The sequence below is a fragment of the Cupriavidus sp. L7L genome (genome assembly GCF_004353535.1).
Classification (GTDB): domain Bacteria; phylum Pseudomonadota; class Gammaproteobacteria; order Burkholderiales; family Burkholderiaceae; genus Cupriavidus; species Cupriavidus oxalaticus_A.
Map to the genome: position 1 here is coordinate 56,200 of NZ_SMNY01000052.1, position 53,894 is coordinate 110,093.

General features: G+C 63.8%; 53 protein-coding genes and 4 pseudogenes (1 of these 57 running past the window's edge). 36 read left to right on the top strand and 21 right to left on the bottom strand.

What is annotated here, in order from left to right; translation table 11 throughout:
- The 9 genes from sufB to E1J61_RS33140 all read left to right on the top strand — a co-directional run.
- Window positions 1–775: the 3' portion of a Fe-S cluster assembly protein SufB gene (sufB, locus tag E1J61_RS33100; protein ID WP_133098054.1), read on the top strand. The gene continues 674 nt to the left of window position 1, outside the view; 775 of the gene's 1,449 nt are visible here — the last part of the coding sequence; its start codon lies beyond the left edge, outside the window; its stop codon occupies window positions 773–775.
- A 51-nt stretch (window positions 776–826) separates the two neighbouring features.
- Complete coding sequence (gene sufC, locus E1J61_RS33105) at window positions 827–1,597, top strand: Fe-S cluster assembly ATPase SufC (RefSeq protein ID WP_133098055.1); 771 nt, start codon at window positions 827–829, stop codon at window positions 1,595–1,597.
- The gene (gene sufD, locus E1J61_RS33110) at window positions 1,594–2,925 is read left to right on the top strand and encodes a Fe-S cluster assembly protein SufD (protein WP_133098056.1); all 1,332 of its coding nucleotides are present in this window, start codon (window positions 1,594–1,596) and stop codon (window positions 2,923–2,925) included. The genes sufC and sufD overlap by 4 nt, the downstream gene beginning before the upstream one ends.
- Entirely contained in the window at window positions 2,922–4,190 is a 1,269-nt protein-coding gene (locus E1J61_RS33115; RefSeq protein ID WP_133098057.1) for a cysteine desulfurase, read from the top strand. The genes sufD and E1J61_RS33115 overlap by 4 nt, the downstream gene beginning before the upstream one ends.
- Entirely contained in the window at window positions 4,190–4,636 is a 447-nt protein-coding gene (sufU, locus tag E1J61_RS33120; protein ID WP_133098058.1) for a Fe-S cluster assembly sulfur transfer protein SufU, read from the top strand. The genes E1J61_RS33115 and sufU overlap by 1 nt, the downstream gene beginning before the upstream one ends.
- 4 nt (window positions 4,637–4,640) lie before the next feature.
- Window positions 4,641–5,009 (top strand): SUF system Fe-S cluster assembly protein, encoded by a 369-nt coding sequence (locus E1J61_RS33125; protein ID WP_133098059.1) that lies wholly within the window; start codon window positions 4,641–4,643, stop codon window positions 5,007–5,009.
- 1 nt (window position 5,010) lies between these two features.
- Window positions 5,011–5,325 (top strand): non-heme iron oxygenase ferredoxin subunit, encoded by a 315-nt coding sequence (locus E1J61_RS33130; protein ID WP_133098060.1) that lies wholly within the window; start codon window positions 5,011–5,013, stop codon window positions 5,323–5,325.
- 224 nt (window positions 5,326–5,549) lie between these two features.
- The gene (locus tag E1J61_RS33135; RefSeq protein ID WP_133098061.1) at window positions 5,550–5,840 is read left to right on the top strand and encodes a hypothetical protein; all 291 of its coding nucleotides are present in this window, start codon (window positions 5,550–5,552) and stop codon (window positions 5,838–5,840) included.
- A gap of 148 nt (window positions 5,841–5,988) precedes the next feature.
- Window positions 5,989–6,297, top strand: a complete 309-nt coding sequence (locus tag E1J61_RS33140) for an EthD family reductase (protein WP_133098062.1) — start codon at window positions 5,989–5,991, stop codon at window positions 6,295–6,297.
- 29 nt (window positions 6,298–6,326) lie between these two features.
- Here E1J61_RS33140 and E1J61_RS33145 read toward each other — a convergent pair whose 3' ends face one another.
- Entirely contained in the window at window positions 6,327–7,235 is a 909-nt protein-coding gene (locus E1J61_RS33145) for a LysR family transcriptional regulator (protein ID WP_133098063.1), read from the bottom strand.
- A 128-nt stretch (window positions 7,236–7,363) separates the two neighbouring features.
- On the opposite strand from E1J61_RS33145, the gene E1J61_RS33150 reads away from it, so the two are divergent.
- The 5 genes from E1J61_RS33150 to E1J61_RS33170 are packed head-to-tail and all read left to right on the top strand — an operon-like array spanning window position 7,364 to window position 13,479.
- Window positions 7,364–8,368, top strand: a complete 1,005-nt coding sequence (locus E1J61_RS33150; protein ID WP_133098064.1) for a tripartite tricarboxylate transporter substrate binding protein — start codon at window positions 7,364–7,366, stop codon at window positions 8,366–8,368.
- The gene (locus E1J61_RS33155; protein ID WP_207951293.1) at window positions 8,361–10,442 is read left to right on the top strand and encodes an acetate--CoA ligase family protein; all 2,082 of its coding nucleotides are present in this window, start codon (window positions 8,361–8,363) and stop codon (window positions 10,440–10,442) included. The genes E1J61_RS33150 and E1J61_RS33155 overlap by 8 nt, the downstream gene beginning before the upstream one ends.
- Before the next feature lie 4 nt (window positions 10,443–10,446).
- The gene (locus E1J61_RS33160) at window positions 10,447–11,217 is read left to right on the top strand and encodes an enoyl-CoA hydratase/isomerase family protein (protein ID WP_133098066.1); all 771 of its coding nucleotides are present in this window, start codon (window positions 10,447–10,449) and stop codon (window positions 11,215–11,217) included.
- Window positions 11,214–12,629: an aldehyde dehydrogenase family protein gene (locus E1J61_RS33165; protein WP_133098067.1), complete on the top strand. Its 1,416-nt coding sequence runs from the start codon at window positions 11,214–11,216 to the stop codon at window positions 12,627–12,629. The genes E1J61_RS33160 and E1J61_RS33165 overlap by 4 nt, the downstream gene beginning before the upstream one ends.
- A 31-nt stretch (window positions 12,630–12,660) precedes the next feature.
- Window positions 12,661–13,479 carry an enoyl-CoA hydratase gene (locus tag E1J61_RS33170; protein WP_133098068.1) on the top strand — a complete coding sequence of 273 codons (819 nt, stop codon included), beginning with the start codon at window positions 12,661–12,663 and terminating at the stop codon, window positions 13,477–13,479.
- A 390-nt stretch (window positions 13,480–13,869) separates the two neighbouring features.
- Here the strand turns inward: E1J61_RS33170 and E1J61_RS33175 are convergent, their stop codons facing one another.
- Window positions 13,870–14,319, bottom strand: coding sequence for an HU family DNA-binding protein (locus E1J61_RS33175; RefSeq protein WP_133098069.1), 450 nt, complete (start codon window positions 14,317–14,319; stop codon window positions 13,870–13,872).
- 404 nt (window positions 14,320–14,723) lie between these two features.
- Here E1J61_RS33175 and E1J61_RS38515 point away from each other — a divergent pair.
- The 5 genes and pseudogenes from E1J61_RS38515 to E1J61_RS33205 form a co-directional block, all read left to right on the top strand.
- Window positions 14,724–14,840 (top strand): annotated as a pseudogene (locus tag E1J61_RS38515) (transcriptional regulator); the annotation flags it as partial.
- A 188-nt stretch (window positions 14,841–15,028) separates the two neighbouring features.
- Window positions 15,029–18,289, top strand: a complete 3,261-nt coding sequence (locus tag E1J61_RS33190) for an AAA family ATPase (protein WP_133098071.1) — start codon at window positions 15,029–15,031, stop codon at window positions 18,287–18,289.
- 121 nt (window positions 18,290–18,410) lie between these two features.
- A complete protein-coding gene (locus E1J61_RS33195) occupies window positions 18,411–19,796 on the top strand; it encodes an FAD-binding oxidoreductase (RefSeq protein WP_133098072.1) in 1,386 nt (461 codons plus the stop codon).
- Window positions 19,797–20,022: 226 nt separating this feature from the next.
- Window positions 20,023–20,376, top strand: a complete 354-nt coding sequence (locus E1J61_RS33200) for a hypothetical protein (protein ID WP_133098073.1) — start codon at window positions 20,023–20,025, stop codon at window positions 20,374–20,376.
- Window positions 20,377–21,019: 643 nt separating this feature from the next.
- The gene (locus E1J61_RS33205) at window positions 21,020–21,865 is read left to right on the top strand and encodes an SDR family NAD(P)-dependent oxidoreductase (protein ID WP_240746064.1); all 846 of its coding nucleotides are present in this window, start codon (window positions 21,020–21,022) and stop codon (window positions 21,863–21,865) included.
- Window positions 21,866–21,934: 69 nt separating this feature from the next.
- Here the strand turns inward: E1J61_RS33205 and E1J61_RS33210 are convergent, their stop codons facing one another.
- Both E1J61_RS33210 and E1J61_RS33215 read right to left on the bottom strand, forming a co-directional pair.
- On the bottom strand, window positions 21,935–22,693 hold the full coding sequence (locus E1J61_RS33210; protein WP_133098074.1) for an SDR family NAD(P)-dependent oxidoreductase: 759 nt from the start codon (window positions 22,691–22,693) through the stop codon (window positions 21,935–21,937).
- A 292-nt stretch (window positions 22,694–22,985) separates the two neighbouring features.
- Window positions 22,986–24,002, bottom strand: a complete 1,017-nt coding sequence (locus E1J61_RS33215; protein ID WP_133098075.1) for an AraC family transcriptional regulator — start codon at window positions 24,000–24,002, stop codon at window positions 22,986–22,988.
- A 126-nt stretch (window positions 24,003–24,128) separates the two neighbouring features.
- Between E1J61_RS33215 and E1J61_RS33220 the strand changes: the two genes are divergently transcribed.
- Together E1J61_RS33220 and E1J61_RS33225 are read left to right on the top strand one after the other, a co-directional pair.
- The gene (locus E1J61_RS33220) at window positions 24,129–24,857 is read left to right on the top strand and encodes an SDR family NAD(P)-dependent oxidoreductase (protein ID WP_133098076.1); all 729 of its coding nucleotides are present in this window, start codon (window positions 24,129–24,131) and stop codon (window positions 24,855–24,857) included.
- A gap of 138 nt (window positions 24,858–24,995) precedes the next feature.
- Window positions 24,996–26,009 carry an AraC family transcriptional regulator gene (locus E1J61_RS33225; protein ID WP_243737078.1) on the top strand — a complete coding sequence of 338 codons (1,014 nt, stop codon included), beginning with the start codon at window positions 24,996–24,998 and terminating at the stop codon, window positions 26,007–26,009.
- A gap of 128 nt (window positions 26,010–26,137) precedes the next feature.
- Here the strand turns inward: E1J61_RS33225 and E1J61_RS33230 are convergent, their stop codons facing one another.
- The 5 genes from E1J61_RS33230 to E1J61_RS33250 form a co-directional block, all read right to left on the bottom strand.
- Entirely contained in the window at window positions 26,138–26,998 is an 861-nt protein-coding gene (locus tag E1J61_RS33230; RefSeq protein ID WP_133098078.1) for an SDR family oxidoreductase, read from the bottom strand.
- A gap of 35 nt (window positions 26,999–27,033) precedes the next feature.
- Window positions 27,034–28,053: an NADP-dependent oxidoreductase gene (locus E1J61_RS33235; protein WP_133098079.1), complete on the bottom strand. Its 1,020-nt coding sequence runs from the start codon at window positions 28,051–28,053 to the stop codon at window positions 27,034–27,036.
- A gap of 77 nt (window positions 28,054–28,130) precedes the next feature.
- Complete coding sequence (locus E1J61_RS33240; protein ID WP_243737079.1) at window positions 28,131–29,393, bottom strand: serine hydrolase; 1,263 nt, start codon at window positions 29,391–29,393, stop codon at window positions 28,131–28,133.
- Between the two features lie 258 nt (window positions 29,394–29,651).
- On the bottom strand, window positions 29,652–30,629 hold the full coding sequence (locus E1J61_RS33245; protein WP_133098080.1) for a tripartite tricarboxylate transporter substrate binding protein: 978 nt from the start codon (window positions 30,627–30,629) through the stop codon (window positions 29,652–29,654).
- Window positions 30,630–30,887: 258 nt separating this feature from the next.
- The gene (locus E1J61_RS33250) at window positions 30,888–31,898 is read right to left on the bottom strand and encodes an AraC family transcriptional regulator (RefSeq protein ID WP_133098081.1); all 1,011 of its coding nucleotides are present in this window, start codon (window positions 31,896–31,898) and stop codon (window positions 30,888–30,890) included.
- Between the two features lie 167 nt (window positions 31,899–32,065).
- On the opposite strand from E1J61_RS33250, the gene E1J61_RS33255 reads away from it, so the two are divergent.
- From E1J61_RS33255 to E1J61_RS33290, 8 genes and pseudogenes are all read left to right on the top strand, one after another.
- Window positions 32,066–33,124, top strand: coding sequence for a 3-keto-5-aminohexanoate cleavage protein (locus tag E1J61_RS33255; protein WP_133098082.1), 1,059 nt, complete (start codon window positions 32,066–32,068; stop codon window positions 33,122–33,124).
- Window positions 33,125–33,234: 110 nt separating this feature from the next.
- The gene (locus E1J61_RS33260) at window positions 33,235–33,981 is read left to right on the top strand and encodes an SDR family NAD(P)-dependent oxidoreductase (protein ID WP_133098083.1); all 747 of its coding nucleotides are present in this window, start codon (window positions 33,235–33,237) and stop codon (window positions 33,979–33,981) included.
- A 76-nt stretch (window positions 33,982–34,057) separates the two neighbouring features.
- Entirely contained in the window at window positions 34,058–35,029 is a 972-nt protein-coding gene (locus E1J61_RS33265) for a quinone oxidoreductase (RefSeq protein WP_133098084.1), read from the top strand.
- A 124-nt stretch (window positions 35,030–35,153) separates the two neighbouring features.
- Window positions 35,154–36,134 (top strand): tripartite tricarboxylate transporter substrate binding protein, encoded by a 981-nt coding sequence (locus E1J61_RS33270; protein WP_133098085.1) that lies wholly within the window; start codon window positions 35,154–35,156, stop codon window positions 36,132–36,134.
- Window positions 36,135–36,146: 12 nt separating this feature from the next.
- Window positions 36,147–36,995, top strand: coding sequence for a TauD/TfdA family dioxygenase (locus E1J61_RS33275; RefSeq protein WP_133098086.1), 849 nt, complete (start codon window positions 36,147–36,149; stop codon window positions 36,993–36,995).
- Between the two features lie 162 nt (window positions 36,996–37,157).
- Window positions 37,158–37,793: pseudogene (locus tag E1J61_RS33280) on the top strand (porin); the annotation flags it as partial.
- 68 nt (window positions 37,794–37,861) lie between these two features.
- A complete protein-coding gene (locus E1J61_RS33285; protein ID WP_133098088.1) occupies window positions 37,862–38,431 on the top strand; it encodes an alpha/beta hydrolase in 570 nt (189 codons plus the stop codon).
- 99 nt (window positions 38,432–38,530) lie between these two features.
- Window positions 38,531–39,034 (top strand): hypothetical protein, encoded by a 504-nt coding sequence (locus E1J61_RS33290; RefSeq protein WP_243737080.1) that lies wholly within the window; start codon window positions 38,531–38,533, stop codon window positions 39,032–39,034.
- 29 nt (window positions 39,035–39,063) lie between these two features.
- On the opposite strand, the gene E1J61_RS33295 is transcribed toward E1J61_RS33290, so the two are convergent.
- The 7 genes from E1J61_RS33295 to E1J61_RS33325 all read right to left on the bottom strand — a co-directional run bounded on the left by E1J61_RS33295 (window position 39,064) and on the right by E1J61_RS33325 (window position 42,866).
- Complete coding sequence (locus tag E1J61_RS33295; RefSeq protein ID WP_133098089.1) at window positions 39,064–39,399, bottom strand: type II toxin-antitoxin system RelE/ParE family toxin; 336 nt, start codon at window positions 39,397–39,399, stop codon at window positions 39,064–39,066.
- Window positions 39,399–39,683, bottom strand: coding sequence for a type II toxin-antitoxin system Phd/YefM family antitoxin (locus E1J61_RS33300; protein ID WP_133098090.1), 285 nt, complete (start codon window positions 39,681–39,683; stop codon window positions 39,399–39,401). Before E1J61_RS33300 ends, E1J61_RS33295 begins: the two co-directional genes overlap by 1 nt.
- Before the next feature lie 222 nt (window positions 39,684–39,905).
- The gene (locus E1J61_RS33305; protein ID WP_133098091.1) at window positions 39,906–40,967 is read right to left on the bottom strand and encodes a patatin-like phospholipase family protein; all 1,062 of its coding nucleotides are present in this window, start codon (window positions 40,965–40,967) and stop codon (window positions 39,906–39,908) included.
- Between the two features lie 53 nt (window positions 40,968–41,020).
- Complete coding sequence (locus E1J61_RS33310) at window positions 41,021–41,251, bottom strand: hypothetical protein (protein ID WP_207951294.1); 231 nt, start codon at window positions 41,249–41,251, stop codon at window positions 41,021–41,023.
- A complete protein-coding gene (locus tag E1J61_RS33315; RefSeq protein ID WP_256376150.1) occupies window positions 41,244–41,849 on the bottom strand; it encodes an NAD(P)/FAD-dependent oxidoreductase in 606 nt (201 codons plus the stop codon). Before E1J61_RS33315 ends, E1J61_RS33310 begins: the two co-directional genes overlap by 8 nt.
- An 82-nt stretch (window positions 41,850–41,931) precedes the next feature.
- Entirely contained in the window at window positions 41,932–42,441 is a 510-nt protein-coding gene (locus E1J61_RS33320; RefSeq protein ID WP_207951295.1) for a DoxX family protein, read from the bottom strand.
- Between the two features lie 98 nt (window positions 42,442–42,539).
- Window positions 42,540–42,866: a DUF2282 domain-containing protein gene (locus tag E1J61_RS33325; protein WP_133098092.1), complete on the bottom strand. Its 327-nt coding sequence runs from the start codon at window positions 42,864–42,866 to the stop codon at window positions 42,540–42,542.
- 346 nt (window positions 42,867–43,212) lie between these two features.
- Here E1J61_RS33325 and E1J61_RS33330 point away from each other — a divergent pair, with 346 nt between their 5' ends.
- On the top strand, window positions 43,213–43,911 hold the full coding sequence (locus tag E1J61_RS33330) for a response regulator transcription factor (protein ID WP_133098093.1): 699 nt from the start codon (window positions 43,213–43,215) through the stop codon (window positions 43,909–43,911).
- A 54-nt stretch (window positions 43,912–43,965) separates the two neighbouring features.
- Entirely contained in the window at window positions 43,966–44,979 is a 1,014-nt protein-coding gene (locus tag E1J61_RS33335) for a cell wall metabolism sensor histidine kinase WalK (RefSeq protein ID WP_243737084.1), read from the top strand.
- 2 nt (window positions 44,980–44,981) lie between these two features.
- On the opposite strand, the gene E1J61_RS33340 is transcribed toward E1J61_RS33335, so the two are convergent.
- Together E1J61_RS33340 and E1J61_RS33345 are read right to left on the bottom strand one after the other, a co-directional pair.
- Complete coding sequence (locus E1J61_RS33340) at window positions 44,982–45,770, bottom strand: DUF2063 domain-containing protein (RefSeq protein WP_133098095.1); 789 nt, start codon at window positions 45,768–45,770, stop codon at window positions 44,982–44,984.
- On the bottom strand, window positions 45,754–46,614 hold the full coding sequence (locus E1J61_RS33345; RefSeq protein ID WP_133098096.1) for a DUF692 domain-containing protein: 861 nt from the start codon (window positions 46,612–46,614) through the stop codon (window positions 45,754–45,756). Before E1J61_RS33345 ends, E1J61_RS33340 begins: the two co-directional genes overlap by 17 nt.
- A 296-nt stretch (window positions 46,615–46,910) precedes the next feature.
- Between E1J61_RS33345 and E1J61_RS33350 the strand changes: the two genes are divergently transcribed.
- Together E1J61_RS33350 and E1J61_RS33355 are read left to right on the top strand one after the other, a co-directional pair.
- Entirely contained in the window at window positions 46,911–48,173 is a 1,263-nt protein-coding gene (locus tag E1J61_RS33350) for a PAS domain-containing protein (RefSeq protein WP_133098097.1), read from the top strand.
- 370 nt (window positions 48,174–48,543) lie between these two features.
- The gene (locus tag E1J61_RS33355; protein WP_133098098.1) at window positions 48,544–48,774 is read left to right on the top strand and encodes a hypothetical protein; all 231 of its coding nucleotides are present in this window, start codon (window positions 48,544–48,546) and stop codon (window positions 48,772–48,774) included.
- A 65-nt stretch (window positions 48,775–48,839) separates the two neighbouring features.
- On the opposite strand, the gene E1J61_RS33360 is transcribed toward E1J61_RS33355, so the two are convergent.
- Complete coding sequence (locus tag E1J61_RS33360; protein WP_133098099.1) at window positions 48,840–49,751, bottom strand: LysR family transcriptional regulator; 912 nt, start codon at window positions 49,749–49,751, stop codon at window positions 48,840–48,842.
- Between the two features lie 100 nt (window positions 49,752–49,851).
- On the opposite strand from E1J61_RS33360, the gene E1J61_RS33365 reads away from it, so the two are divergent.
- Together E1J61_RS33365 and E1J61_RS33370 are read left to right on the top strand one after the other, a co-directional pair.
- Window positions 49,852–51,024 (top strand): pyridoxal-phosphate dependent enzyme, encoded by a 1,173-nt coding sequence (locus tag E1J61_RS33365; RefSeq protein WP_133098100.1) that lies wholly within the window; start codon window positions 49,852–49,854, stop codon window positions 51,022–51,024.
- A 26-nt stretch (window positions 51,025–51,050) separates the two neighbouring features.
- Complete coding sequence (locus E1J61_RS33370; protein WP_133098101.1) at window positions 51,051–52,019, top strand: tripartite tricarboxylate transporter substrate binding protein; 969 nt, start codon at window positions 51,051–51,053, stop codon at window positions 52,017–52,019.
- 676 nt (window positions 52,020–52,695) lie between these two features.
- Here the strand turns inward: E1J61_RS33370 and E1J61_RS33375 are convergent.
- Both E1J61_RS33375 and E1J61_RS33380 read right to left on the bottom strand, forming a co-directional pair.
- Window positions 52,696–52,979: pseudogene (locus E1J61_RS33375) on the bottom strand (type II toxin-antitoxin system RelE/ParE family toxin).
- Entirely contained in the window at window positions 52,966–53,262 is a 297-nt protein-coding gene (locus tag E1J61_RS33380; RefSeq protein ID WP_022540171.1) for a type II toxin-antitoxin system RelB/DinJ family antitoxin, read from the bottom strand. Before E1J61_RS33380 ends, E1J61_RS33375 begins: the two are co-directional and overlap by 14 nt.
- A 491-nt stretch (window positions 53,263–53,753) precedes the next feature.
- Here E1J61_RS33380 and E1J61_RS33385 point away from each other — a divergent pair.
- Window positions 53,754–53,894, top strand: a pseudogene (locus tag E1J61_RS33385) (IS5/IS1182 family transposase); the annotation flags it as partial.

Consider the following 53,894-nt stretch of genomic DNA (forward strand, 5'->3'; position numbering starts at 1 on the left):
GATCATCGCCGACCAGGGCGCTTACGTCAGCTATCTGGAGGGGTGCACCGCGCCGATGCGCGACGAGAACCAGCTGCATGCCGCGGTGGTGGAGCTGATCGCGCTGGAAGATGCACAGATCAAATACTCGACCGTGCAGAACTGGTATCCGGGCGACAAGGAAGGCAAGGGCGGCATCTACAACTTCGTCACCAAGCGCGGCGATTGCCGCGGCGCGCGCTCGAAGATTTCCTGGACCCAGGTGGAGACCGGCTCCGCCATTACGTGGAAGTATCCAAGCGTGATCCTGCAGGGCGACGATTCGGTCGGCGAGTTCTATTCGGTCGCGCTGACCAATCACTACCAGCAGGCGGACACCGGCACCAAGATGACCCACCTTGGCAGGAATACGAGGAGCACCATCCTTTCCAAGGGCATTTCGGCCGGTCACGGCCAGAATGCCTACCGCGGGCTGGTGAGGATGGCCAGGAGCGCAGTCGGCGCGCGCAACTACTCGCAGTGCGATTCGCTGCTGCTTGGCGACAAATGCGCTGCCCACACCTTCCCTTATATCGAGGTGAAGAACGCCACCGGCCAGGTTGAGCACGAGGCATCGACTTCGCGCATCGGCGAGGACCAGCTGTTCTATTGCCAGAGCCGCGGTGTCAGCGCCGAGGATGCGGTGTCGATGATCGTGAATGGATTCTGCAAGGAAGTATTCAAGGAGCTGCCGATGGAATTCGCGGTGGAAGCCCAGAAGCTGCTGGGCGTGAGCCTGGAAGGCAGTATCGGGTAAGGGTGGCGCGCACGAGGCGCGCTGCAGGCGCATCGGAGGAAGAAGCCAGCCATGCTTGAGATTCGCAAGCTGCACGTCAGCGTAGACGACAAGCCCATCCTGCACGGCATCGACCTCAGCGTGCAGGCCGGCGAGGTGCACGCCATCATGGGCCCCAACGGTTCGGGCAAGAGCACCCTGGCCCATGTACTGGCCGGGCGCGACCGCTTTACCGTGACTGCGGGCGAAGTCCTTTACGACGGCACGAACCTGCTTGGGATGCCACCGGAAGAGCGCGCCCGCGCGGGCATCTTCCTCGCCTTCCAGTATCCGGTGGAAATCCCCGGCGTCTCGAATATCTACCTGCTCAAGGCGGGGCTCAACGCGATCCGCAAGCACCGCGGCGAGCAGGAGCTGGACGCCATGGATTTTCTCGCCTTGGTCAAGGACAAGCTCCAGCTCATGGAGATGGACCAGGACCTGCTTTACCGCTCGGTGAACGAGGGCTTCTCCGGCGGCGAGAAGAAGCGCAACGAGATCCTGCAGATGGCGGTGCTGGAGCCCCGGCTCGCCATTCTCGACGAGACCGACTCCGGCCTCGACATCGATGCGCTCAAGATCGTCGCCAGGGGCATCGAGGCCATGCGCAGCCCGCAACGCGCCATTGTGCTGGTCACGCACTACCAGCGCCTGCTCGATTACATCGTGCCGGACCAGGTCCACGTGCTTGCGCACGGCCGCATCGCCAGGTCCGGCGGCCCCGAGCTGGCGCGCGAACTGGAGCGCACCGGCTATGCCGCGATGGAGGCGCAAGCCGTCACCGGGATGGAGTCTTCAGCATGAGCGCAAGCGGACTGGAGCACTATCTCGCCGAGTTCGACCGCGTCGAGGCCGCGCTGCCGGGCCGTCGCCTGAGCTGGCTCGAGCACGCGCGCCGGCAGGCGCTGGATCATTTCGCCCATACGGGGTTCCCCACGCTGCGGCAGGAGGACTGGAAATACACCAACGTGGCGGCACTCGAGAGAAGCCGTTTTGCCGTGGCTCTGCCACAGGCCGCAGACGGCCTGGACACTGCAGTGGCGGCGCAGATCGAGGCGTTGGCCCTGGCCGGCGCGCACCTGATGGTGTTCGTCAATGGTGTGCACCAGCCGCAATGGTCGCGCATCGCTGCCCTGTCTGAGGGGATGGAGCTCGCCAGCCTCGCCGCCATGCTGGAGCGCGCACCGGACTGCCTGGAAGCGCTACTGCTGCGCGGCGCAGGCGACTACCCGTCCGGTTTCGCCGCCCTGAACATGACGTTCATGACCGACGGTGCCTATATCCGCGTGGCGGCCGGCACCGTCCTCGAACAGCCGATCCACTTGCTGTTCCTCGCCACCGCCGGCGAACTGGCAACCCATGCGCGCAATGTGGTGGTGGCGCAAGCCGGCAGCCGGGTCTGCATTGTGGAGCACCACGCGGGCCTGGATGGCCTGGGCTATTGCACCAATACCATCACTGACATCGTTGCCGAGCGCGATGCGCAGGTCGGACATCACAAGCTGCAGCAGGAGAGCCTCAAAGCCTTCCATATTGCCGGGGTGCACCTCGACCAGCAGCAGGGAAGCCGCTTCGACTCCAGTTCGTTTGCTCTCGGCAGCGCCCTCGCGCGTGTTGACATCGAAATCGGGCTGAATGCCGAGCATACCGAGTGTTCGCTGGACGGGCTGTATATGACCGCCGGGCGGCAGCATATCGACCACCACACCCGCATCGACCACGCCAGCCCGCACAGCAAGAGTCGCGAGTTGTATAAGGGCGTGCTGGCGGGCGCCTCGCGCGCCGTCTTCAACGGCAAGGTGGTGGTGCATGCCGATGCCCAGCACAGCGATGCCCACCAGTCCAACCGCAACCTGCTGCTGTCCGAGCAGGCCGAGGTCGACACCAAGCCGCAGCTGGAGATCTATGCCGACGACGTCAAATGCGGCCACGGCGCCACCGTCGGCCAGCTCGATGCCGAGCAGATCTACTACCTGCGCTCGCGCGGAATGGACGATGCCGCGGCGCGTGCCCTGCTGACCTTTGCCTTTGCCGAAGAGGTCGTCAAGCGGCTCGGCTCTGTCCCATTGCGCACGCGGCTGGAAGCGCTCCTGCGCGGCAAGCTGCCGGAGCCTGTGAAGGAGTTGCCATGAACACGGCAGCGCATGAATTGATGGCCGTGGGGCGCGCGGTGCCGCCCGCCGGCCTGGAGGTAGAGCGGCTGCGCCAGGATTTCCCCATCCTGCGCCAGACCGTCAACGGCAAGCCGCTGGTCTATCTGGACAACGCCGCCACCACCCAGAAGCCGCAAAGCGTGATCCATTGCGAAGCGCGTTACTACAGCGCGCTCAACGCCAACATCCACCGCGGCCTGCACACCCTGAGCCAGCGCGCCACCGATGCCTACGAAGCCGCGCGCGACGCCGTGCGAGACCTGATCAACGCGGCCCGGCGCGAGGAAATCGTGTTCGTGCGCGGTACCACCGAGGCGATCAACCTGGTGGCGGCAAGCTTTGGCCAGCGCCTGCGCCCGGGCGACGAGATCCTGATCAGCACGATGGAGCACCACTCCAATATCGTGCCGTGGCAACTGGCGTGCCAGCGCACCGGCGCCTTGCTGCAGGTCGCGCCGATCAACGATGCCGGCGAGTTGATGCTGGAACAGTTCGCGCAATTGCTCGGCCCCCGCACCAGGCTGGTCGCGTTGGCGCACCTCTCCAACGCGCTCGGCACGGTCAACCCGGTGCGAGACATCATCGAGCTGGCGCATGCCCGGGACATCCCGGTGCTGATCGATGGCGCCCAGGCGGTGCCGCACCTCAAGGTCGACGTACAGGACCTCGATTGCGATTTCTACGCCTTCTCCGGGCACAAGCTCTACGGCCCCACCGGCGTCGGCGTGCTCTATGGCAAGGCTGCGCTGCTCGATGCCATGCCGCCTTACCAGGGCGGCGGGGACATGATCCGCGAGGTCACGTTCCATAAAACCACTTACAACGATATTCCCTACAAGTTCGAGGCCGGCACCCCCAATATCGCCGGCGTCATCGGCCTTGGCGCGGCCATCGGGTATGTGCGCGCGGTCGGCCTGGAGGCCATCGCCGCTCACGAGCATGCGCTGCTCGCGTACGCCAGCGCGCGGGCGGGGAAGGTCTCCGGGCTGCGCATGATCGGCACGGCTGCCAACAAGGCGAGCATCCTCTCGTTCACCCTGGACGGCATCCATGCCCACGATGTCGGCAGCATCCTCGATCAGCACGGCGTGGCGGTCCGTGCCGGCCACCATTGCGCCATGCCTGTGATGGAGCGTTTCGGCGTGCCTGCCACGGTGCGCGCTTCCTTCGCGCTGTACAACACGCGAGAAGAAGTGGATGCGCTGTTTGCTGCGGTGCGCGCGGCGCAGGAGGTATTCGCCTGATGTCCGACCTGCGCAACCTCTACCAGGAAGTGGTGGTCGACCACAGCCGCTCGCCGCGCAATTTCGGGCGGCTGGCGGTAGCGAACCGCAGTGCCGAGGGCTTTAACCCGCTGTGCGGCGACCGGCTGACGCTGTACCTGAGCATCCGCGACGGGGTGATCGAGGACGCCAGCTTCGAGGGCTCGGGCTGTGCCATCTCCACCGCCTCGGCCTCGCTGATGACAGAAGCGCTCAAGGGCAAGACCGAGGCAGAGGCACGGGCGCTGTTCTCGGGCTTTCACGCGCTGGTGACCGGCGTGCCGGGGCAGGCCGGTGTGCCGATGGGCAAGCTGGAGGTCCTGGCCGGTGTGCGCGAGTTCCCGGCACGCGTGAAGTGCGCGACCCTGGCCTGGCATACCATGCAAGCCGCTTTGGATAACACCACCAGGCCGGTCTCAACGGAGTGAAACGATGGGCATGATCGATTGGCTGCGCAAGGCTGAGGAACACGAAGACAGGCTCGAGCCCGAATCGGACAGCCTCGAGGGGCGGGTGATAGCGGCCTTGCGTACGGTGTACGACCCCGAGATCCCGGTCAACATCTACGACCTTGGCCTGGTCTACCAGTTATCGGCGGACGAAGCCAGCGGCAAGGTGGGCATCCGGATGACGCTGACCGCACCGGGCTGCCCGGTGGCGCAGGCCTTCCCGAGTGTGGTGCAGGACGCCGTGATGGAAGCCGGCGGGGTGAACGAAGTCGAGGTTGAACTGGTATGGGAGCCGCCCTGGTCGAGAGAACGAATGAGCGAGGCGGCCCGCCTGGAACTGGGGCTGATCTGAGATGAGCGAGTGGATCGATGTCGCCCGCGCCGAGGACTTCGCGCCGGGCACCTGCCGCAACGTCGATGTCGGTGGCGTAGAGGTCGCGGTATTCAATGTGGATGGCAATTACTACGCCATCGAGGCCCTCTGCTCGCACGAGGCCGAGCCGCTTTGCGGCGGCGACCTGGAAGGCCAGGAGGTCGTCTGCCCGCGCCACGGCTCGCACTTTTCCCTACTGACGGGCGAGGCGCTGTGCCCGCCTGCCTATGAGCCCGTGGCGACCTTTCCGGTCCGGGTGGAGGACGGCAAGGTGCAGGTCAGGGACGAGCGCTGAGACGAGACTCTTCGAAACCCTGATGCAAGAATTGGGGCTGGACGTCCGCGAGATGAGTGTGGTTCAGAGCCTTGACGCAGGCTACTACGCTGCACAGACCTTCCTAGCGTTCAGCGCCGAAAAACGGGCTTTGGCAAGGCTCGTATCCCAACTAGACTGATGCAGTCAAAGCATTCCGTGATTGGCTGCGCAAAAACCGGGGCCATACGCTGGAGGGGCGGATCATGCACACTGTTATCAGAACCTATTCCGGAAGCGGCGCTAAGGAGCTATTTGCGCTGCTTGAAACACGGACAGCAGAGATTGAATCGTTGATGCGCTCGGTTCAGGGTTTCGTGAGTTACACCCTGGCGCGAACCGCCGATGGCGGCTTTTCCGTCACGACCTGCAATGACAAGGCCGGCACGGATGAGAGCGTCAAGGTGGCGAAGGACTGGATCGCCATGAACGCTGCTGGCACGGCCGCCAATGCGCCGTCGATATCCGAGGGAACTGTCATCCTGCACGTGAAATAGTCGCGGGATAACGAGCACGCCAGACCGAAAATTAAGCGATCGGTTGCTTGCAAGGCGACCGATCGTCTTATCAATCTACTTAAAGCACCGCTGCCGTGAGGCGTACCCCTGCGGTCCGCACTCAGAGGCGCGCGACAGGACGAACAAGATGGCAAAGCTTGTGGCACTGTACAAAAAGCCGGACGACAAGGCAGCGTTCGATTCGTATTACTTTTCGAAGCACGTTCCGCTGGCTAAGAAAATTCCCGGCTTGCGAGCTTACGAGGTGAGCGACGGGTCGGTGGCAACCCCTTTAGGAGAGTCCCCGTTCCATCTGGTAGCGTTGCTCAGCTTCGATTCTCTGGAGGCCATCCAACAGGGGCTGGCGTCGCCGGAAGGCGCCGCAACAGCGGCCGATCTAGCCAATTTTGCTGGGGCAGGCGTGGACCTTTTGATCTTCGACACCAAAGCGGTCTAGCCGGCCTAGACGCGACGCTGTTTACAGCGTCATGCAGGTTTCGCGCTTGCGACACGTGGCACCAATGCGCGAAGCCGGGAAAGAACCAGCCGGGCCGCACGGGACAGCGGGTGGTGCTGCGTGACGCCGAGCGCGATTGACCTGAGCAGGTCGGGGTCGACGATCTCGACCGCTGCCAGCCGGCCCTCAGCCACTTCGTCATCGACGGCAAGCAAAGGCAGGATCGTCATGGCATGCCCGCACAAGGCGACTTCCTTCATGGTGTTGAGCGACTCCACCTCAAGCGCGACGTCAAGGACAATGCCTTGCTGGCGCGCATGTTGGTCAAGGATGGAGCGAAGGCCATTCGGCGTAGGCGGCAGGACCAGGGGTACGCCATGCAGTCGATGGAAGGCGACAGTCGGCTCGCCAGCCAAGTCATGCTGGGGCGGACATACCAGGTAAGTTGAAACTGTCGCCAGGATATCCTCGGCCTGCCGCGGTCCAGGACCATAGCGGTTAATGACTGCGATATCGAGGTGGCCGGATTCCAGCTGCTCATCGAGTTGGCCGCTGAAGCCTTCCGTCACGCGCAAGCGAACGCCCGGTGCGCTCGCGCGCAGGTCGGCAAATAAGGCGGGAACGAGCCGGCGCGTCATAGAGGGGAGGACGCCGATACGTACCACCCCGAACGGAATACCGGCCGCGTTCCGGACTTCATCATTGAGTCGCGCCGACTGAGCAAGCAGAAGTTCAATGTGCGGAAAAATCCGCTTGCCGAACTCTGACAGCACCACCCCGCGACCGGTCCGATCGAACAACCTGTCGCCCCACTCCGTCTCAATTTGAGCAATGGTGCGGCTCACCAGGGACTGGGCGATTCCGAGCGCACGCGCGGCACGCGACAGCGACCCCACTTCGGCCACCAGCGCCACGGTCTCCAGTTGCTTCAGGTTCACAGCGCTTCCTATCTATAAAGTCGATATCAGGTATCGCAGATTCTACTCTTTTGCGTTGGCTCTGGACTCCATACACTGCAATCAGCCCTTCCCGCAGGAGGAGGGGGCCAGACAGATATGGAGACAACATGCCCCATTTTTCCGCATTACTCAGCGCATTCCGGCGACCGCTGTGCGCGCTGATGCTTGCCGCGGGCCCACTCGCATTTGGTGCCGTGGCCGGTGCTGCCACCGGGTATCCCACCAAGCCGATCCGCCTGGTCGTGCCCTTCCCGGCGGGCGGCCCCACCGATGCCATGGCGCGGCTGATCGGCCAGCACCTGTCGCAGCAGCTTGGGCAGCCAGTAGTGATCGACAACCGCGGCGGGGCGGGCGGCACCATCGCCACCGAAGCGGTCGCGCAGGCGGCGCCCGACGGCTACACGTTGTTCTTTTCCACCACGGGCACCATGGCGATCAACCCGGTGCTCTATCGCTCGCTGAAGGTGGATCCGCTCAAGTCGTTCGAGGCCGTGGGCTCGGTAGCCTCGACGGTAAACGTGCTGGTGGTCCCGAACAGCTTGCCGGTCAGCAACATCAAGGACCTGATGGCGTTAGCCAGGCAGAAGCCGGGCACGCTGACATTCGGTTCGGCTGGCAACGGCAGCTCCAATCACCTGTCGGGCGAGCTCTTCAAATCGATGGCCGGCATCGATATCGTCCATGTGCCATACAAGGGGTCGGCAGCGGCGTTCACCGACCTGCTCGGCGGTCGCATCTCGATGATGTTCGATACGGTATCGAGCCAGGTGCAGTACATCGGCAGCGGCAAGGTCAAGGCGCTGGGCGTCACGGGCACCAAGCGCTCGGATGCGCTGCCCAAGGTGCCAACGATTGCGGAAGCTGGCCTGCCCAGCTTCGACGTAACGATTTGGTTCGGGCTGTCCGCGCCAAAAGGCACCACGCCAGAAGTGATCCGCCGCCTCAACAGCGAACTGCAGACTGTGCTCGCACAGGCCGAGGTACAGAGCCAGCTGGCCGCGCTTGGCGCGCGCCCCTTGCCTGGCACGCCGGCTGATTTCTCCACGCTGATCCAGCATGACGCCGGCAAGTGGTCGCCGGTGGTTAAGGCCTCGGGAGCGACCCTTGACTGAAACTTTCAACGCATTGTTCGCGCCCGCATCGGTGGCCGTCGTCGGCGCCTCGGACAATCCCAACAAGGTAGGTGGCCGGCCGGTGCACTACATGCGCACGTTTGGCTACACCGGTGAAGTCTTCCCTGTGAATCCGGCGCGAGACACCATACAGGGCTATCGCGCGTATCCGGATCTCGGAGCCATTGGCAAGACGCCGGACGCAGTCGTCATTGCCGTGTCAGGCGATGCCACGCTGGAGCAGGTGCGGCAATGCGGCGCGGCCGGTGTCAAGGCGGCGGTGATCATGGCGTCGGGGTTTGCCGAGACCGGCACGGCCGGCCGGGAGCGCCAGCAGGAACTGGTGAGCGTAGCCAACGCCAGCGGGATGCGGCTCGTAGGCCCGAATGCACAGGGCACGGCGAACTTCGCCAGTGGGGCGGTCCTGAACTTCTCCACGATGTTCATGGAGGTTGCGCCAAAGGATGGCCCGATAGCGATCATTAGCCAGAGTGGCGCGGCGAGCGTCATGCCCTATGCGCTTTTGCGGCAGGCCGGCTACGGCGTGCGCTATCTGGTGGCCACCGGCAACGACGCGGACCTTGATGCCTGCGCAATGGCTGCAGCCGTGGCGGAGGATCCCGAAGTGCGGCTGATCCTCGTCTACCTGGAATCGATCTCGGACCCCGCACAGCTTGCTCGGGCTGCGGACGTAGCGCGAGCACGCGGGGCCAGCATTGTGGCGATCAAGGCCGGCAACAGCCGGCGTGGTGCCCAGGCGGCGGCCTCCCATACCGGCGCACTGGTTGGTAACGACGCAGCCATCGACGCATTCCTTGCCCGCCACGGTATCTGGCGCGCGGGCGATATCGGCGAACTGGTCCGTGCCGTCCCCCTTTATCTGCAGGGCCGGGCGCCAGGGCAGGGCCGCACGGTGGTGATGAGCCACAGCGGCGCCGTTGGCGTGATGGCGGCCGATTTGGCCGAACAGCAAGCGCTGCCGCTCACCGACCTGCAGCCTGCAACGCTGCGCGAACTGGGCAAGATCCTCCCTGAATTCGGCACCGCCAGCAACCCGCTCGACATGACGGCGGCCTTGCTGGGCAAGGGCGATATGTTCCCGCGCGTGCTGCATGCGCTGGCAGCCGATCCGCAGGCAGACATGGTGATGGTTGGCATTCCGGTGGCGGGCCCAGGTTACGACGTTGAGGCGTTGGCCCGTGATGCCGCCGCGTTCAGCGGGCATTACGGCAAGCCGCTTGTCGCCAGCGCTCCGCAGCAGACCGTGCGCGAGGTGTTTGCACGCCATGGCGTACCGGCGTTTGTCACCGAAGCGGACGCCATCGCGGCGCTGGCGCAGTATGCCGCCCACCATCAGTTGAACGCTGTCGCCCTCACATCGCCGCGCCTGGAGCCATGTCCGCTCGACGGTCGCGGCATGCAGGATGAAGCAAGGAGCCTGTCGCTGCTTGCCGAAGCAGGCGTGCCGGTGGTGCCATACCGCTTCTGCGCGAGCGTCGACGAGGCTGTGACGGCGTTCAGCGCATTGGGTGGCGTGCCTGTGGTGGTCAAGGGCTGCGCAGCAGCCGTGCCGCACAAGAGCGAGCACGGCCTCGTGCATCTTCGCCTGACCGATGCCGCTGGCGTCGCCCACGCCGCGCAGGACTGTTTCGACAAGCTGCAGCGGCTTGGCGTGGCATCGCCGCGCGTGGTGGTCGCGACGATGGTCAAGGGGCGCCATGAGTTCGCGCTAGGCGTATCGGTCGACCCTGTGTTCGGCCCGCTGGTGATGATCGGCGAGGGGGGGACGCTGCTCGAACTGCGCAAGGACATCGTCACGCTGTTGGCGCCCTTTAGCGCCAATGACGTAAAGGCAGCCTGTGCGCGGTTGCGGCTGGCGCCGTTGTTCGAGGGCTACCGCGATATCCCGGCGCTCGATCTCGAAGCGCTGGCGTCTGCCGCCGTCGCACTCGGCAACTGGGCGTTGCGTCATTGCACGGCGCTGAAATCGGTCGACATCAACCCGCTGATGGTGATGGCTGCTGGCGAAGGGGTCAGCGCCGTCGACGCCGTCGTGGAACTGCAGGGAGCCTGAGAACGTGGAAGCCATACGGATTGAACAGGATCGCGACATCAGCATCGTCACACTTGACCGCCCCGCGCGAATGAATGCGGTCAACGATGTCCTGCGAGGCCAGTTGATTGACGCGCTAAGCCGCCTCAATGCGGACCCCGCCGTGCGCGCCATCGTGCTGAACGGTGCCGGGGAGCGCGCATTCTGCGCCGGGCAGGATCTTGAAGAAGCGGCAGGCGTGACATGGCAGCAAATCGTGCCCTGGCTGAACCGGCAACGGGCCATGTACCAGGCCGTGCGCGACCTCGATAAGCCCTGCGTGGCCGCCGTACGCGGCGTGGCCGCGGGAGCGGGTTTTCAACTCGCCCTGTGCGCTGATTGGCGCTTGGCCACGCCGGATAGCCGCTGGGGCCAGCCTGAAGTGAAGGCAGGACTGGCAAGCATCGTCGGTTCGTACCTGATGACGCTGCACGTCGGGCACACCCACAACGTACAGATGTCGCTGTCCGGCGAATTGATCAGCGGCCAGCGAGCCTTCGATGTCGGGCTGGTGACCGGACTTAGCAGTGAATCGGACCTCATGGCGACGGCCGTTGCCCGCGCCCGGTCGCTCGGTGCATTGCCGCCGACGGCCATGCGCCTGTCCAAGCAACGTTTCCGGGCGATGACGCAACCGGGTTTTGACGAAGCTTGCATCGCCGGGATTCGGGCGCAGCTGGAGTGCTACGCCGATGGTGAGCCGCAGCGCGTGATGGCCGGATTCCTGGGCAAACGTAACTCAAGGGAATCACAGTGAAACAGTTGTCCGAACACTATATTGGCGGTGAGCGCACCCCGATCCGCAGCAACGAAACGATTCTGGTCTGCGATGCCGCGACCGAAACTCCTTTGGTCGAGGTTCGTCTTGGCGATACCGATGACGTTGCTGAGGCGGTCGCGGCGGCCAGGAGGGCACTGCCGGCTTGGCATGGCATCGGTGCAACACTGCGGGCATCGTATCTGCGAGCACTGGCCGACGTATTGGAAACGTCCGCCGCAGAGCTCGCGCACGACATCTCCCGTGAAGTCGGCATGCCGCTCAAGCTGTCTCGGCGGATCCAGGTCGACGCGCCGATCGCCGCGTGGCGCGCCACGGCGGCGCTAGCGGAGACGTTTTCGTTTGTCAGCACGGTCGGCAATTCGCGTGTCACGATGACCCCTGTCGGCGTGGTGGCGGCGATTACGCCATGGAACTACCCCCTGCACCAGATTACTGCCAAGCTGGCACCAGCATTACTGGCTGGCTGCACGGTCGTGCTCAAGCCGTCGGAGTTGGCACCATCGGTGACCGGGCGACTGATCGCCGCCTGCGAAGCGGCAAAGCTGCCCGCTGGCGTCCTCAACATTGTTTCGGGTGGTGCGGTTGCTGGTGAGGCGCTGGTGTCGCACCCCGATGTCCAGATGGTGTCGTTCACAGGCTCCACGGCGGTGGGACGCAAGGTGGCCGCGCTGGCTGCCCGTGATATGAAGCGCCTGTCGATGGAACTTGGCGGCAAGTCCGCAGCCGTGGTGCTTCCTGGCGCTGACCTGGCGAAGGCGGTCAAGGCGACTGTCAGTTCTTGCTTTCTCAACTCGGGACAGACCTGCAGTGCGACAACCCGGCTGATTGTTGCGCGTGAGGACTACGCGCTTTGCAGGCAGTTGCTTGCCGATGCGGCGGCAGCGATGCGGCTTGGTGATCCAGCCGATCCGGATACGCGCATCGGCCCCTTGTTGTCGGCGCAGCAACGTGACCGCGTGCGGGCGCATATTGCGGAGGCACAGCAAGCAGGGTTCGATCTCATCGCTGGCGGACTTGACGCACCGGTGCCGGACGCAGGCTATTTCGTTGCCCCGACAATCTTCGGCAACGTTGCTTCCGACAGCCGCCTGGCAAACGAGGAGATCTTCGGTCCGGTGCTTGCGGTATTGACCTATGAGACGGTTGACGAGGGCGTCACCTTAGCCAACGCCACACCCTATGGACTGGCGGCGGCGGTCTGGGCCGCGGACGACGCCACGGGTATGACTGTGGCCAATGACCTGCGGGCAGGGCAGGTCGACGTCAATGGCGCGCGGTTTAACCCAGCGGCGCCGTTCGGGGGCTTTGGCATGTCCGGTGTCGGGCGAGAAGGGGGCGTCTATGGGCTCGAAGAGTTCCTGGAGCCGAAATCGATTCAGCTTCCGTAATCCACAAGCAATGTATTGACAGGAACACGACATGGAAAGCCAGATTACCGTTACTCGCGCCGGCAAGAGCGAGCACATTGCCGTCGTCACGATGAACCGCCCCGACAAGCTCAACGCGCTGACCAAGGTCATGGAGGCGGAACTACGCGACACGATGGAAGCGGCTGACCGCGACGATAACGTCCGTGTGGTGGTGCTGACCGGCGCAGGGAAGGGCTTCTGCGCAGGGATGGACATCAATGAACTTGAAGTGCTCCCGCCGGGCGACATCCGCGCCGAGCAATGGATGCGGCCGTTTGACATGAACCGGCGAGCCGATTACCAGACCCGATATGGTTATTTCCCTGCGATGCGAAAGCCGGTGATTTCTGCCATTAATGGCGCAGCTGCCGGGTTGGGCCTGGTATTTGCCCTATACAGTGACATGCGCTTTGCCAGTAGCAGCGCCGCGTTCAGCACCGCTTTCTCTCGCCGGGGCCTGATTGCCGAACACGGTATCTCGTGGCTGCTGCCGCGCGTGGTGGGCCCCGGCCATGCAGCCGACCTGCTGTATTCCGCGCGCAAGGTGCTGGGGGAAGAAGCCTTGCGGATCGGGCTGGTGGACCGTGTGTTTGATCCGGATGCGCTGATGGCGCAGACGCTCCACTATGCCGACGATCTTGCCCAGAACGTCTCGCCACGTTCCATCCGGGTGATGAAGCGGCAGTTGTGGGAGCAACCCTTCCAGTCGCTGGCCGACGCCACGCGCATGGCCAACGTAGAAATGTTCGACAGCATCCAGAGCGAAGATTTCACCGAGGGCGTCGCACATTTTATTGAGCGTCGCCCAGCGAAATTCACGGGAAGGTGAACGCGATCTTTCTAACTGTGCTGTCCGCGAAGCGATCCGGCGGCTAGTCAGGTGGCCGATACCTCTCCCGCATCAGTCAAAGTAGTGTCGTCGTTGGGGCTACCGGCGTACTTCGCGTGAAGGCAGGCGAACAGACTGACGTGGTAGCCAATCGCCAAGGAATAGACGCCATGTCCGACGGACGAGCGGTGACGATTGGGCTTCCCGGCGAACTGGATTGCCGAGACTGATATCGGGGAAGGTTCGATCACTGCTTATGACATCTACAAGTGGTCGCGCGGCTTTGGGCCGTAGCTGTGGGCAGCAGTGCCCGCACTGCGGCGTTCTTACGCCATTCTCAGTAAAAAAAGCCCCGATGGGGCTTTTTTTCTGCTTGTGGAGCCGTCACGATTACGCTGCAGCGTCCTTCAGCTTTTTCATTGCGCGAACCTTCACCTTCACGCTGGCCGGCTTGGCGGCGAACCACTGCTCCTGGCCCGTGAACGGATTCTTGCCGAAGCGCTTCTTCGTGGCCGGGACCTGGATAGCCGAGACCTTGAACAGGCCGGGGAAGGTGAATTCGCCAGCGCCCTTCTTGTGGATTGCGCTCACCATGGTGTTTTCCAGGTGGGCCAGAACGGTTTGGACGGTCTTTTTGTCCAGTTCGGTCTGGGCGACCAGGTGGGCAAGGAGGCTCGACTTGTTGAAGGTGTCCTTCAGCGGCTTTGCGACCGGGGCCGCTGCAGCAGGCTTCTTGGCAGGAGCGGCCGGCTTTGCTGTCGCAGCCTTCTTAGCCGGGGCAGCTTTTTTCGCTGCGGTCTTCGTTGCAGTCTTTGCTACGGGTTTCGCTTTCGTGGCCATAGTCGTGTCTTGGTAGATTTATGCGCGCCTGACAGCAATTTTTGGATGTGGCGCACCGGCGAAGAATAGCAAAAGCGGCCGCGTATGCAAGAGGGATGACGGAAATTTGTTGAAATCGCTCGGGAACTGTGGGCGCATGTAGCCGTCCGAAGCAAGCGAAACGCCTGGCACGAGACCGGCACCACTGTCGGTGGAGCGGTGAATCGCATTGCGCTTGCCATGAGCTGCCGGCCAATACCGGTTCCGCGTAATGAATCATCTACGATGAACCAAGAAAGCTGGGCGAGACCCCATTCGCCCAAGGCTTGTTTAGGCGCTTCGTTCAGCACTACCGATCACCAGAAAATTAAGCAGTAGAAACCGGTTGCTTATGCTCCGACGACCCGGCTGAAGGCAGCATGCTCCGGCAGTGCCTGATTACTGTCCTGCCAGGTGATCGGATCCGTCTGCGCGTCATGCGCGATTTTGACTGGCTGCCTGATGGCCCCATACGCGATTTCTTCAGGGAAGAGGGGCTGAACGGCGGGGGGAGGGAGTGAACTGCTTGTCCCGCTGTTGCCCGGATGGGACGCACCAACGCGAGTATAGTCACGAATGACGCTCGCGCAGGCTGGGGGCGTTGGAGAGTTCCGCACGAGCGCTACCGCAGTGCGCACCGCAAGCCGCCTGCAGGAGTTCCCCATCGCTATGTGCCGCATTGCGCTCCAGCATGACTGCCCAGGCCCGCTTCTCCGTCCATTTGTTTGGCGAGTTCCAGCTCGACGGCGCTGACGCGCCCCGGTTTAGCGCAAACGCGCCCCGCTTGCAGTCGCTGCTCGCCTGCCTTGTCCTGCATCGTGACGCACCGCTGACGCGGCAGCAGCTCGCCTTACTGTTCTGGCCTGATTCCTCGCAGACGCAGGCGCGCAACGCCCTGCGTCAACTGCTGTTTCAGCTGCGCAAGGCCTGGCCGGAGGCTGATCAGTTTATCCATGCCGATGCGCAATCGGTGCGATGGCTGCCCGATTCGGCGCTCGACGTCGACGTGGCGCAGTTCCAGTCCGCGCTTGCGGCTGCGGCAAGGGCCTTGAGGCACGGCGACGCAGGCGCTGAAGAAGCGCTGCTGACGCATGCGGCGGATCTCTATCGCGGTGACCTGCTGGCCAACTGCTATGACGAGTGGATCCATCCCGAGCGCGAAAGGTTGCGCGAACAGTGCATCGCGGCGCTCGCGCGCCTCGGTCAACTGAGTGAGGAGCGGCGAGACTATGCCAAGGCGTTGAAGTACACACAGCAGTTGCAGCGGCTCGATCCGTGCCGGGAACCCACCTGCCTGGCGCTGATGCGCCTGCATGCGCTGAACCACGATCACGCATCGGCCATGCGCGCCTATCGTAGCTGTGTGGAGACGCTCGCTCGCGAACTGAGCGTCCTGCCGGGCGAGCCCCTGCGCGAGGCCTATGCACGGCTGGCTGCGCAGGACGCCTCAATGCAGCGCCAGCGCCCGCGGGACGCGATGCTGCCAATGATCGGCCGGCATGACGAATGGCGCCGGCTGCTTGAAGTCTGGCAGCGCACCCAGCTGGGGGACAAGCAGTTTGTCCTGATCCTCGGCGAAGCCGGCATCGGCAAATCGCGCCTGGCGGAGGAATTGCTCGTCCATCTGGCCGAGCAAGGCATCACTGTGGCGCATGCGCGCGCCTATGCGGCCGAGGGCCAGCTCGCGTTTGCGCCGGTGACCGGCTGGCTGCGCAGTCCTGGCCTGAGTGGCGCAATCGGCAAGCTCGACAGGGTGTGGCTGACCGAAGTCACGCGCCTGTTGCCCGAACTGCTCACGCAGCAATCCGGACTGTCGCCGCCGTCGCCTCTTACCGAATACTGGCAGCGCCAGCGGTTCTTCGAGGCGCTTGCACGGGCGGTGCTTGCGCCCTGCGGGCCGTTGTTGCTGCTGCTGGACGACCTGCAATGGTGCGACGGCGAGACGCTCGAATGGCTGCGCTTCCTGATGCGTTTCGACGCGGCCGCAAAGCTGATGGTGGTCGCAACGGCGCGCCCCGAGGAAATCATGCCGCGGCACGCTTCGAACCGGCTGCTGGACGCACTACGCCGCGACGATCAGCTCATCGAGATCTCATTGGCAACACTCGATGCCGCCGAAACGGCAAAGGTAGCAGCCCAGATCCTGAACCGACCACTGGCCGACGCGGAGGCAACCCGGCTGTTCAAGGAGAGCGAGGGTAACCCGCTGTTTGCGATCGAAATGATGCGGGCTCGCTCCGACTCGATGCCGGTCGGGAACGCACAGGGCGGCATGGCGTCGAAGTTGCCGCCCAAGGTTTACACCATCATCTCGAACCGGCTGGCGCAGCTTCCCCCCGGCGCTCGCGATATCGTCGGGGTTGCCGCAATCATTGGACGGGCATTCACGACCGACATCCTTGCCCAGGCCAGCGACCTCGGCGATGCTGCCCTGGCAGGGGCGCTGGACGAGCTGTGGCAGCGGCGCATCGTGCGCCAGACCGACGGTAGCGGCCTGGCTTTTGACTTCAGCCATGACAAGATCCGCGACGTGGCATACGCCGAAGTAAGCCCGCTGCAGCGCCGCCGCCTGCATTTGCGCGTGGCGCGAGCGCTCGAGCAGGCGCCGGGCGATGGGCCCGACTTGGCAAGCGCGCAGATCGCGTGGCACTATGCGCAGGCGGGCCTGCCAGCCGAGGCGGCGGCATTCTATCGGCGCGCGGCGGCCGTTGCGCAAAGTGTTTATGCCTATGACGATGCCATCGCATTGCTGATGCGCGGCCTGGTGCAAGCGGACCGGATTGCCGATCCGCAGGAGCGCGCCAGTCAGTCGCTGGCCCTGCAACTCGACCTTGCGCCACCGATTCGCATCGCCCGGGGCTGGGCCGCCCCCGAACTGGAGGCGCCGCTGCGACGCGCGGTGGAACTGAGCCGGCTGGCGGGTGACACCAGCCAGCAGGCACGCGCCCAGGTCAGTCTTTCATTTTTTCTGGCGGTGAGGGCGGAACTTGCACAGGCACGCAGCCTGAGCGAGGAACTGATTGCGAGGTTGGGGCCGCTGGGCTCCGATACTTACTCGGTGATGGCATGGACCAACGTCATGGGTAGCCTGGTCCAGCAAGGCGACTGGATGGCCGCCGAGCCCGCATATCAACGTGCGCACCGCGCTTATGACGAAACCCAGCACGCGGAGCATACGTCCCTGATGGGCGGTAACTTCGGCGTGCTGGCCGCAGCGTGGTCGGCGCACGCATTGTGGTTCGGCGGGCTTGCCGATCAGGCCCTTCAGCGTGGACACGAAGCGCTGGGGGCGGCGAACCGGGTAGCGCACCCGTTCTCCCAGGCGCTCGCGCTGTCATACCTCGCGACGCAGCATGCGCTGCGACGTGAGCACGGTCTCACGCTGCGCTATGCCCGCCAGGCGCACGAGATTGCCGACCAGTACCACGTTGGCTACTACCTCGCGTGGTCAGGCATGCTGCTCGCCTGGGCCAATGCGAAACAGTCTCCTGGCGCCGACGCGGTGGCGTCGATGCAGGCGGCGATCGAGGATTTTCACGCGACGGGTGCACGCCTGCGCCTGCCGCTCTACCTGGCCATGCTGGCTGAATGCCTGGGCGACGCAGGCGAGACCGAGGCTGCGTTGGCGGCCCTTGACCAGGCGCTCGAATGCGCCGGGCGCACGGGCGAGCACTGGATGGATGCCGAACTGCACCGTCTGCGCGGTGAATTGTTGCTGCGCAGCAGTGCCGATCTTGCCGCAGCCGAGTCTTCGCTGATGCAGGCGATCGAGATCGCCACAGCCCAACGCGCGCTGCCGCTGGAACTGCGTGCAGCCCTGTCGTGGGCAACGCTGCGAACCTCGCAGGGGCGCGTCGATCCGCATAAGGTGGTCGAGGCGCCGCTTGCGCGATGCACCGAGGGCTTCGATCAGCCCGACATCGTCAGCGCGCGGGCGTTACTCGCGCGTTAGTTCCGGCTCGGCCACCGCGCGCCGGTGGAGCGGCAGGATCCCCCATGTAACGGCTCACCTAACGCTTTCGAAACGCCCGGGTTGCTAAAACTCCTGCATACCAGCCGGACAGGAGGCAACCATGGCAGCTTCATTGAGCGAACCCGTCGCAACCGCACTCAAGGTGCATTTCCGGGGACAGCTGATTCAGCCGGGTGAGGCGGCTTACGACCAGGCGCGCGCCGTGTACAACGGCATGATCGACAAGCATCCCGCGATCATCGCGCGCTGCGTCGATGTGGCGGACGTCATCGCAGCGGTCAACGCCGCGCGCGACGGCCGGATGCTGCTGGCCGTGCGTGGCGGCGCGCACAATGGCGCCGGGCTGGGCACCTGCGATGGTGGACTGGTGATCGACCTGTCGCCAATGAAGGGCGTGCTTGTCGACGCCGCACGCAAGACGTTGCGGGTTGGCGGTGGCTGCACCTGGGGCGACGTGGATCACGCCGCCAGTGCCTATGGGCTGGCAACGCCGAGTGGTTTTATCTCGACCACCGGTGTAGGTGGACTGACGCTCGGTGGCGGCATCGGCTACCTCAGCCGCGCCTACGGCCTGACGATCGACAATCTGCTCAGCGCCGAGGTTGTGCTGGCCGACGGGCGCGTCGTCACCGCAAGCGAAGAGGAAAATGCCGACCTGTTCTGGGCGTTGCGCGGTGGCGGTGGCAACTTTGGCGCGGTGACATCGTTCGAGTTCAAGGCGCATCCCGTTGCGACGGTCTATGGCGGCCCGATGCTGTGGCCGATGGAGCAGGCACGCGAGCTGATGACATGGTGGCGCGACTTCATCCTGAGCGCGCCGCAGCACATCAACGGCTGGTTCGGTTTCGTCACCGTGCCGCCGGCGGCGCCTTTCCCGGAGGAAGTCCACCTGCAGAAGATGTGTGCCGTGGTGTGGTGCTACACCGGGCCGCTCGACCAGGCCGAAACGCATTTCCGTGCGATTCGCGAGGTCATGCCGCCAGCGGTGGACTTCGCCGGCCCAATCCCCTGGCCTGTCCTGCAGAGCCTGTTCGATGGACTGTATCCGGCTGGCTTGCAGTGGTACTGGAAAGCCGACTTCGTCAGCGACCTGAGCGACAAAGCCATCGATCTGCACATCAAGTACGCGCAGCAGTTGCCGTCGATGCACTCGACCATGCACCTGTATCCGATCAATGGTGCCGCGCATCGTGCCGGTTGCGGCGACACGGCCTTCAGCTACCGCGATGCCAACTTTGCCAGCGTGATTGTCGGCGTGGATCCCGACCCGGCCAACAACGATCGCATCGTGCAGTGGGCGAAGGACTACTGGCTGGCGCTGCATCCGTACTCTGCTGGCGGCGGCTATATCAACATGATGATGGATGAGGGCGATGACAACGTGAGGGCGTCCTATCGCGACAACTATGCGCGGCTGGCGCAGATCAAGCGCAAATACGACCCGGCCAACCTGTTCCGCGTGAACCAGAACATCAGGCCTGCCTGACACAACAAGCTAGCGCCCCGAGGAAAGGCCCGCCTTTCCCCGCGCATGCGTACTAACTGATCCATGATTCCGGCGCAACGCCGCTGCCACGAGATGGCAGCCGGCCCGCGCCAGGCAACGGCTTGCACGGCAGAGGCGATCCCGTGCGGCCCGCGACGTTCCCTGTGATCGCCTGTAGAAGAGTGCCGTCGCGGCAACGCCGCCGGCACCCCTGTTGGAGATAGCAATGCATAAGAAACTCGCCAAGACCCTGCTTGCCACTGCCGCACTTGCCGTCGGGCTCAGCCAGACCGCCCACGCCGGTTCATACGCTGATGCACTGATCGTTGCCACGCCGGAACACAGCGGCCAGCGCGACGTCTTTACCGAGGGCGCGCGCGGTCTGGCCAGCGAGGCCACCATGCTGCTCGTCGTCGCATATCAGGGCAGGTTCGTGTGCGCGGTCCGTGGCTTTGATCCGCACCGGGACGGCATGCGCAAGCCTGATCCTTACACCGATGGCGCCCGCATCAGCTCGCGCGACGGCTTCACCGACGGCGCGCGCGGCGAGGCGCGCGACAGCGGCGAGTGCCTGACCTGAGCGGTGCAAGGCAATGGAGCAACGTTCAGCCCGATGTCCGTCGGGCTTTGGCGAGGGCAATCTGCCTACCTAAGGGAGCACTTAGGGGCGGCATGCATCACTGACCAGGGCGGAAAACACCGTGCGCGTCTTGCCATTATTGACCACATAGGGATCAGGTCTTGTCGTCTGGACTTCTATCGCCGTGACAACTACCCTGCTTGGAATCGCTGGTCCGCCGTTGCGGCGACCGGCGCTTCTTTTTCCGCATATGGGGAGCAGGGGGCCGATGTCCTGGTCATGGGACACATCCCATCACTTGCCCTGCCCCAAACTGTCAATCCTGTGCCCCGGATTGTCAACTCAAGTGGTCGTCATCCCTGGATACTTGCTGGGCTTGCATGCGATGGCGCGTCTCGTTGCGCCCTCCGCCTGACTAGCCATCTTCCGGCCGGCATGGAATTTCCCATCCGAATCCGCAGAAGGAGACCCATGAGCAAGACAAGCAGCGAGCCGACGTACTTGCCAGTTTCGAACGTGTCGCTGCGCTGGCGCGGGACTGGGATCTCGCGGGCTTTCGGGACGTGATGCGGCGGCATCACGAACTGTATCCGGCCGCCACTAGCGGCGGCCCGACCCACAACACGCGCGGCACGCGCAGGGCATGGATCCGGCGCAGCTTCGCAAGGAGACGACATTGGAACTGAAGGACAAAGTAGCCATCATCACCGGGGCTGGCCAGGGTGGCGGCGAAGGCATCGCGCACGTGCTGGCGCGGGAAGGGGCCAGGATCGCCGTGGTTGACCTGAACCTTGAGGCGGCCCGGCGCGTCGCTTCCAGCCTCGATCCGGAGGGAAAGCGTGCCATTGCCATCCGCGCCGACGTCAGCAAGAAGGCCGAAGCGCAAGCCATGGCCACCCAGACCCTCGAGGCGTTCGGTGCCATCGACATCCTGGTCAACAATGCCGGCGTGGGCGGGGCCTCCGCCCTGGTCTGCGACGTGACCGAGGAGAACTGGGACCGCGTGATGGGGGTGAATGCCAAGGGCATCCTGTTCTGCTGCCAGGCGGTCATCCCGGCAATGAGGGCGCAGGGGAAGGGCAAGATCGTCAATATCGATTCGATCGCCGGCATTCGCATGGCGTACTTCAGCAGCGTCGATTACACCGCCTCCAAGCATGCGGTAACGGGACTGACCCAGCATCTTGCATGGGAGTTGGCCGACCAGCGCATCAACGTCAATGCGGTATGTCCCGGCGGCATCCGGACGCCTGCGATCGAAGCATACGCAAGCCCCGAAAAGCGCGAGGCCCTGATCCGGCGCACGGTACCGCTGGGCCGGTTCTGCGAGCCCTCGGAGATCGGTGAAGCGGTGTCCTTTCTCGCCAGCGAGCGCGCGGACATGATCACGGGCCAGATGCTGGCGGTGGACGGCGGCACCCTTACCGGCTACGGCGAGGATCTGCGTGCGGTATTGCGCCAGCGGCTCCAGGAAGGCAACAGCCACTGAGGCCGGCAGCAAGCCGCGGGCCCCGCTTCGTCCAGGGGCCCGCAGGTCAACCCGCCGATGGCGGCGAAGTCAGTAGTGGATGATGCCCGGCGTCCCGCCGCCGACTGCGATGGCCTCACCGTTGATTGCCACGCTCAATGGCGAGGCGAGGAAGGTCACCACGCAAGCGACCTCGCTGGCATCGACCATGCGGCCAAGGGAACTCCTGGTCGCCGCCCATGCCTCGGTTGCCGCGTCGGTCTTCTCGGTGCGCGTTGGCCCGGGATGGACCGCCGTGACATTGATGCCCTTCGGGCCAAGTTCGTCAGCAAGGTTCTTGGTGATGGCCGCCACGCCGACGTTGCGCAGTGTGGCGACGGGCCGGCCCGTGTGGTAAATCGCCAGGCCACCGATATTGATGATGCGGCCCCAGCCATTCGCGGCGAGATGCGGGGCCAGCGCCCGCGCGGTGCGAAGGTAGCCGATGACCTTGATGTCGATGTCTTCGAGCGCTTGCGCATCGACGATCTCGTCGAGCCGCGTGGCTGGCGAAATGCCGCCCGGCATGGCCGCAGCATTGATCAGGATATCGATGCCGCCCAGGGCTTCAATGGCCCGCGCCACCATGGCGTCGACGGAAGCCTTGTCGGCGGTGTCGACCGTGAGCGGCACAATGCGGCGGCCGGTCAGCGCCGCAAGTTCCGCGGCGGTCGCTTCCAGCGCTTCTTTCCCGCGAGCGGCGAGCACGACGTCCACCCCTTCCTGCGCGAGCTGAAGGGCAATCGTCTTGCCAATGCCGCGGCTGCCGCCGGTCACGATTGCACGCTTGCCTTCTAACTTCAGGTCCATGATCTCTCCGATTTCCTGCAATGGCTTTGGGGCGATCGTGCCATGAACACGTCGCCCCCTGGTCGCTTTGCGTCAACGCGTACACGGCCATCCGTTTCGTCGAGCGGGACCAGCAGGTGGCGGCACGTGACGACGTCGGCATCGGGACAAAGGTGGCTCATGTCGGCACCCCGACCAGTACACGCCCTTGCTCCAGCGCGCACGCGTCCATGATTTGCATCGAATACACCTCGTGTTCCGTTTCGACCCGGACGCATGCCAGCCGCGGCGCACCTGATGCCACTGCGCAGCACTAGCGCGTATTTTCCGGTGCCGGTGGTTGACGGCGCCACGCCGACACGCTGCAGCCGAAGCGCATGGAGAACCACCGGGAGAAGGCACTGAGCGAGGAAAAGCCCATCAGGATCGCAACCTCCGACAGCGGTCGTTCGCTGTTCTTCACGTACCTCGTGACGAGATCGACCCTGACTGCATCGACGACGGCCAGGTAGTTCTGTCCATAGGCAGCCAGATGGCGATGCATCGTCTTGCGGTCGATGCCAAGCTGCCGGGCCACCTGTTCGGCCCCGCACTCGCCGGCTGGCAACAGCGCGAATACCAGCTTCCGTACCTTGTCGGGCATGGTGGAGCCGGATTGCGCCAGCTTGATATCCAGGAATTCGCGCGCATGCCGGCCCAGCGCCGGATCCGAGGCTGCGCCAGCCACGTCGAGATCGGAGGCAGCCAGCACGATGCCATCGAAATCCTGGCGGAATCGCACCGGTACACCGAACACGCGCCGATGCGTGGCAAGGCTGGCTGGCGCGGCGTGGCTGAAGCAGACGCTGCGTGGCTTCCATGCCGACCCGGCAAGCAGCTTGAACAACCGGAACCAGAGGCAAATGACGAATTCCGTCGATTGCCGCATAGAACCTTCCACGGACACGAGGAGTTCAAGCCTGACAAGCGCGGCGTCCCCGACCGTCTCGATGCGCAAATCGATACCTTCGTTGAGCAAATGCAGATAGCGCGCCATCGCATCCAGCGCATTGCGCAGCGTGGCGCCCTCGCGCATCACCGTCCACAGGGGGCCCTGTGTTGTCAGTTGACGGGCTTCCGCCACGCGTAGCCCAAGATCTTCCAGGCCGGCAAGCTGCGCCGAATCTTCCAGCAACTGCGTGACCGACTTCGCCGGCACCCGCATTTCCGGGTCCACCAGGGCCGTCGGGCTGATACCCGCCTGCCGGAGTTGGCGGTAGGGATCCAGGCCGAGTTGGCGGGCCACGTCGACAAACTCCGTCAGGTTCACGTGTTGCAGCAGCGTCGACATAGGAGTTCCCCCAAGGTGCCCCAAAATGTAAAGTCGCTGCCCCGGAATGTCAATGCATCGCGCGGCGGTTCTTCGATACTTGCATCGACCCTTCTGCTTCCGCAAAGCGAGACTGAGAGACTGACAATGAGCCAGATCGACCCCAACCTGCTCAAGGACAAAGTTGCCGTGATCACCGGCGCGGGCCGCGGCATCGGACGCACCATTGCACTGGCCTATGCCAGCGCCGGTGCTGCGGTGGTATGCAGCGCCCGCAGCGAGGCCGACATCGGGCAGACAGCCGCGCTGATCCGCGAAGCGGGTGGCCGGGCCATTGCCCAGACCGTAGACGTGGCGGACTACGAGACCGTCGCGAGCCTGTTCCGGCGCGCCAGCGATACCTTTGGCGGTGTCGATATCGTCGTGGCCAATGCCGGTGTCGCGCTCGAGCAGCGCAGGATCGCTGACGGCGATCCCGCGCTCTGGCGCAAGACCATCGATATCAACCTGACCGGTGCCTACCACACTGCCCATGCCGCCATTCCCCACCTGCGGCGCCGCGGCACCGGCAAGATCATCATGATCGGTTCCGGCCAGCGCAAGCGGCCCAACGCGGGCTTTTCGGCCTACTCGTGCTCCAAGAGCGGCCTGTGGATGCTTACCCAGTCGCTGGCGTTGGAGCTCCAGGAGGACAACATCAGCGTCAATGAGCTGATACCGGGGCCGGTCAGGACCGACATGACGCGCGACGTTGCCGTGCCGCCCGGCGAATGGTTCAAGGATCCCGCGGACGTCGTCCCGCTTGCCCTGTTCCTGGCCGGCATGCCCGATTTCGGCCCCAGCGCGCAGAGCTACAGCCTGATGCGCCGCGCCTGACGCCAAGGTGGGCGACAGACCCGGCGCAGACACAGTTCCCGCGACAACCGCCGCTGCAATGGCCTTGCAGCCGCTGCCCGTGCAAGGAGGCCCATGAGCCGTTTGGTCCGCAGTGCCACGCTGACGCGCTATACCGAGGTGGCCCGCTCGGTTGGGGTGGATCCACTGCAAATCCTGGCAAAAGTGGGGCTGCCGCCAAGCTGCCTGGACGCCGGCGACAACCTGGTCTGCGCCAGCGCAGTCTGCCGGCTTCTCGAAATGACCGCCGCAGCCTCCGATGCCGAAGACTTCGGCCTGCGCATGGGGGAGGGCCGTCAACTATCGGTTCTCGGGCCCCTCGGCATGGCCGTGCGTGATTCGCGGACGCTGCGCGATGCGCTTGGTGCGATGGTGCGCTACATCACGCTGCACAGCGAGGCTCTGTTCCTCGGCGTGGAGGAACGGGAGGGCGCCCTTGTCATCCGCGTGTCGCTGATGGTCGAGCATTCCGGGCCGACACGCCAGGCCGACGAAATGGTAGTGCTTTCGCTTCACCGGATGCTCCAGGAACTGATCGGTCCACGGTGGCGCGCGCGCCGTATCTGCCTTTCGCATGGCGCCCCAAGCAATCCGGCATCGCACGCGCGCGTGTTCGGCCGGCCGGTGGATTTCGGTTGCGACTTTACCGGCATTGTCTGCGATCTGAAGGACATGGAGGCAGTGCCGTGCTCCGCGCGCCCGGAGCTGGCGCAGTACGCGCATGCCTATCTGGACTCGCTGACTGCGCGTGCGGCCCTGTCCATGACCGAAAAAGTCCGGCGCATGGTGCTGTCCTTGCTCCCTTCGGGAAACTGCAGTGTGGAGCGCGTCGCCAGCCAGCTTGGCGTCGACCGGCGCACGGTCCACCGCAAGCTGCTGCAGGAAGGCTCGACCTTCAGCAGCATTCTCGATGAGGTCCGGGCCTCGCTGGCGGTGCAGTATCTCCGGCATGCGGAACGCCCGGTCAGCTACGTGGCCGTGTTGCTCGGGTTTTCGATGCAGAGCGCGTTCTCGCGCTGGTTCCGCGATCATTTTGGCTGCAGCCCCAGTGCATGGCGCAGCGATGGCGCGCAGTCGGCCGGGCCCGTTGCACGGCAAGTGCTGGTGGCGGCAAGCACGGAGCAGCGCGTCTAGAACCGAATTGCCCAGGCCACCCGTGCCTTGACTGATTCGCGCAAGAGCGGCGAGCACGCCGCTGCCTGCAGCGCCGCATCTTCCGCGGACCAGACCTGCGCCTCACCGTCGAAGCGCGGCTGGATGGATCATGCCGGGGGCGCTCCGGTGGCGATGGCAGGTGCGCGCTCCAGTGCGCCGAGAATCCGCGCGAATCGCGCTTCCAGCCGCGGCCGCATGCGTGTCGGCGTGAAGATATAGAACTCGCCCGCGCGAATGGCCTCCAGTGCCTGGCTGGCCACCAGTTCCGGCGCCGTGCCAGCGGCAATACTGGCCTTGAACGATTCGCTGGCATGGCTTGAGCGTGCGGCGATGAGGGTCTTCACCGGACCCGGACAAAGCACCGAGACGCCAATGCCGGTGCCGTCGAGCTCCTGCTCTAGTGCCTCGCAGAGGGCCACGACGCTGTATTTGGTGGCTGCGTACGCTCCCATCGGAAAGTTGCCGTTCACCCAGAAGCCAGCGCCTGACGCCGTTGCGACGAAATGGGCTGGCTCGCCGTGCCGCCGCAGCAGCGGCAGGAAGTGACGGATGCCGTGAATCACGCCAAACACGTTGATGCCGAACGCGCGTGTCCAGTCCTGCTCGGACAGCGATGCCAGTTCGCCGCTCATATCGATGCCGGCATTGTTGAAGACCAGGTGGATGCGCCCCAGTTTTGCCGCGAACTCCGCCGCCGCATCGCGCACGTCCGCGTCGGAGGAAACATCCAGTACGCGCGTGCAGATGCGCCTGCCGGTCGATGCGAGCCGCTCGCGTGCAGCGTCAAGTCCGTGCGCGTCGATGTCGGCCAGCGCAAGGTCGGCACCGCGCGCCGCCAGTGTATCGGCCAGTGCGAGGCCGATGCCGGACGCGGCGCCCGTGATGATTGCCGTCTTGCCCTGAAAGTCCTGAAGGCGGGGTCGCGCGTCCGGCAGGGATTCGTAGCTGTCGATGTCAGGATGAATCATGGATGTCGCAAGTAAGGACTGAGGGGCCGCGGCATTCAGCCGATGACGGATTCGGGGGCAAGGCGGACAAGCTGCTTGCCGATGTTCTTGCCGGTAAACAGGCGGTTCAGGGCGGCGGGCGCCTGCTCGATGCCCTCAATGACGTCGACCCGGTACTTGAGCTGGCCGTCCCTGACCCATTTCGCCATGGCTTCCACGGCTTCGTGGAACCTCGGCCGGTAGTCCGAAATGAGGAACCCTTCGATGCGGGCGCGTTTCATGATGACGTTGCGGAACATCTTCGGGCTCCACCAGTCACCGTTCGCGTTGTAAGTCGAGATCATTCCGCATAGCGCGATACGGGCACCCGGGTTGATCAGTGCCAGCACGGCGTCCATGGTGTCCCCGCCCACGTTCTCGAAATCGATGTCGATGCCGTCCGGGCAGGCGGCGCGAAGGTCGGCAAGCACGTTGCCCGCCTTGTAGTCGATACAGGCATCCAGGCCAAACTCATCCATGACGAACCGGCATTTGCCCTGGCCGCCCGCAACGCCCACCACCCGGCAGCCGAGTATCTTGCCGATCTGGCCGGCGATCGAGCCGACGCCGCCTGCGGCGGCCGACACCACAATGGTTTCGCCAGCCTTGGGCCTGGCAATGTCGAGCATGCCGAAATAGGCCGTCATGCCGGAGCTGCCCAGCACGCTCGCATAGGCATGCAGGGGCAGGCCGTACTCCACCGGGACGCGCCGGGCAGTTCTTGTTACCGAATACTCTTCCCACGCCATGCCGCCTTCGACAATGTCGCCAGGCTTGAAGTCCGGGTGATGGGACTCCACGACCACGCCCATGGTGACGCCGCGCATCACCTCGCCAAGCGCCACCGGGGCCATGTACTGGTCGATATCGCTCATCCAGACGCGGTTGGTCGGCGCCACCATGAGATAGATGTTGCGCACCAGGATCTCGCCGTCCCGCGGTTGTGGCAGCGGCGCTTCCACGAGCTGCAGATCGTTGTCGCCGATATCGCCGACGGGGCGCTGCCTGAGGATCCAGCGCCGGTTCATTGTCTTCATGCTTGCTCCTCCGTAATTCGTGCCTGGCGCCGTGTGTGCGCGGGCCGCACTGCCGGTCGCCGCAATGCGCTCGCTGCTCAGTCTTCCAGCGCGCCGTATACGATGTTGCGTAACAGGGACCGGTATCCGACGCGCGTCGCCAGGTCGTTTTCCTGAAGCATCAGGATGGCGAGCAGCTGCTCTTGCGGATCCGCCCAGAAATAGGTCCCGAGCGCGCCGCCCCAGTAGAAATCGCCGACCGAACCCGGCACCGGGCTCAACCCCCGCGCGGTGCGCACACCCACTGTCAGGCCATGGCCCTGGCCGAGTTCGGGCAATGGTGCGTTGATGCCGAGCCCTGTTGTCGAATTGCCAAAGCGCGTGGACCAGGGCAGGTGGTTGCCAAGCATCAATTCGACGGTCTTCCTGGAGAGCAGGCGCACGTCATCGAGTACACCGCCGTTGAGCAGCATCTGGCAGAACCGCGCGTAGTCGCCGGCCGTGGACAGCAGGCCGGCGCCCCCGGAATGCCAGCGAGGCGGGTCCTGCTCGTCGTAGTCGAACAGGGCGGTGGATTTCCCGGATGCGCCGGAGGGCAGCGCCAGGCCCGCGCCGTCCTGCCTGATCAACCGGAAGCCTGTTGCATGCATGCGCAGTGGCCGCGCCACGCGCTCCGCGACGAAGCGAGCGAGGTCCATGCCCGAGACGATCTCGACAATGCGGCCAAGCACGTCGGTGGACATGCCATATTCGAACACCTCGCCCGGCTGGCATTGCAGCGGGATGGCCGCCAGCTTCGCGACCATCTCGGCATTGGTCTGTCCGGGATCCATCAGGCCGCTATCGCGATACTGGCGCTGCACCAGCGAATCGCCGAATTGCCCGTATGTCAGACCGGAGGTGTGCCGGAACAGGTCGTGAACGTTCATGGCGCGGCGCATGGGTTCGAGCGCAAGGCGGCGCTCCCCGGTGTTCGCATCGGCCGACTCGACGCCGACCTGTAGGCGGGCGAACTCGGGGATGTAGCGTTCGACCGGGTCGTTCAGGGCCAGCCGGCCCTCTTCCATCAATATCAGCGCCGCCACGCCGACGACGGGCCGCGTCATCGCTGCAATGCGGAAGACCGAATTGCGCTGCATCGGACGCGACGGGGTATCCGCATGCTCGAAGCCAAACGCATCGAACCAGGCGATGCGGCCTTTGCGCGCAACAAGCACGACAGCGCCCGGGATCTTGCGCCGGTCGACATCCGCATTGATCACCAACGAGATCGACTGCAGCCGCCGCGCGGACAGCCCCACCTCTTCGGGGGTGTCGGCATAGTCCAGGGCATGGGTGAGAGGCAAAGCAAGCTCCTGCAAGGTTCGGCGGAGTGAGGGGCGGCGGTGCGCGGTGCGCTGTGCCGTGAGGTATGTGTGCCGATTCTAGGCAGACGGTCGGCCTGGCGATTGATGATAGGGGTCTTTGCCGTGACCGCCGGGGACATTGCGCAAGCGGGTGTCGATGGAGATCGGGGAGGAGGGAGCGATCGGCGAAGGTTGAAGAATCGCGCCGATCGTCGCGATGGCCTAAAGCTCCGGCAGGAAGGAAACAGCCAACGCCGCCGGAGCCGCTGACAGTCAGGGCTGGATGTTATTGGCCTTCACGATGGCGGCATTGCGATCGTATTCGGCGCGCAAGGCCTGACCAAGCTGAGCCAGGGTTTGCGCTGGCACGGTCTCGAAGCCGAGCCCGAGAATCCGGTCCTGCACCTTGGACGTCGAGGCTGCCTTGTAGACGGCAGCCTGGATCTTCTGGACCACGTCTGACGGCACCCTGGACGATACGAACACGCCCGCCCAGTTGTTGAAGTCAATGTCCGGATAGCCCAGCTCGGCAAAGGTCGGGACCTGTGGCAGCAGCGGCGAACGCTGTTTCGCGGCCAGGGCATAGGCCTGCAGCTTGCCGGCCTTGATCATCGGCAGCGAGGTCACCATCCCGTCGTACATCACGGCGATCTGTCCGCCCATGACCTGTGTCAGCGCCGGCGGAGAGCCGGCAAAAGGCACGTGCTGCAGATCCATGCCAGCTTTCTGGTTCATGATCAGACCGGCATAGTGGGCGACCGTGCCTGCGCTGTAGGAAGCAAAACTGAGCTGGCCCGAATGGGCCTTCGCATAGCTGACCAGGCCTGGCAGGTCCTTGGGCGGCAGGCTCGTCGACCCGACCAGAACGAGGGTCGACCTGGCCACCGCAGCCACGGGCTTCACGTCCTTTATTGGATCGAAGGACGTCTTCATCACATGCGGGATTTCCGTGAGCACGTTGGTGGTCGACACCAGGATGGTCTGCCCGTCAGCCGGCGCCGCCAGCATGGTGTTGATCGCAATGCTGCCGCCGGCGCCCGGCTTGTTATCGACCACCACGGGCTGGCCCAGTTCCGCCGTGAGCGCTTCGGACAGCACGCGTGCCAGCACATCCATGGTGCCGCCGGCAGGCGCAGGGATCAGTACCCGGACCGGCTTGTTGGTCCATGCCATGGCGACGGGCATGGACAGGGCCAGGACAGCGCAAACGGCGGCGCGGCGCACGCAGTTCAGGGCAGGGCGGATTTGCATAGATGTCTCCCCGTTATGGGTGTGGGCTCGAAATGGGTGCCATTGACGACGGAAGTCGTGCGAGAAGTATGAGCGGTCGATGCAAAGCCTCTTAACATTCGGGGGCAAATACTTGACATTTCGGGACAGTTAGGGAAAGCCCAATGGGGGCCTTCGGGCCGCGTGCAGGAACACGAGAAGATGCCGGCGAACATGATCGCCACCGTTAGTTGAGAGACCGGCGTCGGAGTGGCGAATAAAGCCGCATAGGCACGCGGCTCATCTCAAGCTTCGCAGCTTCGTGCTGCGCCACTGCGTCGGCGTCATGCCGAACTGCGCCGTGAACCAGCGGACGAACGAGCCATAAGCAGAGTAGCCAAGCGATTCGGCAATGCGTCCAAGCGAGTAAGTTCTGTTGTCCATATAGTGGGTAACGAGATCGCGCCTTACGCCATTGACCATGTCTGAGAAGACCTTTCCAGCGCCTTCGAGTTGGCGCTGCAGTGTACGCACGTTCATCCCCAGGCCCTGAGCAACCTGCTCGATCGTCGCGCGTCCGGCCGGAAGCATCAGATAGATGGCCTTGCGCACCTCGAGCACAATCGACGGCTCGTTGGCGCCCGGCAGGCCTGCAAGCAGGCGTTGCGCATGGCGTGCCATGACCGGGTCGGCAATCGGGTTGGGCAAGTCCAGGTCGGCAGCGCGGCAGATCAAGCCATTGAAAGCGCTTGCAAACTCCAGCTTCCCCCCGAAGATGCGGCGGTGCAGCCGCAGATCATCGGGAGCGTCATGAGTGAAATGGACGCTGAGGGGATGCCAGGACGTGCCGATCAGTGTGCTGCACATGCGTGACAGTGTGCCCAGTGCCAGCTCGACGGACTGCATGGTCGGCCCGGCCTCATCCGCGACGACGTCCTCACGCACGATGACCTTCCTGCCGGTCTCCTCAATACGGATGACCAGGAATTCATTCATCAGGTGGCGATACTGAACCATGGTTCCAAGCGCGTCGCGCAGCGTTCTTTGATGCGTGAGCAATACGCTGACGACGCCGAGGTCGGACAGCTGCCACAGGTCGGCCATACGCAGCCCGAACGTCGGGCATTGCGTGAGTCGCGCTGACTCTTCCAGCAAGGTTACGGCGGCACTCCCGGAAATCCAGTGTTCCGGGTCTGCAAGCATCTCGCTGCTCAACCCCAGCTTGCGCAGCAACGGCCGCGGTTCAAGGTCCAGTTGCTTCGCAACCTTGAAATAGTGGGTCAGCACGCCAGTGCGAATCAATGTGCTCATTGCCTCTCCTTCACCCGGTGTAGCCCGGATCCATTCGTTCCGGGGAAACCCGAATGCCTCGGCATTCTGTCACGAAATGAGACATGAATGTCGTGAAATGAGAGACAGCGCCCAACCCGGGATGACTAGACTAATCCCGTGAATCGACGATGAACAAGGAGATAGAAATGCAATTTCTGGATGACTCGCTGCACCCCGAGAACATGGACAAGGTGGTCATCACCGTGGCTCCGTACGGCCCGGAGTGGATGCCGGAAGATTTCCCCGAAGACATCCCCGTGACCATGGAAGAGCAGATCCAGAAAGCGGTGGATTGCTATGAGGCCGGCGCCAGCGTGCTGCACCTGCACGTACGTGAGCCGGATGGCAAGGGGTCCAAGCGCCTGTCCATGTTCAACGAACTGATCGCCGGCGTGCGCAAGGCGGTGCCGGACATGATCATCCAGGTCGGCGGCTCGATCTCGTTCGCACCGGAAGATGAAGGCCAGGCCGCGAAGTGGCTGGATGATGACACGCGTCACGCGCTGGCGGATCTCGACCCCAAGCCGGACCAGGTGACGGTAGCACTCAACACCATCCAGATGAACATCATGGAGTTGATCTACCCGGAGTTCTACGAGAACACGCACATGGCCAACCCGGCCGTCTACGACGCCTACCGTGAAATGATCGTTCCGGCCGGCCCGGCCTGGGCGGAAGAGCACCTGCGCCGCCTGCAGGAAGCCGGCATCCAGCCGCACTTTCAGCTGGTGGGCATGCATGCGCTCGAAACGCTGGACCGCATGGTGCGCAGGGGCCTCTACAAGGGCCCGCTGAACCTTACCTGCATCGGCATCGGTGGCGGCCACCACGGACCGCATCCGTACAACCTGTTCGACTTCATCCAGCGGGCGCCGGACGGCTGCACCATCACCTCGGAGTCATTGTTCAAGAACGTACTGCCGTGGAACACGATGGCGCTGGCAATGGGTATGCACGTGCGCTGCGGCATCGAGGACACCCTCATCGATCAGCACGGCAATCGCTTCACCTCGGTGCAGCAGATCCAGCAGACCGTGCGTATCGCCAAGGAGTTGGGCCGCGAGATCGCCGATGGCAAGGAAGCGCGGGAAATCTACCGCATCGGCACCTGGTACGACGATGTCGATGAAACCCTGGCCGCCAACGGCATGACCCCGAACCGCAAGCCTGGTGTCAAGAACGTGCCGCTGCGCAACGCAGCCTGAGCCGCCGGCTACGGCGCAGACAATGAATCGATCCGGTTGATGTGTGCACTCCAGCCTGAATTGGTGCAACTGGATCGATCTGTTTTGACTTGATTCAAATAGGGAATGTCATGACTCGTACCGTCGTTCTCGTTACGGGAGCCACGTCTGGAATCGGCCGCGCAACCGCGCTTGCATTTGGCCGTGATGGGGCACAAGTGGTTTGCTCCGGCCGCAATGCCACCGCAGGCGCCGCACTTGTGTCACAACTCCGGGAGCTCGGTGCCGAAGCCGAGTTCGTGCCCGCTGACGTAGCTAATGAGGAGCAGGTCCGCCAACTTGTCGAGCACACCGTCACCCGCTTTGGACGGCTCGATGTCGCAGTGAACAGTGCCGGGACGGAAGGCACGCCAGGGTCGATCGTTGACCAGACGGTGGAGTCCTATGCAGCGACCTTCGACGCCAATGTCCTTGGGACGTTCCTGAGCATGAAGTACGAGTTGCGCGTCATGCTGGAGCAGAAGGAGGGCGTTGTGATCAACCTCTCCTCCACCATGGGAAGCCGCGGCAACGCACAGAATCCGATGTATGTGGCCAGCAAGCACGCAATCGAAGGCTTGACCAAGGCCGCAGCACTCGATGCGGCCAGATCGAATGTACGAGTGAATGCGGTTGCCCCTGGACCGATCGAGACCGGGATGCTGGATCGCATCGCGGGAGGCGCCGAGAAAGTTGCGGCAGTTGCCGCGAGTATCCCGGCGGGTCGCATCGGGACCCCGGAGGAGGTCGCCGACGCCATCGTGTTCCTGGCCTCCCCACGGTCCAGGTACATAACGGGCCAGATTGTCGCAGTCAATGGCGGCAAGACAGCGATGTAGTCGCCGACGCGCTGGGCAGTGGGATTGCCCCCGGCGCGCTCAGAGGCAATAAGCAAAGAATTTCAGGAGACAAGTCATGGCAAAAGCAATCCGGTTCTACGAGACGGGCAGCGCAGACGTGCTCAAGCTCGAGACCGTGGAAGTCGGCAACCCCGGCCCCGGCCAGGCGCGCGTGCGGCACAGCTACATCGCCGTCAATTTCATCGATATCTATTTCCGCACCGGCCACTACCCGCTGGACCTGCCCAATGGCCTCGGCTCTGATGCCGTGGGTGTGGTCGAGGCAGTGGGCCCCGGCGTCACCGACATCCGCGTGGGCGATCGCGTGGGCTACCTGCTCGGCCCGCAGGGCGCCTACTCGGACGTGCGGGTCATGCCTGCCGAGTGGCTGATCCCGCTGCCGGACGGCGTCTCCGACCGCGTCGCCTCGACGCTCATCATGAAGGGCATGACGGCGCAATACCTGTTCCGCCAGGTCTACCCGCTCAAGGGCGGCGAAACCATCCTCTATCACGCCGCAGCCGGCGGCGTGGGCCTGATCGCCTGCCAGTGGGCACGCGCGCTTGGCGTGAACATGATCGGGACGGTCAGCACCGACGAGAAGGCGGAGCTTGCCAGGGCCAACGGCTGTTCGCACGTCATCGTCACCTCGCGCGAGAACATCGTCGATCGCGTGATGGAAATCACCGACGGCAAGAAGGTTCCGGTGGTGTTCGATTCGGTCGGCAAGTCGACGCTGGACGCCTCGCTGTCCTGCCTGCAGGTGCGCGGCACGCTGGTCAGCAACGGCACGACTTCTGGCCCCGTCGAGATCGACAGCCGCACGCTCGCGGCGAAGGGCTCGCTCTGGGTCACGCGTCCGGCCATGGTCCACTATGCCACCCCGCGCTCGCACATGCTCGCCATGGCCAGCGAGGTGTTCGACATGGTGATAGCAGGAAAGATCACCAGCGAGCCGAAGCAGCAGTTTGCGCTGGAAGAGGCCGCGCAGGCCCATCGCGCGCTGGAAAACAGGCAGACGAGCGGTGCCACCGTACTGGTGCCGTAAAGCCGTCCCGTAGTCCCTCCCATGCCGCGGTCGCTTTTTCCCCCCTCGCCGGGGCGAGGGTGGGGGACGGCTGCGCCCTCGAAAGCAAGTTCACATTGCTGGAAACACCGAGATGGAGACAAAGATGTCAGTCCGACCTGCCGTTCTGCGCGTGCGCCGCGTCGTCGCCGCATCGATCCTTGCACTTGCCATGCCCGCCGCCATGGCGTGGACCAACAAGCCGGTGCGCGTACTGGTGCCAGCGCCTGCCGGCGGCACGATGGACGTGATGGCCCGCATACTGTCCGAACAACTCACGGCAGACCTGGGCCAGCCCGTGGTTGTCGACAACAAGCCGGGTGCCGGCGGTGCCATCGCGGTCGGCGCATTGCTGGCGGCGCCGCCCGATGGCCAGACCATCCTGGTGTCGGCGACCAACGTGTTCGCGGAAATCCCGCACGCGATGAAGGTGCCTTACGATCCGATGAAGGACGTGAAGCCGGTTGCGGCCGCGGCCAGGTCGACCCTGCTGCTCGTCAGCGCGCCCGGCCTGCCCGCCAAGGACCTGCCGGGGCTGATCAGCTACGTGAAAGCGCATCCGGGTAACCTGAGCTTTGCCACCTACGGCCCGGGCACGGCCTCGCAGTACGCCGGCATGATCATGAACCAGAAGGCGGGGATGGATCTCCAGAACATCCCGTTCGCGGGATCGCCGCAGGCCCTGACGCAGGTGATGGGCGGGCAGATCGCCGTGATGTATGACGGCATGGTGACATCGCTGCCATACCTAAAGGCGGGCAAGCTCAAGGCCTATGCCGTGGCCGCCAGGCAGCGCTTGCCGATGCTCCCGCAGGTGCCGACCTTCGCCGAACTGGGCTATCCGGAGGTTGACTTCAGCAACTGGACCGGCGTGTTCGTGTCGTCCACGGTGCCGGCAGAGCTGACCGAGAAGATCCAGGCCGCGGTCCACAAGGCAGCCTCCAGGGCCGGCGTGCAGGAACGGATTGCCGCGCTCGGGTTCGAGCCGCTGCAGCCGCAGAGCCTTGGCCAGCTCAGCCACGATCTGCGCGCCGATTTCGATCGCAACGCCCGCATCGTGAAGACCTTCAACCTCCAGCCGCAATGACATCCATCGACCATGCGAGTTGAACAACTTACCTGTGCGATCGGCGCGGAACTCATTGGGGTCAGCCTGGCCGATGCGATCCATGATGATGGCCTGTTCGCCGGCATCCGCGAAGCGCTGCTCAAACACCGCGTGCTGTTCCTGCGCGACCAGGACATCACGGCTGCCCAGCACGTGGCCTTTGCGCACCGCTTCGGGGAGTTGGAGGATCACCCCGTGACGGGCAGCGACCCGGAGAATCCGGGGTTGGTGCAGATCTACAAGACGCCGGCCAACCCGCCGGATCGCTACGAGAACGCCTGGCACACGGATGCGACCTGGCGCGAAGTGCCGCCGCTTGGCGCCGTGTTGCGGTGCCGGGAGTGCCCGCCAGTCGGGGGCGACACCATGTGGGCCAACATGGTGCTTGCGTACGAGAACCTGCCCGGCCACGTCAAGGAGCAGATCGCCGACCTGCGGGCGCGTCACAGCATCGAGGCGAGCTTTGGCGCCGCCATGCCAATCGAGCGGCGCCTGGCGCTGAAGAGCCAGTTCCCTGACGCCGAGCACCCGGTGGTGCGGACCCACCCGGAGACTGGCGAGAAGGTGCTGTTCGTCAACGGATTTACCACTCACTTCACCAACTTCCACACGCCGGCGCGCGTGCGCTTCGGGCAGGACCACAGCCCCGGCGGCGCCGACCTGCTGCGCTACCTGGTCACGCAGGCCTATATCCCCGAACACCAGGTCCGCTGGCGCTGGACGAAGAACAGCGTGGCCATCTGGGACAACCGTTCGACCCAGCATTACGCCGTCATGGACTATCCGCCGTGCCACCGGAGGATGGACCGCGCCACCATCGTCGGAGACCGTCCTTTCTGATCACAGCAGGCCGCCGCATACCGGGAGGGTGCTGGCTGCCGATCGTTGAACTGGGGGGCGGATTGCACGACCCATCCCCCCTGTAGTAGCGGCGCACCAGACGCCGGAAGTCGTAGTGACTGAGCCTGAGAACAATCAAATGAAAACGATGAACCATGGAGGATGGCGCACTGGTCGTTCGGCGTCGGTACGACGCTGCCGCAGATCAATCCCGGTATTCCCACGTTGGGCGGCAACGGCGAAGTGCCGGGCCAGTCCCGCCGGGATTCGGCCTACGGTGCGGGCGTGACCTACATGAACGGCCCGCTCGGGCTGGGCGTTGCCTACGACCAGTGGAACCCGACGATCGGCACGAGCAACGGCACGTTGAAGAAGGCGGCCGTCATGGCCAGCTATGCGATTGGCGCGGGTAAGTTGATGGGCGGCTACCGCTGGGGGCAGAACAAGGACCAGACCGGCAGGGAGTTCCTGCGCGACGACTTCTACTGGATCGGTGGCCAGTACCGCGTGTCGGCTGTGCTGGACTTCACGCTGGAGTATGACTACCAGAACCTGAAGAATGTCGGCGGCAACACGCACGCGGCAAATCCGTGGCAGATCGCTCTGATCGCCGACTACGCGCTCTCGAAGCGGACTGACGTGTATCTGACCACTGCGTATACCCGCAACGCAGGCCTGACCATGGACTCGGCAGCGAGCGGCTTCGCTACCAGCCTGGCGCTGGGCAATAGCTACTCGCTGTCCAATGGGCAGAAGTCCATGTTCGGTGCGGCCGTGGGCATCCGCCATATCTTCTGACCGTTGCGTACATCCCGCAGGGCAGGGAGCGATCACGCTCCGGATCTCAACCGAGGAAATCGATTTCCATGACTTCTACCAACCTGCCGACGGTCGTGATTGTTCCCGGTCTTCGCGACCACATGCCGGAGCACTGGCAAACGCTGCTCGCCGAACAACTGCAAGCGCAGGGAAGGGCAGTGCAGATCGTGCCGCAGATCGACCATGACAAGGCCCTGCGCAGCGCCAGGGTGGCGAACCTCGAGCGCGTCGTCAGCGGCATCGAAGGGCCGATCGTCCTGGTGGCCCATAGCATGGGATGCTGCATCACCGTGCACTGGGCGCAGCAGACGACGCGCGAGGTCCAGGGCGCTTTGCTCGCGGCCCCCGCCGACCTCGACACGCCCCTGCCCGCCGGCTACTCCGATCCGCAGACGCTGGCTGCCAACGGCTGGACGCCGCTGCCCAGGGCGCGCCTGCCGTTCCCGAGCATCGTGGTCGGCAGCCGCAACGACCCGATCGGAGGATTCGAGCAGGTCCACGCCCTTGCGCAAGCCTGGGGTAGCCGCTTCGTCGATGGCGGCGACATCGGCCACCTCTCGCCGCTCGACGGATATGGCAACTGGCCGAAAGCCGCGGAGTTGCTCCGCGAGCTGTGACATTCATCATTCATTGCGTCTCCACTCCGGGTGCCGACCTCCGGTCCTGATGACACTTTCCACGGCAGCCGGGCTTCGGAGGTTCCACAGGCAACGCCTGTGGAACCTCTTCTTTGTTTTCAACAGGCTGTCGCGATCGAAGCGGTGGACTGCCCCCGGCAGGATCCGGGGCGAACGCGGTGGCGAACCTTAACGGTGCGGTATATTCAGAGCTTCGAGAACACGCGCAAGACAGACGGCATGGCTCACAAATCCATTCGGGTATCGCATGTTGGCGTACCCGGCGACCTAAGCGTCCTGAAACTGAAGGGCTATCTGAAATCCGCACTCGCGGGTGTGGCGCAAAGCGCCGCCGACGATGAGATCCTGCTGGTCAAGGTACTGGTGCCACGATCGCTCGGTCTGCAAGCCGGTGAAAAACTATTGGACAAGATCTTGCAGGGGATCGTTGACAGAGATTCACGCGTAAGCCGGGTATCAGTGGAATTTGTCGACGGCGAAGTCACACCAGAGAAGATCGCGGAAAGCCAGGTGCGAACGCAAAAGGAAATTGACGCCTACGGCCACCTGCTTCAGTCGACGGACAACGAACAACCGGATTGACCAGGGTTCGCGACGCTGGTCGTCTCTTCTTACACCTGCAGGATGATTTTTTGTAGCAGGGCAGTCAGATCTCGACGCTGATCTATGATCAAGTGCACAAAAATGGTGTCATCCCTGACTTCATAAATAATGCGATTTTTTCCGCAATGCACTTCGCGGAACCTGTTCGCGGTTAGCCCACTGAGTTCATCGACAATGTGCCCGCATTCGGGAAACTCCCGGATGCGAGTCATGGACGCCTGGATCTGAGCATATGAGTCTTCCCAGGCGGCCATGCCAAATGCGTCCACCACATAGCGGCGCACCCGCTTCAGTTCGGTTTTACCGCTGTCGAGAAGCTTTGCCTTCAGCAATTTGGAGGCCATCAGCGCTGCTTCTCTTTCCGGTCCAGTTCGTCCAGCTCTGCGAACACCTCATCGATGTCGGAAAACTTCTCCTGCTCGATCTGCTTCTGCCCCAGGGCCAGAATCTTTAGCAGGGCTAATGTCTGCCGGTCGGATTCGTAGCTGCGCACGTCTTGGACAACGAGCTTGGCTTCGCCGTTTTGGGTGATGATTAATGGTTCACCGGATTCAGCGAGGTCCTTGACGATCTGCGCGGCTTCACTCTTGAGATAGCTGATCGGCTTGACGTGATCGGCGATTCGCATCGCACCCTCCTGTGGATGACATGGCTGGACCGAATATAGTCCGTTAACAGTCTTTCGTCAACGTTGCCCGACTCGACGCCGTACTCGGGCGGCCGCGCGGTTCCCCAAAAATGAAAATCACTATCCGCGTTGAGGTCACCTCGGATATTGCGAAACCGCCACTTCTAGGTGCGTAATTGAAGAGATCGGCGCCGTCCGTTGCGGCAGCGCTGCGTGGTTGGATCAAAGAAATTCCTGTTGCAGGTCGACGGTGCACCGTTCACCGATGGCGTCATAGTTCTGCTGTAACCAGCGCCCCGCCTGGTCCCGGCCCTGGTCGCGCAGGTAGCAAAGAAAGTCCCAGTCCGCGTTGAGCTTGCTGGAGACGCCGAGCGCCATCATGGTCTGGTCGGATCGGATCGAGTGGATCAGCATTTCCTTCATGTCCCCGCCGCGGACCTTGCCATCCTGGATCAGTCGGGTGACAAAGCTGATCGCGCGCAGTTCGCGGATCAACGAGGAATTGAAGCTGACCTCGTTGATGCGGTTGAGGATCTCCGCGGCGGTCTTCGGCACACCCTTGCGCACGATGGGATTGATATGGACGATCACCACGTCACGTGCGCCGCAGTTGTATATCAGCGGGAAAATGGCCGGGTTGCCGACATAGCCACCGTCCCAGTAGTGTTCGCCGTCGATTTCGACGGCCTGGAACAGGAACGGCAGGCAGGCCGACGCCAGCACCGCCTTCAGTGAGATGTCGTCGCGTGAGAACACGCGTATCTTCCCGTTCTCGATGTTGGTCGCGCACAGGTAGAGCTGGATCGGGCAGCGCTGGTTCAGCGCGTCAAAGTCAACATGGCGGGCTAGTACATCGCGCAGCGGGTTGAAATTGAGCGGGTTGAACTGGTAGGGCGACAGCACCCGCAGCGTGATGTCCGTCAACAAGTACATCGGCGAGTAATCGAGCCCATAGCCACTGGACAGCCAGTATTCCCATGGCAGCTTGCGGAACGGGCTGTGGACGCGCGCGGTGCTGGCAATATCGCGCCAGAAGTCGTGCAGGGCGGTGCGGGCGCGGGGCGGCCCGCCCTGGAGCAGGCCGTACGCGAGTACCGCGGCGTTCATCGCGCCGGCACTGGTCGCGCTGACGCCCTCGATCGCCAGCCGGCCGTCTTCTAGCAGGCGATCCAGCACGCCCCAGGCAAAGGCACCATGGGCTCCTCCGCCCTGCAACGCCAGCGTGACCGGCTTCACGGCCTGGCTGGGTTGGCCGGACTCTTGCACTCCAGTATCGGTCGGCATGGCGTGTCTCTAGTGCTGTGTCCAGCCACCATCCATGGCGAGCTCCGTGGCGGTCATGGAGGCGGCATTGTCTGTTGGATGCCTGCGTTATTGACGATGAGGTCAACCTTGCCGAACTCGGTAGCTGCAAATTCCGCCATGTCGCGAACCGGTTTAGGCCGGCGCGCCGGCGAATAGCGCACAACGCACGCCGTACCCGCCCCGTGGATGGCAAAGGCGTGCGCAACGCCAAGCACGATACCTCTGCTGTAGCCGGTAACGATAGCGGATCTTCCTTTAAGCATGTTGATCTCCGGTTAGCGTCGGGGTAGGGTGGGGCGCCCGCGGTACGCCGGAAGCTTTATGCTTTGCCATGTGGGCCCAGAGACGCAGCTTGCGGCCGAGGGTCGGCATACGCATCAGGTATAGCGCACGCCAGGCCAGCCAGGCCGGCAAGCCGGAGAAGCTGAAGCCATAGACCTGGGCAACGCCCTTCATATGCCCGATGCTGGCCATTGCGCCTTTGCGATCGGTGGCGGCATTGGCCACGCGTGCGCAATCGCCGATGGCCCACAGTCCGGGCATGCCGCGCACCGACATATCCGGGTTGGTCTCGATGCGTCCGCGCCGGGTGGCCAACGCGAGATTGCGCTCGAGCGTGGCGACCAGCGGATTCGGCTTGGTGCCGACCGTGCAGATCACCGTCGCGCCCTCGATCCTTTCGCCGTCTGCGAGCACCACGGTGTCGGCTTCGCAGCGGGCGGCGCGGGTGCCGAGCCTGAGCCGGATGCCGCGCGCGGCCATATGGCGTGCCGCGGCCAGGCCAAGCGAGGCGGGCAGCTCGGGAAGGAGTTGTGCGGTGTCCGCTTCTCCAGCGCCTGGGCCTGCGTGGTGCCGGCGAATCCGCCACCGACAATGACGATGTTGTTTTCTGCAAGCATGACGGTTCCTTGTTCGCCCTGGGACGGCGCGTGTGACTGTCGAGCTAGTGGCTGGCTTTGCCGCGCAGCAGGAAGCGGTCGATCAGGTGGTCCAGCGACAGCTGCCCGGGGCCATGCAGCAGCGTGACCAGCAGCAGCAGCCCCCAATACTGGTGGTCCTTCAGGCCAACTTCGCCCAATCCGGGATACGAGATCACTGCGACGATGTTGAAGACGAACAAGGCCAGCGCGGCGGCCCGCGTGCCGAGCCCGAGCACGAGCAGCACCGGCAGGCTCAGCTCTGCGGCGGTACCAAGATAGGCGGCCAGGGCCGGGTTCAGGAGCGGCACGGTGTACTCGCTTTCGAACAGCGCAAGCGTGGTGGACCAGCTGGCGAGCTTGGTCAGCCCGGACTGGAAGAACACCAGGCCGATCAGGACACGAATGCCGAGATCGAGCACGGGAGCCAGGGTTTGCAGCAGGCGGATTGCCGCCTGTGCGGCGGTAATGATGCGCGAAGACTTTTTGCCGCCCACATCCAGCGGCGCGGACGACAGGGGGGTAGTGCATTTCATTTTGGGCCACCTTGCGAAGCGGTCAAGGACGGGGGCAGGCCGGGGTAGCCGTGACGCGGTGACGCGTCACGGCATTCCGCTGCAGGCTCGGGTGCCGTTCAGGCCGGGGAGGCCGCCTTGGCGGTCGGGCTGAGCTCGCCGCTCTTGCCACCTGGCTTGGCGAACTCGGACGTCTGCAGCCGGCCCCCGGAGATTTTTTCGCAAGTGCCCTTGGGCACGAGGATCCAGGCCTCCGCGTCACGATCGACCTTCGCTGTGGCAGCACAGGAGCTCTTGCTGGTGCCGCAGTCGTTCTTGCCGGCCTTGGCAATGCCGGCGCATTTTTCATGGCTGCCCGCCGCGGCCATGGCCTGGGAGGTGGCGCCGGCAATACCAAGCGCCAGCATGCCTGCAATGGCACCGCGGATGATTTGATCGCTGTTCATGATGCACACTCCGTATTCGGTTGGGTTCAGGACAGGAGGGGAGGGATACCTGTCTCTGGATGGCAGTATGGAAAGGCGAATTCACGCTGGTTTCCCTCAGATCTCAAATATTCGTCACAAGGCACGGGCGAGAGCGGTCGAGGTTGGGGGCGGGCGGCGGGGGACGACGGGAGAGCAGGCGAGGCCGGCCGCCACGCCGACGGATGGCTTTCCATCCACGAAATGCGTTCTAGAATGATCTAGTGTCTGACGTCTGACGGACACGCGGGGCTGCGCGGGCCGCAAGCCAGGAGGCCCGCGACGGTCTCGCCGACATGCCGCACGTTTTCAACGATGAGGTGACACCATGTCGCGCCAGGTGCTGGTGATCGAGGACGACGCGGATATCGCCGAGCTGGTACGCCTGCAGGTGAGCGGCCTGTCCTGCGACGTGAAGGTGATCAACCACGGCCGGGCGGGACTGGACGAAGCGCTCAGCCATCCCTATGACCTCGTCATCCTTGACCTGATGCTGCCGGGTGCCGACGGGCTGGAGATCTGCCGGCGCCTGCGCGCGGAGCCGCGCTATACCCCGATCCTGATGCTCACGGCACGCTCCACCGAACTCGACAGGGTGCTGGGACTGGAGATGGGCGCCGACGACTACCTGACCAAGCCGTTCAGCGTCCTCGAGCTGACCGCACGGGTCAAGGCGATCTTCCGTCTGGTCGACACCCTGGTCAATCCGCCATCGGATCGTCCCAGAACGGTGCAGGTCAAAGCCCTGCACATTGATATCGACAAGCGCGAAGTGAACGTGCGTGGCGCGCCTATCTGCCTCACCGCCAAGGAATTCCAGCTGCTGCTGTACTTTGCCAGCAATCCGGGACGCGTTTTCAGCCGTGCCCAACTGCTGGACCAGGTCTGGGGCTATAGCCATAGTGGCTACGAGCACACTGTCAGCTCACATATCAACCGGCTGCGCGCCAAGATCGAGCTCGATCCCAATGCGCCGGAGTACATCCAGACCGTATGGGGCGTGGGCTACAAGTTCAGCAACACGTAAGGGGCAGGGGGCCTCATGTTCCGAACCCTGTACGGGAGAGTGGCAATCGTGCTGATGGTGGTGTTCATCACCATTGGCGCGCTGATGATCCTTGCCTCACAGAAGATGATCGAGACGCAGCGCCTGCTCGAACTGGCGACCGACCTCATCATCGGGACGGTTGCCTTCAGCCTTGTGGCGGCGCTGATCGTGTTCCGGCTGTTGACGGTGCGTTTGCGCGTGCTGTCCGACGCCATTGAGGCATTCCGCGCGGGCGGGTTTTCCACGCCGGTGCGACTGGCGCAGGGCAGCCGTGCGGACGACGAGATCCAGAAACTCAGCACGGCCTTCGAGGAGATGTCCGAGCGCATCGTCACCCAGCTTGCGCAGTTGGGACAAGTGGATCAGCAACGGCGCGAACTGCTTGCCAATGTTTCGCACGACCTGCGTACGCCGCTCGCGTCGATGCAAGGTTACCTGGAAATGCTGCTGCTGAAGGCAGAAGAAATGACGCCCGATGACCGCAACCGCTACCTGCAGGTGGCCACCAGGCACTGCGAGCGCCTTGGCAAGCTGGTGCAGGACCTGTTTGACCTGACCAAGCTCGAAGCTCAAGAAGTCCAGCCGCGGCTGGAACGCTTCCCGTTGTCTGAACTGGCGCAGGACGTGGTGCAGAAGTTCGCCCTGGCGGCAAACAAGCGGGGGCTGGCCTTGCTGGCGACGTCGGGTCCGGGCTGCCCTCCGGTGAACGCCGACATCGGCATGATCGAGCGGGTGCTGGAGAACCTGATCGAGAATGCCATGCGCTATACGCCTGCCGGCGGCAAGATCAGCGTCGATGTGCAGCCGGTGGGGGAGCGTGTGGAACTGACCGTGCGAGACACCGGCGAGGGCATCGACGCGAGCCAGGTGCAGGGTGTCTTTGACCGTTACTATCGCGTGGAGCGTACGGAGTCCGATAATGGCAGCCATGTCGGCCTGGGCCTCGCCATCAGCCGGCGTATCGTACAGTTGCACGGCGGCGAGATCCGCGTGTGCAGCGCGCTCGGCCAGGGCACTGCCTTCACGATCGACCTGGAACGAGGATAAGGTCAGGCGGCGCGTACTTCAAAATCATGGATCGTCGCGTCCAGGATGCGACGCTCAAGAAAGCCGGCCAGCGCGAAGTCGGGCGCGACTTGCAGCGCCTGTCGATAAGCCGGCTCCAGCGCGGCACCGCCATGCAGCGCTTCGAGCATGGCGTATTCCCCAACCTCCAATGACTGCGCTTCAACCGCAAAGCCGCTGCGCCTGACCAGCAACCAGTCGCCGCCGCTGCCGGCGTCGATCTCTGCGTCCTCCTCGGCGTCCGGCTGGTTCGACTGCCAGATGCGCAATACGGGGAACGGCGACGCGAGCAAGCGGCAGGCCGGGGCCAGCCGCAGCTGCAGGCACGTCGCCTCGGCCTCGGCGAGTGTGCCTAGGGTGGCGAGGCGATCGAGCGTCAGCGGCGCCGCGTCGGCAGCGTGAAAGGCTTCATGCATGAGCCACTCCAGCCTGGCCACATCAGGCAGGTAGCGCAAGCCAGCAGCCGGCTCGAATTGTGCGAGGAAATCTGGAAAGCTCTGGCCGAAGCGCTGGATATCACCGCTGGTGGAGGGGCAGGCCCGGATATACCGGCCAGCCGTGGCATCAAAGAACCGCTGGCCCACCAGGCACGAAATCACGGGGAATACGGCGCCCAGGGCCTCGCACAGGTTCTGGTGTACGTTGCCCGCGTAGACGTCGAGGCATCGTTGCGCGTCAATGGCCCCATCGACGATATAGCCGGCGAGAGCTGTCGGGTCCTGCCCGAACAGCGCCCGGGCAAAGCGGGTCTGGATCTCATGCAATGAAGGCATCTTCAATCTCCAGCATCTGATCGGCCCTGCGGGCTTCGTCCAGCAGCACTGAGAGCGCGGGAATGTCGGTATCCCACTCGATCAGCGTGGGCAGCGGGCCAAAGCGGGCGAGCGCATGGCGGTAGAGATGCCATACGGGCTCGGCCACGCGCTGGCCGTGGGTATCGATCAGCATGCCATCGATGACGTCAAAGCCAGCCAGGTGGATCTCCCTCACCACGCCCAAAGGGATCGCATCGATATAGCTCAATGCATCGCTACCGTGGTTCATCGCGTTCACGTAGATGTTATTGACGTCGAGCAGGATGCCACATCCTGTCCGCGCTACCAGCGCCGCCAGGAATTCGGGTTCGGCAATCGTGGAGTGAGTGAATCGGAGGTAGCTGGTGATGTTCTCCACCAGCAACGGCTGTTGCAGGTAATCCTGGACTTCCGCCACATGGGCGCACACGATCGCGAGCGATTCTTCGGTGTAGGGGAGGGGCAGCAAGTCATTGAGGTAGCGATCACCGATGCGGCCCCAGCTCAGGTGTTCGGATACCAGCCCTGGCTCGAAGCGCCGGATCAGGGCCGCCAGACGACGCAGGTGATCGCGATCGGGCCGATCCGTCGCGCCCAGGCACAGGCCTACGCCATGCAGGCTCAGCGGGTAGGCGGCGCGCACCTGCGCGAGGTAGTGCAGGGGCTGGCCGCCGTCACCGAAGTAGTTCTCACTATGGACTTCGAACCACCCTGTGCGCGGCGTTTGCGCGAGGACCTGGCGATAGTGTGGTGCGCGCAGGCCGATCCCGGCCCGGGGCGGGACGGCGGCGCCGAAGTCAGGCAAGGGGCTGGTGCATCGCATCGCAAGTCCTGTCGGTCGTGGTTGTCCTCCGTACCACTCTCGCCGACAAAGATCACGAAACCCTCACGGCGCCTTCAATTAACTCCGCCGATCGCAGGGAGAAAGGGCGCTGGCGATGCCGCCGCACTGGTTGGTGACGAATTCGTGGACTATGTTAGGTAGGGCTTGCGGCGACGCGTCACGAGGTACGGAGCCGGCATCGCGTGTTTCCACTGAGGCCGCTTAAGCTGTCAAGCAAAAAGCACTTGTTGTGGATGCCAGGCCGCACCGGTTGGCGCCACAGAAAGAGAGCCAAGATGGGCCTGAAAGCAAAGCTGCTGCTGCCGCCGGCATTGATCAGCCTGGCGCTGGTGGCTTATCTTCTGGTCGGCTGGGTGCCCGGAGCCGGCCCTCCCGGCACGCGTTCGGGCATTGTGCTGGTGGTTGCGGTCGGCTTGGCACTTATGCTCGGCATCCTCGCGCTTGCCGTTCACGCCTTCTGGCGACGTCCGCTGGACGCGTTGTTACGCACTTGCGTCACCTCCGTGGCCTCACGCAATGCGGGCGCCGGGCAGGACAGGTTCCCTGATGAGTTCGAGCAGATTCGCCAGGTCGTTACGGATTTGCGCGCGTGCGTCGAAGCCGCGCAAACCGAACTGGCGTTGTCCATGCAGCAGCGCCGGCAGCAGGAGGTCGCGCTGCGCTCGAGCGAGGAGCGCTACGCCCTGGCCATGCGTAGCGCCGACGATGGCATGTGGGAATGGAATCTCCAGACCAACGAATTCCATCTCTCCGAGCGCTGGAAGGCCATGCTCGGCTTTGAGGACGACGAACTGCCAGACACCCTGCAGGCCTGGACGGAACGGCTTCATCCCGCCGATCGGGTCGCCGTTGAGCAGGCAATCGCGCGGCACGTCGAGGGTGCAAGCCCGCGCTATCAACAGCAGTGCCGGTTGATGCACAAGGACGGACACTACCGGTGGGTCAATTCCCTGGGCAGCGCCATCCGTCATGCCAACGGCAAGCCATTGCGGTTAATCGGCATGGATACCGATGTGACGCGCATCAAGCGTGTCGAGGACATACTCAGGCACATCGTCGAGGGGACTTCCGGCACCTGTGGCGACGAATTCTTCCGCGCGCTTGTCCGCCATTTCGCTGCCGCGCTCGATGTCCCGTGCGCTTTCGTGACGGAATGCACAGGGTGGCCACCGCGGCGGGTCCACACGCTGGCCTTCTGGTTCAAGGACGCGTTCCGCGACAACGTCGAGTACGACCTGGCCGGCACCCCTTGCGAGGCGGTGTTCGAGCAGGGCTTGCCTGTGTTCTACCCAGAGGGTATCGGCAAGCTGTTTCCGCGGGAGCAGGGCTTCGAATGCTATTACGGTCTGCCGATTCAGGACAGCCAGGGCAAGGTCATCGGCCACATGGCCTTCCTCAACATTCGAAAGATGCATGAGGAAGAAGTCCTGATGGACTACGTGTACCGCATCTTTACCGCGCGCGCCGCCGCAGAGATAGAGCGCAAGGCGGTTCTCGAACACCTGACCCGCACGCAGGTGGCGTCCGCTGACCGGTAGCGCAGCGACGCACGGCGCGAGACCGACGCACGCGCGCGCGATGTCCGAGCGCCAGACGGCCCCCGCTAGCGCAGGCTTAAGTCCGTTCTTGCCACCGTCCCACGCCCACGTCGCATGGCAGCCCGTTGATCGCTCCTGGAACGCGATGCGGTGGCACCTCGCATGCCATGGTGCGCCGTGACAAAAATTTGATCTTTAACGGACAAAGCCGTGAGGTCCGTTGCGCACACTACGTACCAAGGACAGGCGATTAGCCTGTTCGAGGCTAAACCCGTCGCGGATCGTCATCAGGCTATCCCAGGCTGCTTGAGTTGCAGCGCACTGATCATATCGGACGGCACTAGGTAGTTGCCTGAAAAGGAGATGGAAAATGTCAAAGCAAATCTTGTTGCTGATGTCGGCGGTTGCCGCCTTCGGCGGCGCCGGTGTCGCGCATGCTGGCATCGGCATGCGTGATGTCTATACCGATGGCGCCAGGATTGGGACGCAAGATATCTATACCAATGGCGGCAGAGCAATCATCGATCGCCCAGACGTGTTCCTGGATGGCGCGAGAATTACTAACCGCGATGGCTTGATCGAGGAAGGCGCTCAAAGGTAATTGCCGCCTGATCAGAACAAACTACGGGGCGCTCCGCATGAGCGCCCCGCGTTGCTACGCAGTTATCACTGCAGAGCAGCCAGGCGCTGACGGCACAGGCTTACGAACTGCTGGGCCGCAGTGGATTGGCCTTGGGTCGGATGAAAGGCAAGGATTGCCCGGAACCGAACGGGCGCGGTGAGTGGTACGCTTCGCAGCCCGAGGGCTACGTAGATACGGGCCACCAATGGATTGGTGATCGCGAGGCCAGCGCCGGCCAAGGCGAGGGAACACTGCGTGTGGCTATAAGGTGTGGTTGCCACGAAACGCGGCTCGATGCCGAGCTCGGCAAAGCACGCTTGCAGCCGGCGTTGCGCAGGATCCGCAGCGTCCAAGCCGATTAACGGTACGTCGATCAGATCCTCGATTCCGACCTTTGCGCGCGTCGCGAAAGGATGCGTCGCGGGCGCGACGCAAACGGCCTGCACTGAATAGAATTCGGACGCAGTCAGACCACTGGTGTCCGCCTCGTCGCCCATGAACGCGATATCGAGTTCGCGTTGAAGCAAGCGTTCGCGCAAGCCCCGCGAGCTGTCGACCTCCAGCTGGCAACGAACGCGGGGATAGCTGTAAATGAAATCGGCCACCGAAGACGGCATCACGCTGGACGCCATGGCGTGCAAGGCCCCCACGCGCAGGACCGTGTCTTCGTGGGAACGCAATTGATCGATCTTGCGTTGCACAGCGTTAAGCCCGACATAGACGCGCTCGACTTCGTCCATCAGCGACGCCGCCTCCGGTGTCGGCACCATACGGCCTTTGGTTCGATCGAACAGTCTTAACCGCGCTGCGTTTTCCAGTTGTAGCACGATCTGTGTCACGGCGGGCTGGCTGATGTGCAACGCTTCGGCGGCCCGGCGCGCCGATCCCAGACGCATCACCATGCGAAACACCTCGATTTGCCGAGCGCTGATCACGATGTCGGCGGCTGTTCCCATATCCACCCTATAAGTTTTACTTAACTTGATTATCGAAACGCCCGCGTTGCCCCAGGGTGCCTTCGCATAGACTCAGGTCACTATCACCTGGGCTTCTACCATGCGCGCCAGCCACTCTCCGCATCTCACCGAACCGCTTGTCAACCCGGCGATGCACGCCCTGCAATGCATTACGTGTCACGCCCAATATCCGGTCAGTGACATGCCGGAAGGGTGCACGGCCTGCGCAAGCGCTGGCCGGCCAAGCAGTCTCGAAGTGGTCTACCACCTCCAGGCACTGGATTTTGCACCAAAAAGCGGAAGTTATATGTGGGGGCATTGGCAGCCCTACCTGGAAGGCGTGTCGCTGGGAGAGGGCGCCACGCCATGCGTGCCGGTTCGGACCCTTGCTTCGCTAGCAGACGTGGCCTCCATCTGGCTCAAGAATGAAGGCGCAAATCCTACGGGATCGCACAAGGATCGCATGTCGGCGCAGGCCGTAAGCCGGGCTCTCGATATTGGCGCGAGCGAGGTGGTACTGGCGTCAAGCGGCAACGCCGCAGTCTCGGCCGCGGCCTATTGCGCCGCCGCGGGTCTGGCCTGCGAAGTCGCGACCTACCAGGCGCTTCCATCCGTGTTTGACGCGGCGTTGCGCTATTACGGCGCACGGCGTGTTATTTGCGACAACGGTCACGCGCGATGGGAACATGTCCGCCGCCGCGTCAAGGAGGCGGGAGCCTTTGCGCTGACCAACTATAGCGTGCCCGCAGTGGGCAGCCCGGTATTTGGTGTTGAAGGTTACCGCGCTGTCGCACTGGAGTGGGTGGTTCAAGGATGCCGCCCCGACCATGTCATGGTGCCAACAGCGCGGGGGGATTTGTTGTGGGGCATCTATAGCGCGCTGCGGGACCTCGTCGCCCTGGGGCACGTCTCGAAGATGCCTCGCCTTTGGGCGATCGAGCCGTTTCCACGGCTTTCGCGCGTGCTGGCGGGCGCGTCGCAGCAGTCCGACTTCCCAGGCGCGACCCAACAATTTTCCACCGCCGGGTCAACCGTTACTGCCCAGCAGGTCCACGCAGTCAGGCAATCGGGAGGTGGCGCGGTGGTCATCGATGACGCTGCAGCACGCGCGGGCACCCGCCAACTCGCTGCCGCCGGTTTTTGGGTCGAACTGTGTGCGGGGGCGGGGCTGGCTGCCGCGCAAGCGCTGCGTGCCGACGGGCGCATCGACAAAGCGGAAGCCGTCATGCTGATGCTGACTGCACGCGGCGAACGCGATCCGGGACAAGCATGATTTCCAAACAACCTGCGGGGCCACTCATGAGCTTGCGTTCTCCATTTATTGCCATCACTTTTTGCCTCTCCTCGCACGTGCCGTCGGCCCTGGCCGCCTATCCTGAAAAGCCGATTCGATTGATCGTGCCCTGGGCTGCCGGTGGCAGTACCGATGCACTGGCCCGTGCGTTGGCACAACGCATGAGCGAAACGATGGGCCAGCCTGTCGTTGTCGACAATCGCGCGGGCGCTTCCGGCCGCATCGGCGCCGACATGTTGGCAAAGTCGGCCCCTGACGGCTACACGCTGGGTGTCATTGAACTGGCGCATACCGTTGCACCGTCCGTGTTCCGCCAGATTTCATACGATGTGTTGCGCGACTTTGCGCCCGTTTCATTGCTTGGCGAGGCACCCCTTGTCTTGTTCGTGGATAGCACGCACTATCGAGCAGGCGACATCCAACGGTTCCTTGCGGACTCACGCAAGGCAGGAATGCCCCTGCAGCTTGCCACAAGCGGGAACGGCACAATTAGCCATCTGGCCGCCAAGATGCTGGAAACCCAGACTGGGATCCCGGTCGATGCCGTGCCATATCGGGGCTCGGCGCCGGCGCTGACCGATGTGTCTGCGCAACTGGTCAAAGGCCATTTCGCAACCCTGGCAAGCGGCAGCAGCCTCCTTGGTGGCAGTAAGATCTCGGCGCTGATGGTGACTGGTCCGGCGCGTGTGTCTTCGCTTCCTGGCGTTCCCACTGCGGCAGAAGCCAAGCTTCCGGGATTGCAGGTCAGCCAATGGTGGGCCCTGGTGGCACCCGCGCGAACACCCTCGACCGTCGTGAGCAAGCTGGCGGGCGAAGTCCGCTCGGCATTGGCGAGTCCGCAGACCAAAGCACGGCTCGACAGCCAGGGTATCGATCTCAAAGCATCGTCACCTGCTCAACTCGGAGATCGGCTTCGCGAAGAGGTGGATCGTTGGGCGAGCCTGGTGAAACAAGCTGGCATTCAACCCGAATAAGCGGCGTCGGCTGCTTCGTCGCACCCGCCCCCCGCCCCAAGTGATGGACCGCGTCCCGGGGGTAGCTGGCCGCAACCTACCGGGTTCCGTGCCCGGCCAGCACTAGAACGGGAAGCGCGCACAGCGGCCGTGGTGCCTGGGCTGGGCAGGCCACGATGGTGGAGGGCGCCCTTGAAATCCCCCGCGAATGCCTGGCGACTCACCGGTATGCCTGCGGGGCGCCAGCGGCGGAACAGCCGACGTCGTGCATTGAGAGTGGCGTGCTTCACCGTCGGTTGCCGGCCGCGTTGCCCGGCATGCCTGTTGCGAACATCGGACCGGGATGTTCCCGAGCGCTTTGAGCACTGATGGGATTAAGTCCTTATAAATGCAATTAACTGCCCACTAGCGAGTTCTCCAGACTTTGTGTTGCGTCAGGCGAGCTGCGGACCGCCTGACTCTCGGAGTCACATACAACGCGTGGCAACAATCTCAACAAGGCAGTCGACGAGCTGCCGCGACGATCAGCGTCGAAGCCGGCGCGCCGTGTTTGCGCGTCCTGGACGCGACGTCAGGCAGCGTTAGTGCTTGGATGTTTCAGGTGGTCTGTCACGCAAAAGGCTGGTGGGTTCGCCGAGGGCGAAGCCGACGTAGCGGCAGGGCGGCGCACCCATTTTTTGGTCAGTCCTCGCCTGGCTCAACCGGGCGACGGCCATTGCTGCGCGGCATGGAGTACCCGCAGGATCCGGATGGAGGTGGCATCCACGGCGTACACGACCAGGTAGTTGGCCGCCACGACCATCTCGCGCGTGCCCGCGACGCGGCCGGCTCGGTAGAGCTCGGGGTGTTCCGGCAGCCGTGCCGCTTTCGCTTCGAGGCGTCCTTCAGGCTCTGGGCCGCATCCGGATTATCATCCGAGATGTAGTCAACGATGGCGAGAAGATCGGCCCTGGCCCACCGCGTCCATTCAACCGCGCGCACGGCGTTTCCGGTCGATCAGCGCCTGAACGTCGTCCATGACCTGGTCATGCGGGAGCGGCGGGGCCGGGTCGGTCAGCGCTTGCTGGACCTTGGCGCGGAACCAAGCATCATAGGTCTCGGGATCCGTCGTCAGACCGGGCGGCAGCCCGCCCTCCTTGGCGATCCGTGTCAACAGGATGCGAACTGCGTCGGACACGGTTAGCCCGACGCTGGCAAGGTTTTGCGTGGCCCGGGCTTTAAGGTCGTCGTCCACCCGGATGTGCAACATTGAAGTATGCGCCATGGAAATCTCCTATGCTTGGACCTGCATTATGCATCTCAATTGAGATACAACCAAGGGGTGAGCGCGGGACCGTGGTATCCGCATGCGCCACGCCACGTTCAGGCGCGATCACGGTGCCAAGGCGGGGCACTCGAGCTGGGCTGGAGGGGCTGCGGTCGCGCATCTGGCCGCCTCGCCGCGGCCTCCTTGGTCTAGCCCATGGGGCCAACGGGCCCAGCCGACGTCCAGCCAAAATGTGCCCTATTATCAACATAACGCCAGAAGAGCGATTTTTTGCCGGCTGCTGGAAGGTTACGTTAATGGGCAGGGCGGACGTTTGTTGGCGCCGCCCAGCCGGCCGTCGACGCACCGGGCTCGAAAGAAACGGCAGCATCGAAATGCGCTGGCGAGAACATCTGACGCTCTAGCAGGCCGCTGAAATACCTCCGGTGGACGTCAGCGCGACAACTGGCTGAAGCGTTGATTTGAGGAGCCCATCCAACTCCACTTTCATGCGCGGCGCAGATACCTTCACAGAAAGTTTGTTCACTATGCGGAGGCTGGATGATTTCGTGCCGAAGTCCCACCCGCTGCGCTCGATCCGCGCCATGGCCAACCAGGCGCTGGTAAAGATGGACCGGTTGTTCGCACAG

What these genes read in the sequence shown, in the direction of transcription:
- sufC (WP_133098055.1), top strand. Translation starts at nt 827, where the DNA reads ATGCTTGAGATTCGCAAGCTGCACGTCAGCGTAGACGACAAGCCCATC.
- E1J61_RS33245 (WP_133098080.1), bottom strand. Translation starts at nt 30,629, where the DNA reads ATGCAAATCCGCCCTGCCCTGAACTGCGTGCGCCGCGCCGCCGTTTGC.
- E1J61_RS33210 (WP_133098074.1), bottom strand. Translation starts at nt 22,693, where the DNA reads ATGGACCTGAAGTTAGAAGGCAAGCGTGCAATCGTGACCGGCGGCAGC.
- E1J61_RS33380 (WP_022540171.1), bottom strand. Translation starts at nt 53,262, where the DNA reads ATGGCGCATACTTCAATGTTGCACATCCGGGTGGACGACGACCTTAAA.
- E1J61_RS33220 (WP_133098076.1), top strand. Translation starts at nt 24,129, where the DNA reads ATGAGCCAGATCGACCCCAACCTGCTCAAGGACAAAGTTGCCGTGATC.
- E1J61_RS33275 (WP_133098086.1), top strand. Translation starts at nt 36,147, where the DNA reads ATGCGAGTTGAACAACTTACCTGTGCGATCGGCGCGGAACTCATTGGG.
- sufD (WP_133098056.1), top strand. Translation starts at nt 1,594, where the DNA reads ATGAGCGCAAGCGGACTGGAGCACTATCTCGCCGAGTTCGACCGCGTC.
- E1J61_RS33195 (WP_133098072.1), top strand. Translation starts at nt 18,411, where the DNA reads ATGGCAGCTTCATTGAGCGAACCCGTCGCAACCGCACTCAAGGTGCAT.
- E1J61_RS33305 (WP_133098091.1), bottom strand. Translation starts at nt 40,967, where the DNA reads ATGCCGACCGATACTGGAGTGCAAGAGTCCGGCCAACCCAGCCAGGCC.
- E1J61_RS33205 (WP_240746064.1), top strand. Translation starts at nt 21,020, where the DNA reads ATGGATCCGGCGCAGCTTCGCAAGGAGACGACATTGGAACTGAAGGAC.
- E1J61_RS33300 (WP_133098090.1), bottom strand. Translation starts at nt 39,683, where the DNA reads ATGCGAATCGCCGATCACGTCAAGCCGATCAGCTATCTCAAGAGTGAA.
- E1J61_RS33345 (WP_133098096.1), bottom strand. Translation starts at nt 46,614, where the DNA reads ATGCGATGCACCAGCCCCTTGCCTGACTTCGGCGCCGCCGTCCCGCCC.
- E1J61_RS33170 (WP_133098068.1), top strand. Translation starts at nt 12,661, where the DNA reads ATGGAAAGCCAGATTACCGTTACTCGCGCCGGCAAGAGCGAGCACATT.
- E1J61_RS33215 (WP_133098075.1), bottom strand. Translation starts at nt 24,002, where the DNA reads ATGTCGACGCTGCTGCAACACGTGAACCTGACGGAGTTTGTCGACGTG.
- E1J61_RS33235 (WP_133098079.1), bottom strand. Translation starts at nt 28,053, where the DNA reads ATGAAGACAATGAACCGGCGCTGGATCCTCAGGCAGCGCCCCGTCGGC.
- E1J61_RS33260 (WP_133098083.1), top strand. Translation starts at nt 33,235, where the DNA reads ATGACTCGTACCGTCGTTCTCGTTACGGGAGCCACGTCTGGAATCGGC.
- E1J61_RS33115 (WP_133098057.1), top strand. Translation starts at nt 2,922, where the DNA reads ATGAACACGGCAGCGCATGAATTGATGGCCGTGGGGCGCGCGGTGCCG.
- E1J61_RS33250 (WP_133098081.1), bottom strand. Translation starts at nt 31,898, where the DNA reads ATGAGCACATTGATTCGCACTGGCGTGCTGACCCACTATTTCAAGGTT.
- E1J61_RS33335 (WP_243737084.1), top strand. Translation starts at nt 43,966, where the DNA reads ATGGTGGTGTTCATCACCATTGGCGCGCTGATGATCCTTGCCTCACAG.
- E1J61_RS33135 (WP_133098061.1), top strand. Translation starts at nt 5,550, where the DNA reads ATGCACACTGTTATCAGAACCTATTCCGGAAGCGGCGCTAAGGAGCTA.
- E1J61_RS33340 (WP_133098095.1), bottom strand. Translation starts at nt 45,770, where the DNA reads ATGCCTTCATTGCATGAGATCCAGACCCGCTTTGCCCGGGCGCTGTTC.
- E1J61_RS33150 (WP_133098064.1), top strand. Translation starts at nt 7,364, where the DNA reads ATGCCCCATTTTTCCGCATTACTCAGCGCATTCCGGCGACCGCTGTGC.
- E1J61_RS33370 (WP_133098101.1), top strand. Translation starts at nt 51,051, where the DNA reads ATGAGCTTGCGTTCTCCATTTATTGCCATCACTTTTTGCCTCTCCTCG.
- E1J61_RS33330 (WP_133098093.1), top strand. Translation starts at nt 43,213, where the DNA reads ATGTCGCGCCAGGTGCTGGTGATCGAGGACGACGCGGATATCGCCGAG.
- E1J61_RS33325 (WP_133098092.1), bottom strand. Translation starts at nt 42,866, where the DNA reads ATGAACAGCGATCAAATCATCCGCGGTGCCATTGCAGGCATGCTGGCG.
- E1J61_RS33230 (WP_133098078.1), bottom strand. Translation starts at nt 26,998, where the DNA reads ATGATTCATCCTGACATCGACAGCTACGAATCCCTGCCGGACGCGCGA.
- E1J61_RS33310 (WP_207951294.1), bottom strand. Translation starts at nt 41,251, where the DNA reads ATGCTTAAAGGAAGATCCGCTATCGTTACCGGCTACAGCAGAGGTATC.
- E1J61_RS33140 (WP_133098062.1), top strand. Translation starts at nt 5,989, where the DNA reads ATGGCAAAGCTTGTGGCACTGTACAAAAAGCCGGACGACAAGGCAGCG.
- E1J61_RS33355 (WP_133098098.1), top strand. Translation starts at nt 48,544, where the DNA reads ATGTCAAAGCAAATCTTGTTGCTGATGTCGGCGGTTGCCGCCTTCGGC.
- E1J61_RS33350 (WP_133098097.1), top strand. Translation starts at nt 46,911, where the DNA reads ATGGGCCTGAAAGCAAAGCTGCTGCTGCCGCCGGCATTGATCAGCCTG.
- E1J61_RS33320 (WP_207951295.1), bottom strand. Translation starts at nt 42,441, where the DNA reads ATGAAATGCACTACCCCCCTGTCGTCCGCGCCGCTGGATGTGGGCGGC.
- E1J61_RS33365 (WP_133098100.1), top strand. Translation starts at nt 49,852, where the DNA reads ATGCGCGCCAGCCACTCTCCGCATCTCACCGAACCGCTTGTCAACCCG.
- E1J61_RS33200 (WP_133098073.1), top strand. Translation starts at nt 20,023, where the DNA reads ATGCATAAGAAACTCGCCAAGACCCTGCTTGCCACTGCCGCACTTGCC.
- E1J61_RS33255 (WP_133098082.1), top strand. Translation starts at nt 32,066, where the DNA reads ATGCAATTTCTGGATGACTCGCTGCACCCCGAGAACATGGACAAGGTG.
- E1J61_RS33295 (WP_133098089.1), bottom strand. Translation starts at nt 39,399, where the DNA reads ATGGCCTCCAAATTGCTGAAGGCAAAGCTTCTCGACAGCGGTAAAACC.
- E1J61_RS33190 (WP_133098071.1), top strand. Translation starts at nt 15,029, where the DNA reads ATGACTGCCCAGGCCCGCTTCTCCGTCCATTTGTTTGGCGAGTTCCAG.
- E1J61_RS33285 (WP_133098088.1), top strand. Translation starts at nt 37,862, where the DNA reads ATGACTTCTACCAACCTGCCGACGGTCGTGATTGTTCCCGGTCTTCGC.
- E1J61_RS33360 (WP_133098099.1), bottom strand. Translation starts at nt 49,751, where the DNA reads ATGGGAACAGCCGCCGACATCGTGATCAGCGCTCGGCAAATCGAGGTG.
- E1J61_RS33270 (WP_133098085.1), top strand. Translation starts at nt 35,154, where the DNA reads ATGTCAGTCCGACCTGCCGTTCTGCGCGTGCGCCGCGTCGTCGCCGCA.
- E1J61_RS33125 (WP_133098059.1), top strand. Translation starts at nt 4,641, where the DNA reads ATGGGCATGATCGATTGGCTGCGCAAGGCTGAGGAACACGAAGACAGG.
- E1J61_RS33265 (WP_133098084.1), top strand. Translation starts at nt 34,058, where the DNA reads ATGGCAAAAGCAATCCGGTTCTACGAGACGGGCAGCGCAGACGTGCTC.
- E1J61_RS33130 (WP_133098060.1), top strand. Translation starts at nt 5,011, where the DNA reads ATGAGCGAGTGGATCGATGTCGCCCGCGCCGAGGACTTCGCGCCGGGC.
- E1J61_RS33175 (WP_133098069.1), bottom strand. Translation starts at nt 14,319, where the DNA reads ATGGCCACGAAAGCGAAACCCGTAGCAAAGACTGCAACGAAGACCGCA.
- sufU (WP_133098058.1), top strand. Translation starts at nt 4,190, where the DNA reads ATGTCCGACCTGCGCAACCTCTACCAGGAAGTGGTGGTCGACCACAGC.